The sequence below is a fragment of the Burkholderia sp. Ac-20379 genome, from assembly GCF_017104645.1.
GTDB lineage: Bacteria > Pseudomonadota > Gammaproteobacteria > Burkholderiales > Burkholderiaceae > Burkholderia.
Genome location: NZ_JAAGPF010000024.1, coordinates 1 through 43,480, shown reverse-complemented (window position 1 = coordinate 43,480; position 43,480 = coordinate 1). Strand labels below are relative to the sequence as shown.

Below are 43,480 nucleotides of genomic sequence, written 5' to 3'. Positions count from 1 at the left end.
CGACCGGCACGGCGTCAACGGACGGCGTGGCGGCCGCGACTTCGGCCGGCTTCGCGTGCAGATCCCCGGTGGCGGGCGGCACGGCGCGGTTGGGTTGCGCGTCGTCCGGCGTGGTCGAGTCGGTGAGATCGTTCATCGGTCCCTCTTTGTCATGCGGTGCGTGCGGTACGGCTCGGCGGCACGCGCCGTCGATCGACGCGGGCAGGGCGGCGGCTCCGTCGCCCGCGAACAGCGAATCCGGCCCGCACAAGCGCAGGACCGGGCGTTTCAGGTTCCGCGGGAACCCCGGATGCGCGCCCGACACAGCACAAGCAGCGCGACATTCCGGTAAAGCGGGTACTTACATTGAGCATCGCCGCCGAAGCGTCGGGCGATCCGCCGATCGCCCGGTGGCAGCATGCTATCGGATCAGAAAAGCGCGTAGCGCAACACGATCAGCATCATCCGCAGGCGCGGCTTGCGCACCGGCGTGCGCGGCGCGACGAAGCCCCGCGCGAGCGCGGCTTCGAGGATGCAGCGGTAGGCGCCCGACATGATGCGCGGCGCGCGCACCTGCACGCGCGGCGCGCCGTCCATGATCCGGTCGGCGCGCGCGAAATGCGCGGCGGCGCGCTCGGCCAGCGTCGCGCACACGCGCGGCAGGGCCGGGTGCGCGGCGATCGATTTCGGATCGGTGACGGGAATGCCTTCGCGTTCGAGCAGCTCGCGCGGCAGGTAGCAGCGGTTGATGCCGGCGTCTTCGTCGATGTCGCGCAGGATGTTGGTCAGTTGCAGCGCGCGGCCAAGATGGTGCGCCAGCTCGATGCCCGGCGCTTCCTGCATCCCGAAAATCCTCACCGACAGGCGGCCGGCCGAGCTCGCGACGCGGTCGCAATACAGATCGAGCGTGGCCTCGTCGGGCGCGCAGATATCTTCGGCGGCGTCCATCGCCATGCCGTCGATCATGTCGTGGAAATCCTCGCGCTTCAGGCCGAACGTGCCGATTTCGCGCGTCAGCGGCACGAGCGAGGCGCGCGGCGTGCCGGCGAAGCAGGCGTCGATGTCGGCGCGCCAGCGGTCGAGGCCGGCCGCGCGAACGTCGCGCGGGCCGCCTTCATCGGCGATGTCGTCGACGGCGCGGCAGAACGCATAAACCTGGAACATGGCCTCGCGCTGCGCGGCCGGCAGGATACGCATCGCGCGATAGAAGGAGCTGCCCGATGAGACGGCAGCGGCGTCGGTTTGGGTTTCGTCCACGGCTAGATTGGAAACGGCCAAGACAGGCTCCGCTAAGACGCCCTCGCGGGCGATGGAAGTAGCCATGCCCGATGGGGATGGAGTTGCGTGCTAGATGCGCGAACGATGCGCGCAGACAGGCTTGATTGACCGGTGGATAGCCGGAAATGGCGGGAAGTATAGCAATGTTTGACACCCGCTGCCGCTGGCCCGGCGCGGGCCCGGCCGCTTACGCGAACACCATGTCGCGTTGCAGATCGAGGGCGATCAAACCCATCGCGCGCGCCAGTTGCAGCACCTGACGGCGATCGAGGCGCGAGCCGATGAAACTCGTGACCTGGCCGTCGAGATCGGCGGTGAACTGGAAGGTCGCGCCGCCTTCGCCGAACCACGCGCCGGGCACCGCTTCCGATTCGCGCCAGGCCAGCCCGTTGATCACGAGCCCGATGCCGTCGCGGATCGCATCGGCCGCCGCGATCGACGGCGTGGTGTCACCGAGGTCGTCGAGCGAATACGGACCGGGCGTCTCGGGGCGGCGGTAAAAGAAGTAGTCGGTATTCATGACGCGGCTTCATGAAGGGGGACTCCGAAAATTAGCGCGAGATGTGGCCGGAATGGAATAGGCAGCATGCCATTCTGTGGCGTTGAGGAAACAGTTTCATGAAAATGAAAGCTGTTTGTTATCTGGATGCCCGACATTCGCCGATTTTCGAGATGGGAAACGGCGTCGCGCGTTGTCTGGCGGCGAGCTTCCTTGAAGTTAGTGAGCATTCACACTTAGATTGGCGGTGCTGGCGGGAACCGGCAATCGCATCGACAATCGCCTCTCGGGCGAGGCATGACCCGCCCCATCTCAAACGAGGAGACACCCCTTGAACGGTTCCGATCCGCACCGCGCATCCCGTGACGAAACCCGCCTGCCGTTCGTGCTGGTGCACGGCGCCTGGCACGGCGCGTGGGCTTACGAACGCGTCGCCGCAGCGCTCGCGGCACACGGTCACGCCAGCCTCGCGCGCGATCTTCCTGCGCATGGAGTGAGTGCCTGCTACCCGGAGTCATTCGGCGGGACGGACCTCGATGCGTTTGCTCAGGAGCCCTCTCCGGTCGCGGCCGTGACGCTCGACGCCTACACCGATCACATCCTCGACACGATCGACCGCGCCTGCGCGCTTGGCCACGAGCGCGTCGTGCTGGTAGGGCACAGCATGGGCGGGCTGGCGATCACGGCGGCGGCCGAGCAAGCGCCCGAGCGCATCGCGGCGATCGTCTACCTGGCCGCGTTCATGCCGGCTTCGGGTGTGGACGGCCTCGATTACGTCCGCGCGCCTGAAAACCGCGGCGAGATGCTGGCATCGCTGATGTGCGCCAGCCCGCGCACGGTCGGCGCGCTGCGCATGAATCCAGCCAGCCGCGACCCGGCTTATCAGGCCCGTCTCAAGGAAGCGTTGTTCGCCGACGTCGACGACGCCACGTGCCGCGCCGCGGTGCGCCTGCTGTCGTGCGACGTGCCGGCCGCGCCGTTCGCCACGCCGATCGTCACCACGCCGGCGCGCTGGGGCGCGATCGAGCGCCACTACATCGCCTGCTCGCAGGATCGCGTGATCCTGCCGGCGCTCCAGCAGCGCTTCATCGCCGAAGCCGACGCGTTCACGCCCGATCGCCCGACCCGCGTGCACCGCTTCGACAGCAGCCATTCGCCGTTCCTGTCGCAGCCGCAGGCGCTGGCCGACCGGCTGGCAGCCATTGCGCGCGACGCGGCCGCCTGAAGCCCGACACGCCAAGCAAACCGAGCGCGGCACGCGCGCCACGCAGATCGCGCCCGCGCGCCCGGAATCGCAGGACGCGGCCCGCGACTCGTTTATGATGGCGATCATTCGATAAAGGCCATCACACGCAGCGGTTCCCATCATCATGACGCCCGACCGGCCCGACGCCACACGCTCCTCGCCCGCCGCCGATTGGCAGGACGAGGACGCGTCGTTTTCGAGCGGCGCGCCCGAGCAGGATTTCGCGGTCCGCCGCATCACGCTGATCATCCTGCTCGCCGCGGCGATCGTGCTGCCCTGCGTCTACGTGGCCGTGATGGCGTACAACGATCTGCGCGCGCGCGAAGCCACCGCGCGCGACGTGACGATGCGCACGGTGCGCGTCGCCGAGGAACACGCGCTGAAGGTGTTCGACCTGACCGAAACGCTCGACGCGCGCATCGTCGATCTGGTGCAGGATCTCGACGATCCGGCCATCCGCAACGCCGAAGCCGACATCCACGACACGCTCAACACGATCGGCGGCGGCTACCCGCAGGTGGCGGCCGTGTCGATCTTCGGCGCGAGCGGCATGCTGCTCGCCAACAGCCTCTATTACCCGGCGCCGCACGCGTCGATCGCGAACCGCGACGATTTCATCGGCGTGCGCGACGGCAAGGTGATCGAGCACATCTCGCGGCCGATGCACGGCCCGCTGCGCTCGACCACCCCGAGCCTCGTCTTCAACACCGGCGTGCCGCGCCGTCACAGCGACGGCAGCTTCGCAGGCATGGTGTCGATCGCGCTGAAATCCTCATACTTCAACGCGTTCTACCGCGACCTGCTCGGCGGCGACAAATCGCCGATGTCGATGGCGCTCACGCGCAGCGACGGCTCGGTGCTGGCCTCGTATCCGCCGCCGCCCGACACCGGCGACGAAAAGCTCGACGAACACGACGCGCCGTTCGTCAACGCCGACGCCCGCAACCCGCGCTCGGGCATCATCCGCGTCGAACACGAAGACGGCTCGAACGAGATCGTCGCGTACCGGCAGGTGGGCTCGTATCCCGTCTACGTGACTTGCGCGTATCGCACCTCGGCGATCTGGAGCGCGTGGTACGAACATCTGAGCGTGCTGTTCATCTCGATGTTCGCGCCGTCGCTGGCGTTGTGGTGCGTGATCTGGCTGTCGCTGAAGCGGCTGCGCGTCGAGGAACAAGCGTGGGATCGTTGGCAGGCCGAAGCATCGATGCGGCGCTCGATCGAATCCGCCTACCGCCAGTCGCGCAAGATGGAAGCGCTCGGCAACCTGGTGGGCAGCGTCGCGCACGATTTCAACAATCTGTTGATGATCATCTCGAGCAACATCCAGATCGTCCGGCTGCGCGGCACGGCGCTGATCGACACCGAGCTGACGGCCATCGAGCGTGCGCTGAAGAACGGCCAGTCGCTGACGCGGCAATTGCTCGGCGTCGCGCGCAAGCAGCCGCTGCGCAGCGAGACGATCGACGTGCCGCAATGGCTCGGCTCGTCGTGCCGCGAATTGCTGAAAACCTCGCTCGGTTCGAAATCGGCGCTGATCGTCGAGATGCCGCCCGGCGTCTGGCCGATTCGCGTCGACATCGCCGAACTCGAACTCGCGGTGATCAACCTCTCGGTCAATGCGCGCGACGCGATGCCAACCGGCGGGCGCTTCACGATCGCCGCGCAGAACATCACGTTCCGCCGCGAGGATCGCTTTCCGCTGACCGGCGATTTCGTGCAGATCGCGCTTACGGACACCGGCAACGGCATGGCGCCCGAGGTGCTCGCGCACGCGTTCGAGCCGCTGTTCACCACCAAGGCGAAGGGCATGGGCACGGGGCTCGGGTTGCCGCAGGTGTTCGCGTTCTGCGAGCGCTCGGGCGGCATCGCGACGATCGACAGCGAGGTGGGGGAGGGCACGACGGTGCGGCTGTATCTGCCGCGTGCGGGCGAAAGCGACCGCGTCCCGGCCGCCGCGCCGGCGGCGCTCGAAGAGGCCGTCCCCAACGCCGAAGCGCCGAACGAAGGCCTGCGGATCCTGCTGGTCGAGGACAACGGCGACGTGGCGGCCGGCACCGAAGCGCTATTGAGCCTGCTCGGCCACCGCATCACCTACGCGGCGAACGCCGACGACGCGCTCGCGCTGATCAACGCGCCCGCCGATCCCGACGACGACGCGCGCCCGTTCGATCTCGTGATCTCCGACATCCACATGCCGGGCAAGCTCAACGGCATCGATCTCGCCGAAGCGATCGAGCGTCGCCCGGGCACGCTGCCCGTGATCCTCGTGACCGGCTATGCGGAAGAGTTGGATCGCACGCGGCGCGTCAGCGCGCGCGTGCTGTCGAAGCCGTTCGATATCGGCTTGCTCGACGAACTGCTGCGCGGCATTCGGCAAGCGCGCGACGCGCGCAAGGCGGCGGCGCGGGCTTGAGCTTGCGTGCCACCGCGCGATGCAGTGCGCGGGTGCCAAGGCCGGCTTGCGCGTGCCGTCGGCGCCCGCGTCGCGAGCGCCCCCTTGGCGGCTCAAACGCTCGCGTGACGGCGTACCCACGCCACGTAGCGATCGACGAACGCCTGCAGGAATTTGCGCGTGTCGTCGTTGACGATCGTTCCGTCCGCATCGATTCGGCTCGTGTCGTGCTTGATGAACATCTCGGGCTGACCGAGCGTCGCGACATCGAGATAGGCGAGCACGTTGCGCAGGTGCTGCTGCGCCAGCGCCGTGCCGGCCGCGCCCGGCGACGTGCCGAGTATCGCCCCCGGCTTGCCGCTCCACGAGTTGTGCCCCCACGGCCGCGAGCCCCAATCGAGCGCATTCTTCAACACGCCCGGAATCGAGCGGTTGTATTCGGGCGTGACGAACAGCAAACCCTGCGCCGCTTCGATCTGCTGCTTGAACGCGGTGGCTTCGGCGGGGAACGCCGCATCGTGATCCTGGCTGTAGAGGGCAAGCGCGCCAATGTCGGCGAACTCGAACGAGAAGTCGTCCGGGGCCAGCGAGATCACGGCCTTCGCGAGCGCCCGGTTGAACGATTCGCGTCGCAGGCTGCCGACGACCACGGCAATTCGATAAGTCATCACGTTCTCCTTCCGTTCGTTTGAGAATCCGGCCGGATTCGTTCGCGAATGCGCGGCGATGGCCCGGCGGTGGGCACGCCAGCGCAAGTCCTGACCCGCGGGCGATCGGGGCCGGCTTTCCACAAGGTTACCCACAGAAACTGTGGATAACTCTTGGGCTACGCATGTGCGGAGTTACGTCCCAGGCTGTCCAGTGCGACCGTAATCCCTTGCGCCGGGACAGCATAGCGCACAAGTTTGACGGTGAAATGCGGCGGGAAATCGCTCGAAAAATGGGGAAGGGAAGGTGTGAGGATGCAACGCCGCACGCCAGCCATCGCTGGCGCATCGCCGTCCTGATTCAATATTGATAAGGATTATTAAAACAACGCGGCAACCGATTCCGGGGGGCGGCCAATCGCAGCCTTGCCATCGCGCACGACGATAGGGCGTTGCAGGAGGATCGGGTGAGCGGCAATCGCCTGGTAAATCGCAGCATCGCTAACCCCATCTTCACCAAGCCCAAGATCCTTGAACGGCGCTTCGTTGTCGCGAACCATGTCGAGCAGCGGACGGCCAAGTTGTGCGTGCAGCGTCTTCAATTCGGCGACGGTCGGCGGCGTCTTCAGGTATTCCACAACCTGTACGGCCTCGCCGGTCTTGTTCAAGGTGTCGAGCAGTGCCAGCGTTTCGCGGGATTTCGAGCAACGCGGGTTGTGGTAGATCGTGATCATTCGGGTGGGCTCACTAGGAAAAGCAGAGAGGGCGTCTATTGTAGCGACGCGACGGTGGCGGGAGTTTATGCGCATAAACCGGCAGGCTTTCTGTCAGCGCGACGGCGAACGCCGAGCGAACAGACGGCCGAGCTGGCCACCTTTATGCGCATAAACCTCGGCCGAATGGCTAAATCTTGAGCCGCCTCACACTTAATGATTGAAATAAGAAATTCATCGGGTAAAATTTCGACGACCAAAACAGGAGTGAAAATTGGCAGCCGAAATCATTGCGGTCACTCAGCAGAAGGGCGGTGTGGGTAAAAGCACCATCGCCATGCACCTCGGCGCGGCATTCCATGAGAAGGGCAAGCGCGTCCTCGTCGTCGATGCCGACGGTCAAAATACGCTCGTCCACTGGTCGAGCGCAGCAGGGGAGAGCGACAACGGCATTCCGTTTCCGGTCGTCAACCTCGCGGAAGCCGGTGGCCAGATCCATCGCGAGATCAAGAAGTTCATCAACGACTACGACATCATCGTGGTCGACTGCCCGCCATCAATCACCGAAAAGGTATCGGGCGTCGTGCTGCTGGCAGCCACGGTAGCCGTGATTCCGACCTCATCATCGCCGGCCGATTACTGGTCGAGCGTAGGCCTCGTCAAACTGATCCAGCAAGCGCAGGTCATGAATGAAGACCTGCGCGCGGTATTCCTGCTGAACAAGACGGAAGAGAAGCGCATGCTGACGCGGGAGCTTAAGCGTGCAATCGAAGAGTTGGGCTTCCCGTTGTTGAAGACCCAGATCCCGACGCGCGAAGCCTACAAGCAGGCGATGGCGCTGGGGCAGACTGTCCTGCAGATGAACGACCGTGGCGCACGACTTGCCGCAGCAGAAATTCGCGCATGTGCCGACGAAATCGTCGCCATGCTGCCCTGAGTTTATGCGCATAAAGGATCCTGAATGAAACCCTCCCAATTTGCCAAAGGCTTCCAGGCGCGCCCCGACACGACCACCAGCGAGAAGCGCACGGCGCTCGATCGGCTCAATGCGATCGACGGGCTGGTGAAGTCCGACACGCCCGCGCCGGCCAAGGCGCCGAAGAAGAACATCCCCGTCACGATCGTTGAAACGCCGGCAACCGAAGCGCCGACCGACGAGTCCGCGCAATATCACGCATGGCGCAGCGAGAACCGCTACCAGCCCGGCCAGATCATCGAGCTGCCGCTGAAGGCGATCAAGGCCAGCCCGTTCAATCCGCGCCACTTCTATCTGAAGTCGTCGATTGCCGAATTGGCCGTCAATCTCGCGAAGCAGGGGCAACAGCAGGCGATCCACGTGATCCCCGATTACGACAATCCGGGCACGTTCTTCGTCAGCGACGGCGGCCGCCGCGTTCGCGCATTGAAGGAAGCGAACAAGGATTCGGTGAAGGCGATCGTGATCGATCTCCCGATCGGCATCGAGAGCTACAAGCTCGGCTACGATCTGAACGTCCAACGCGATTCGCAGACGGTGTTCGACAACGCGGTGGTCTGGCGGCGCTTCATCGAGGAAAGCCATTTCCAGAGCCAGAAGGAATTGGCCGAGCATCTCGGCATCGACGAATCGACGATTGCCGTCGCGCTCTCGATCGGCAAGCTGCCGGAAGCCGTGATGCAGGAGATGGTCGCGCGCACCGATCGTTTCGGTTCGAACATGGCGTACCAGGTTGGCCGTTATCACACGGCGCGCGGCACCGACGCGACGCTGCGATTGATCAACAAGATCCTGTCCGACGATCTGAGCACGCGTCAGGTGGCGGACATCGTGAAGGGCAGGGCGAACGCGCAGGAAAATACGAAGCCGGCCGGCCGGCAACGTTACGCGCAACGCCACGAAATCAAGATGAACGGCTCGACGGTCGGCGACCTGAAGTCCTACGGCGAAGATCGGCTCGAACTGCGTCTGCGTGGGCTGTCACGCGAAAAGCGCGACGAAATCCTGCAGCAACTCGAAAAGATGCTGCTCGGCTGAGCCAGCCCGGCCGTCGCTATTCAGCGTCGGCCAGCCGGCACGCCAGTATCCGCACCCCGAAGTCCAATCGGATTTCGGGGTGTTTTTCTTTGTGCCGCAGGGAAGAGGAGCGCGCCACGGCAAGACCCTGGCAACGGACATCGCACAAACACAAAGGCCGAGCCCGCTGTTCGCAGGGCTCGGCCTTGGTCTGTTTCGTTACGCGTTGCGGTGCAATCAGGCCGCGCGCGAATGGCTCAACGTGAACGCCAACAGATCGCCGTCGGTCGGCTCGCCCCAGGTCTTGAGCGCGAGCCAATCGAAGAACGCCGTTTCGACGAGCTTCGATTCGAGGCCACGGCGGCGCCAGTCGTCGCGCAGGTGCGAGCCGAGCGCCGGCAGCACATCGGTTTCGAACGAGTTGCGCGCGAGATCGCGTGCGTCGTCGCCTTGTTCCTCGTACAGCGCCTTCGCTTCCTTGCGGCGGTACGCATCGTATTCGCCGCGCAGTCGCGCCTTCGGATCGTCGGTCGAACCTGCGCCGCCGCCCACCGACGTGAGCTTGCCCGCTGCAGTGGTCGTGCCCGGCAGCGCGTCGGGTTCGGCGACCGGCGGGGCGTAGCCCTTCTTCAACGCGTCCTTGAACAGGGCGCCGGCGCTGCGCACCGGCGGCAGCGTCGTGCTGCGCATGCGTTGCTCGGTCATCTGCAGCGCCGCGCGAATCCGGTTTTCCTCGCTGTCGGCGTAAAGCGTTTGTGCTTCCTTCAACGGGATGCCGAGCTTGACCATGCGGTCGACGAGCGTGCTGTCGAACACGTTCGGATGCTCGTCGAGCGCCAGCATTGGCTGCTTGCGCTCGGACACGCGGAACTGGATTTCGGCCACGCGCCGACCTTCGCGATGTTCGATCAACTCGACGAAGATGTTCGTGACGGCGTTGACTTCGGCGATCGCCGGACGCAGATAGTCGCGCTTGAAATACTTGTACTCGCGCTTCGCCTCGTCGCCGGCCTCCGTGTCGGGCGTACCCGACAGGATCGGGCGCCACCATTCCCACGGCTCGCGCATCGTCAGATGGCTCGGGTTCGTGAGGTAACGCACGCAGATCTCGTACAGCGCCAAGCCTGCGCTGCTGCGCAACTGGCTCTGGAACTGCAGGCTCAGGCGGGCGTACTGCACCGGGTCGAGCAGTTTCTTCTTGATCTTCGGTGCGAACGAGAATTCCACCCAGACCCGGCGCGTGGCCGGATCCTCGAGAATTTCGGCATCGGCGATCAGCGTCGAAATGCCCCATTTACGGCCAGGCTTCTGGCTCGACGTGCCGGTGCTCCACTCGACCTGAACCGACACCATGCGACGCAGGTGCTCCTTGACGAGCGCCGTGTCGTTGGAATCGAAGGCGGAGTTCGCGACGATATCGGACAGCAGGGCCCGATACGTGTCGCCGGAATCGTCGGCTTGCTGGGCAACGGCGAGCAGCACGTTGAACAGCTTGCGCGTCAGCAGCGTGATCTTGCCGCTCTTGGGCTGGATGGCGATCGCCTCGACCGCCTTTCGCAACTCGGCGGAGCTGGCGTTCACCACATCGACATCGGTTTTCTTCGCGCGCTTGGTGGTCGTGGCCATGCTTCGGATCGGACAGGGTAAGTTTCCCGCAAGGATAGCGACTGTGGTGATAGGCGTCTACACGCCTCACCTCACCTTAGGGGGTGAAGTTGCACGATTCGTATCGCCTCACCCCAAGCGAATTCCTGCAAAAGCTCACCGGTGGAAAAGCCGACGGCGCGCGTCTCACCTTTGCTGTCGCGGGTGACGCGGACGCGCATGATAGCCGCACCGATCCGAAGCCGTCGAGAGCCCTCCCGGATTCCCTCACCTTAAAAATTTTCTCGTGGACATCCGGGAAAAATTCTGCACAGGAAACCGGGGCTGCCGCGGGATAAATCGACGCAAACGGGCCGCTGTGTCGGACAAGCCAGGGACTGCGCTGTGCTGTGGGCACAGGCTCGCCGCGCCGGCCGTGGTTCCGCGGATCGAGGCGGCGGCACAGCGATCGTCGGTGCCGCGGCCAGCGCTCGATCAGCAAGCGGCCCCGCCCCGGCAGGCGCCACGACGCGTGCGGCGCTTCATGGTGCCCGGCAGCACCGCAGCAAGCTCACCGTCCAGGCACAACACCGGCACTGCGGTTCCACGGATCGCAAGCACCGCACAGACAAGCACCGCTCCGGTTCACCGTCGAGGCCTGCTCGGCTCACCGTTCCTGTGCGTGGCAACGGATGCACCTTCGCTACCGCACGACGAGCCCCATCGGCCGCTGCGCGCCATATGCGAAGGCCCAGGGGTGCGCCGCCCCTCATCGGGCCGCCATACGGCCCCGTAACGCTTCTCGAACATCATTTGCGTCTGTGAGCCTCGCCGTGTCCCCCGGGGAGCACTCAGCGCCTCGTCAACCTCACCGATCGGTATCGCTCCGGCACAGACGCGAACACGCACCCACAGCCCCGCGTAACGCTACGGCATTCGACGTCGATTCCCCGTGCCGCGCCAAACCGGCCGAACGCTTCCGGAAATCGGCCAAACGCCCTGCCAGCAAGGGTTGTCCACAGCCTCGCAAGCTCACGGAGCACGCATCTTCTGCCGCATCCGCACAACGCCTCCCGAAAAACCTCACCTTTCAGGAATCACCGGTGAACCGAGGCATTTGAGCGAAAGCACCGACATACGGGGCCTCACAGCTCGCCCGATCCTGAAAAGCCTCACCTTTGACCAAACCGGTCGATCACCGAAGCGCTTTTAGCGCGTCCCGAAAAATCTCACCTCAACCGGCAATCACAATAGAAAATTCATTGTTTTCATATACTTAGATATGCCTTCGCAATGCAGCAGCGATTTCCCAAAGATCCCGGAAACACTCACCTCAACGCCAATCCTCGCGATCCGAACCGCAACCGGAGTCTCCCGAAAAATCTCACCCGTCACGAAATTGCCAGCAAAAATCGCGGCGCAAATCCCTGTATCGGCGCGGGTTTACGGCTAAGTGGATGCCCACTGCTCCCGAAAAGCCTCACCTTATGCGTTTTTTGGCCTGTGAAATGGTCCCGAAAAATCTCACCTCAGCCATTTTTTGACGGCTTCCTGCCCGATCCCGAAATCTCTCACCTGTGGCCCGGCTGGCGCTGAAATTGCAGGCATTGGCTCCCGAAAAACCTCACCTCAAGCCTGTGCAGGCGCCCAAGCCCCCTTAAAACGGTATTTTTTCCCGTAAAAGCTCACGTCACCTGGCCGGCAGCTCCCGAGAAACCTCACCTATGCCCAATAAATGGGCAAATCGAGGCCGGAAATCGCCGTCGGCCAGCCCCCCGCAAAGCCTCACCTATGGGTTTACGCCACAGAAACGCGCGATTCAGGCACCATGCGGGATCGCCAGGGAACGGCCTCCCGAAAAGCTTCACCTTTGGTATCAGGCCAAAAATGCTGTGCTCCTGAATCCGCTCACGATCTTTCCCGCAAGCACTCACGCTCGCCCCCGAACTCCATCACTTCGCGTCCCGGAAAGGATCACCATGCATCCCGTAAAGCTTCACCTGATCGCCCGGAATCCCTTTACCAGCAAGGCTGTGCGGTGGCGTTAACGTTTTTAACAAGGGTTTCAAGGGTGTTTACTTCTATTACTCTCTACTAGCGCCCCGCGAGTTCTCTGAAACATTCCCTCTTTCCCACCTTCGCTGTGTGAAACATCCCCAAATATTTTGAGAACACAGCTTAGGTCTATAAAAACAACGGCTTAGCCTCGATTCTTCGATTTGTTTCACGGATTTGCATGAGACCGACAGGTTCACAGCGTCTGTGGAGCACCTCAAACGGCGCTGTGCAGTCACGCTGTGGTATTTACAGCGAATTAGTATCAATCGATACGTGTTTCGTTATGATTGCTACGTTCAAAGCTTCTGCACCGCTTCCACGATGACCCTCGACGACATTCGCCAATCGATTCGCGACGAACTCGACACCATGCGCACCGGCGGCGCTCGCCGCCAAGATCTCTCCCTGCATGCCTGCAAGCGCCTCTTTTTCGATCTGGGCATTCGGCCATCGGCCGCCAATGTTCGCGACCTGACCCAAACAGGCAGCGCCAGCGACATTCCGAAAGACATCGATTTTTTCTGGGAAAGGATCCGGTCAGCATCGAAAGTGCGGCTCGAGGGCAGCGCATTGCCGAAATCGCTGGAGGGCAAAGCCGGAGAACTGCTCGGCGCACTATACGAAGCGGCGTTGAGCGAGGCACGAACGGCGCTCGACGAAGAACGGCTGGCGGCCAACAACGAAATTGCGGCTGCCGCGCAGCAGGTACGCGACGCGCAAATCCGTCACGAAACACTCGAAGCGGCGCTGGCGCGCAGCGAGAACCGTGCGGAACAACTGCAGATGAAACTCACCGAAGCCGAAATCGATCGCGCCACCGCGTCGACGCACGGCGCCGCGCATCAAGATTCGTTGCAAGCGCTGACCCAGCGGCTCGAGAGCGAAAACGAATTGCTGAACCGGCGTTTCGAAGCCGAGCAGCAACACAATGCGTCATTGAGAGAAAGAATCGACGCTTTGCACGTCGAATCGCGCCAAAGCACCGAACATTACGCGCAGCAGATCAAGGACGCAGTGGCTGAAGCCGAGCGCCGCGTCAAGCCGATGCTGGTCGAGCTCGATTCGCTGCGGAGCATGGCCGGCACGTATCAGGCGGGATTGCGCGATGTGAATCGCAAGGAATTCGAATTCCTGCAGCAGTTGAGCGCGGCAAAGGCGCGGGCGGATCGGCTCGACGAACAACTGCGCAGCCAGGGCGACGAGTTGAGCGCGGCTACGCGAGAAATCGAAACGTTGCGGGCGGCACAGGGCGTACCGTCCGAAATCGCGGTGCTGTTGCAGCGCCTGGCCGATGCCGGCCAGCTCGATACGACGGCGTATGCCGCGATCGGCGCCTCGCTCGACGCGCATGTCCGCGTGCCGGGGCACTGCCCGAAGTGCGAAGAAGGCGAACCGGAACTGTCGAGCACATCGGACGGCTTCGAATTACTGTGCCCCGAGTGCGACCACACGTCGGGCGACTGTGCTTCGCGCTTCGAAGCCGTCGCACAGTTCAAACGACGGGCTGGCCGAGACGCGCCGTAACGCGAAAGGTGAGGGAAAACGGGAGCTGAACGGTGAGTTTTTGCAGGATCTGACCGTTCACGGCTTCAGGCCAGACGCAGGCTCTCGGCCGAAGGCTCCTCCAATTCGCCTGCGCTGTTCGGCGTTTTTTCGAGATTTTCTCGCCAAGTTCGCCACGCGCGATGAAGGCGATTCGCCGACACAGGCTGCATGAAGCCGAGCCAATGGCCGACGCGTTCCGGCTCGACGCCGTTTTCGAAGAGCTCGGCCGCGAACGTGTTGCGCAGCGTTTGCGGGCTGGCGCGTTCGACGCGCGACGTGGCGATGTCGGCGGCTTCGATGATCGCGTCCACGGCGCGCAACATCGTGGCCTTGTGCATCGGCCCGCCGGCGAGCGACGACGGAAACACCAGTTCGCCGGGAATATCGCACCGGCGGCGTTCGGCCAGCCAGGCGTCGAACAGCGCGATCGCGAACGAGGACAGATGCGTTTCCCGCTCGAAATCGGGATGCGCCGACGGAATCCGCACCGTGGGTTCGCCCGTACGAATGCAACTAATCGTAATTGCGCGCGCTTCGCCGGTTTTCAGTCCGCCGCCCAGAAAGGCCGCAATCAGCGCCCGGTCGCGGCGCTCTTTCCATTGCGACATGCCGGCCGACGGCAACGGCGAAAACAGATAGGCGAGCAGGGCCGCGCGTTCGGACGGCAGCAGGAAACTGGTGGGTTCGTTGTCGCGTGCGCGGCGCCAGGTGGCTTCGCCATCCTGAGCGATGAAGCGCGCCGGGTTGGTCGAACCGAATTCGTTGCGCCGCACGTGATCGAGCACGCGCTCGATCAGCCGTAAATAACGGACCCGTTGCGTTTTCTTGATCGGCAACTCGCCGACGAAATGAGCGATTGCCTGCGTATCGACGGTGGCCAGCGTTTGCTGCCGCTCGCCGAGCCAGGTCAGGAATGCACCCCATTGCGCGCGATAGACATCGGCCGACGAGCGCCGGAAATCCTGCGTGGCCAGCCAGGCGTCGAACGACGCATCCGGTTGGGCGACCCAGTCCGCCTCGCTGCCGTCGAACAGATCGCGTTCGGCGCTCGCGTGCGTTCCGGCAGGGGACGATGTTGGGAGAGACATGTTTATAAATCCGTTAGTTGCTAAATGAGCGTAGTGCATCGCGCCGTGAATATCCAGGGGCACTCCGCTCCGGCCGCGCGGCTTCAGCCGCCCCAGATCCGCACGCGCCGCGGGCGCGAGGTCGGCACCGGATCGGCCGGGCCGAGCAGCGGCTGCCGCAACGAGGCCTCGAACGCCGCCACGGCGTAGGACAGCACCGCCGGCAGCGCATTGGATTGCGCGACGTCGATGGGATCGTCGGTTTCGGGGAATTCGAAATCCGCCGGCCGTTCGAACAGACAGCGGATGAAGGGGTCGTGCCGAGCGGCAAAACCGAGATCGGCCAGCGCCTCCGCCTCGATGGCGTGCAGCAGCCGCCAGGTCAGCGGCACTTCCAGCCGGATGTAGCGCGTGGCGATCGCGCGGACGATCATCTCCATATCTTGCGCCGCAGCCTTGAAGCTGAGCGCGGCCAGGTCCTGTTCGGTCATAGCGGCTCCCTCGTGAGCATGTACTGTACAAACATACAGTACATTGCGCAACTGCCGGATACGACAGGAGCGGCGCGGGATTTCAGCGATGGATCACGATCAGCAGGGCTTTGGCCTCGCCGCGGCCGGCGTTGCGGATCGCGTGCGGCGCGTCGGCCGCGTAGCGCGCGGTTTCGCCCGTCTTGAGCCGGCGCGCGTGGCTGCCGGCCTCGATCTCGACCGACCCGGCCAGGACCGTCAGATGCTCGCGCGTGCCGGGCTCGTGGGCGTTGGACACCAGCGCGCCGCCGGCCGGCAGCGTCAGTTCGTACCACTCGAAACGCCCGGCCAGCTCGATCGGGCCCCACACGCGCAACTGATATTGACCATCGTGGCCGGCCAGCGTCGGAATGTCGTGCTGGCCGTCCACGCGGATCGTCTCCGGCGATTTCGGCGGCGCGAACAGTTCGTCGAGGCTGATGCCGAGCGCGTTGGTCAGGCGCCAGGCCACGGCGATGGTCGGGTTGGCCTTGTCGCGCTCGATTTCCGACAGCATCGATTTCGACACGCCGGCTGCGCGCGACAGGTCGTCGAGCGTCAGCTTGCGCTCGTTGCGCAGCCGCTGGATCGTCTCGCCCACGCGCGGCGGCGTGGCGGCGTCGCCGGCCGCAAGCGGCGGCGCACGGCGCGTGCCGGAAGAACTTGCCATTTGAATTCCGTTCGCTTAGAGTCCGTTCGATATCTCGAACTCGTGTTCGAAATACAGGAAAAATACGATAAACCCAACGGGCGACTATAACAGTAGCAGGCCGTGCGGCGGCCGCCACGAGCGGTGGCGCCGCGCGCCACGACCCATTCAGGAGCGAACAGATGCGTGATGCCTTCCTCGCCCACGTGCGCGGGACAATCGATCAGATCCGCGCGGACGGTTTCTACAAGACCGAGCGCGAGATCGCCAGCCCGCAGGCGGCCGACGTGAAGCTGGCCGGCGGCGCCGGTGTGCTGAATTTCTGCGCGAACAACTATCTCGGCCTCGCCAACGATCCGCGCCTGGTGGCGGCCGCGCGCGCGGGCCTCGAGCGCGACGGCTTCGGGATGGCGTCGGTGCGCTTCATCTGCGGCACGCAGACGGTGCACAAGCAACTGGAGGCCGCGTTGTCCGCGTTCCTCGGCACGGAAGACACGATTCTCTATTCGAGTTGCTTCGACGCGAACGGCGGCCTGTTCGAAACGCTGCTCGGCGAGGACGACGCGATCATCAGCGACGAGCTCAATCACGCCAGCATCATCGACGGCGTGCGTCTGTCGAAAGCCAAGCGCTTCCGCTACAAGAACAACGATCTTCAGGATCTCGAAGCGAAGCTGATGGAGGCCGACGCGGCCGGCGCGCGCTTCAAGCTGATCGCGACCGACGGCGTGTTCTCGATGGACGGCATCATCGCCGACCTGAAGGGCGTGTGCGACCTGGCCGACCGCTACGGCGCGCTGGTGATGGTCGACGATTCGCACGCAGTGGGCTTCATCGGCGAACAGGGCCGCGGCACGCCCGAGCATTGCGGCGTGGCCGATCGCGTCGACATCGTCACCGGCACGCTCGGCAAGGCGCTGGGCGGCGCATCGGGCGGCTACGTGTCGGCACGCCGCGAGATCGTCGAGCTGCTGCGCCAGCGCTCGCGCCCGTACCTGTTCTCGAACACGCTCGCGCCGAGCATCGCCGAGGCGTCGCTGGCCGTGCTCGAACTGCTTGCCAGCAGCGAAGGCGCACGGCTGCGCACGCGCGTGCGCGAGAACGGCGCGCATTTCCGTCAGCGCATGAGCGACGCGGGCTTCACGCTGGTGCCGGGCGAACATCCGATCATCCCCGTGATGCTCGGCGACGCGCAGGTGGCCACGCGCATGGCCGATGCGCTGCTGGCCGAAGGCATCTACGTGATCGGCTTCTCGTTCCCGGTGGTGCCGCGCGGCCGCGCCCGGATCCGCACGCAGATGAGCGCGGCGCATTCGCTGGAACAGATCGACCGCGCCGTCGACGCGTTCGTGCGCGTGGGCAAGACGCTCGGCGTGATCTGAGGAGAACGAACCATGAAAGCGCTGGCGAAACTCGAACGCGGCCCGGGCCTGCGGATGACCGACGTGAAGAAGCCCGAGGTCGGCCACAACGACGTGCTGATCAAGATCCGCCGCACGGCGATCTGCGGCACCGACATCCATATCTGGAAGTGGGACGACTGGGCGCAGAAGACGATCCCCGTGCCGATGCACGTGGGCCACGAATACGTGGGCGAGATCGTCGAGATGGGGCAGGAGGTGCGCGGCTTCGAGATCGGCGATCGCGTGTCGGGCGAAGGGCACATCACCTGCGGTTTCTGCCGCAATTGCCGCGCCGGGCGGCGGCATCTGTGCCGCAACACGGTGGGCGTGGGCGTGAACCGCGAAGGCGCGTTCGCCGAATATCTGGCGATTCCGGCGTTCAACGCGTTCAAGATCCCGCCCGAGATTTCCGACGATCTGGCCGCGATCTTCGACCCGTTCGGCAATGCCACGCACACTGCGCTGTCGTTCAACCTGGTGGGCGAGGACGTGCTGATCACGGGCGCGGGGCCGATCGGCATCATGGCCGTGGCGATCGCCAGACACGTGGGCGCGCGCAATGTGGTGATCACCGACGTCAACGATTACCGGCTCGGCCTCGCGCGCAAGATGGGCGCGACGCGCGCCGTGAACGTGTCGCGCGAATCGCTGCGCGACGTGATGCACGACCTGCACATGACGGAAGGCTTCGACGTGGGCCTGGAGATGTCGGGCGTGCCGAGCGCGTTCACGAGCCTGCTCGACGCGATGAATCACGGCGGCAAGGTGGCGCTGCTCGGCATTCCGCCCGCGCAGACGGCGATCGACTGGAACCAGGTGATCTTCAAGGGCCTGGAAATCAAGGGGATCTACGGCCGCGAGATGTTCGAGACCTGGTACAAGATGGTCGCGATGCTGCAAAGCGGGCTCGATCTTTCGCCGATTCTCACGCACCGCTACGCCGTGGACGATTTCGAGACGGCCTTCGCGGCGATGCTGTCGGGCGAGAGCGGCAAGGTGATTCTCGACTGGACGGTGTGATCGGTGCGTAGCAGGCGCCTGCTGGAAAAAATGCCGGTGCATCGATTGCACCGGCATTTTTCATGGCCGCACGGAATTTTGCCGGTCGGTTCAACCGCGCCGCTGGCACGACGTGACGGTCACGACGCGCGGCCCCGCATCCTGCAGTGCGATCGGCAACGCGGTGGGCCGGCACAGCAGCGCGCTGTCGTAGCCGCGCCCCGCGAAGCGGACGATATCGGCGATCTCGAAGCCGAGGCCGCGGTAGAACGCGATCAGATGCGAGGCCGGGTACGGCGTGTCGAGCGCGAGCCGCGCATGGCCGCGCGAGGCGGCCCAGCGCAGCGCGAACGCCACCAGCGCGCGGCCCACGCCGCGCCCCTGCCAGACCGGATCGACGCCGAACTGGCGCAGGCTCGCGACGTCGCAGGATCGGTAGAGATCGTTGCTGGCGGCGGCGTCGCGGTCGTGCAGCGTCATGGTCGCGACGATGTGGCCGCGGCAGATCGCGACGAAGCAGGTGCCCGCCATCGCGCGCTGCCGCGTGGCCGAGGCCGGCTGGTCGACGCACGGGCAGTTCAACCCCATCGCGCCGAGCCGCGCGAACGCGCGATGCAGCAGGTCGGTCAGCGTGTCGTAGCCGTCGCGCGCCGGATCGAACCGCCGCAGCACGATGCGATCGTGCGGCGTCGGCACGTAGCCGGCGGGCCGGGCGGTGGACGGAACGGGGGCGAGGCGGGGCGTCGACATGGCGTTTCCTGAACCGGGATCGATGGTTCGCAGTGTAGGAACGCGCGGGCGCGGCGATCAAGAAAAAATGTCGTAAACGCGGCGGCGGAAAACGCTTCGCCGCCGCGCCTGAACGCCTTACTGGGCGGGGCTTTTCGCGCTGTCTTGCACGTCCGCCGGCAGGCTTTCGAATTCCGCCTCGATCCGCACGCGCACGTCGTCGCCGACGGCCGGGTACCAGGTCGGAATGCCGAACGCCGAGCGGCTGAAGCTGCCGCTCGCCGAGAAGCCGAGCGTGGGCGCCTTGGTCAGCGGGTTGCGGCCGTAGCCGTTGAAGGTGGCGTCGAGCGTGACCGGCTGCGTGGTGCCGCGGATCGTCAGGTTGCCGCTCAGCTTGCCGGTGTGATCGCCAGTGGGCGTCCAGCCCGTGCTCTCGAAGCGGATCGCCGGATAGCGCGCGACGTCGAGCGCGCTGCCGCCCTTCACGATGGCGTCGAGCGCGGCGACGTTGGTGTCGAGGCTGGCGGCGTCGATCGTGGCCGACACCTGGCTCGCGGCCGGGCCGCCCGCGCGCCAGTCGAGCACGGCGCTGGCCTTGTCGAAGCGCATCGTGAAGCGCGAATAGCCGAAGTGCGAGACGTCGAAGCCGACGCTCCAGTGGTGCGGGTCGAGCGTGTAGCGGCCGGGCGGCACGTTCGCCACGTCGGTCGACACGTGATGCGTGAGCACCGCCACCGGCGTGCAGGCCGCCGCCGTCAGCGCCATCGCGCCGGCCAAGATGCCTTTCAGCGCACGCCTGCGCGTGCCGGGTTGCCAAGCCATGCCGTCTCCTTGAAGTGTCCGCGCACCATAGCGCGAGCCGCCTCGCTTGACAAAGGAGAATGATCGTTCTACCTTAGGCGGTATGAACGATACGACACGACGATCCTCAGCGGTTCCTCAAGACGCCGATGCGCAATCGGGCGGCGCGCGCGAGCGGCTGCTCGAGGCGGCCGAGCAACTGGTGTACGCGGGCGGCATTCACGCCACCGGCGTGGACGCCATCGTCAAGCGCTCGGGCGCGGCGCGCAAGAGCTTCTACACGCATTTCGAATCGAAGGAAGCGCTGGTGGCGGCGGCGCTGGCGCGGCGCGACGATCGCTGGATGGCCTGGTTCATCGGCGGCACGCAGCGGCGCGGCGGCACGCCCCGCGCGCAGTTGCTGGCGATGTTCGACGTGCTGCACGAATGGTTCGAGCAGCCGAACTTTCACGGCTGCGCGTTTCTCAACGCGGCCGGCGAGATCGGCGACGTCGAGGATCCGATTCGCGGCGTGGCGCGCTATCACAAGGAACGCCTGCTCGCGTTCGTGCAGGAAACGTGCGAGGCCTACGCGGAAGCGAACGGCGTGGCGGCGAGCGCCGCGCCGCCGCTGGCGCGCCAGTGGCTCGTGCTGATCGACGGCGCGATCGGCGTGGCGCTCGTCAGTGGCGAGGCCGCGGCGTCGCGCGATGCACGGGCGGCCGGCGGCGTGCTGCTCGACGCGTTCGAGGCGCGCGCGGCCGGATGATGTGATGCAGAGGCCTTGCCGCACCGGATACCGGCGGCAAGGCAGGAACAACTGCCGCCGGTCGCGCGGCAGTCTATTGGTAATCCTTACTAAAACGCAGTCCCACGAAACCAGGAGCAAGCGATGTCCGAAGTCAGCGAAGTTCGTCCGCCGGTGCCGCCGTTCACGCGCGAAACCGCCATTCAGAAAGTGCGCGCCGCCGAAGACGGCTGGAACACGCGCGATCCGCAGCGCGTGTCGCTCGCCTATACGCGCGACAGCAAGTGGCGCAACCGCGCCGAATTCGTCACGGGCCGCGAGGCGATCGTCGGCCTGCTCACGCGCAAATGGGCGCGCGAGCTCGACTATCGCCTGATCAAGGAGCTGTGGGCGTTCGACGGCAACCGCATCGCGGTGCGCTTCGCCTACGAATGGCACGACGACGCGGGCAACTGGTTCCGCTCGTATGGCAACGAAAACTGGGAATTCGACGAGAACGGCCTGATGGCGCACCGCCACGCCAGCATCAACGATCTGCCGATCCGCGAACAGGATCGCCTGTTCCACTGGCCGCTCGGCCGCCGCCCCGATGATCACGCGAGCCTGTCCGATCTCGGTTTGTAAGGTGCGAGGGCGTGTTGCCGGCTGCTCACCGGAACGCATTTCAAGGCGACACGTTCAGCGCAACTAACGACTTGCTGGTCGATGCGCGCGCAAGCAATGGCGGTGCGCGTTGCGTGATGATGTACTTCACCTTTCGCGCCGCGCGCACCGTCAACAGTTAGCGATTCTCGGCGGCGCAGCTCACCGTGAATCGCGCGAATGCCCCGTTGCATCGTTTCAAGGTGAGGGAATTCGGGGGCTAGCGGCGCTTGAGGTGAGGCTTTTCGGGAGCGCGCGAGTGGTGCGGGCCGCATGGCGCCGCGCTTCACCGCTCGCTTTCGCACACCGCGAAACCCCATGAAAAAAGGGCGAATCGTTGCAAAACGATTCGCCCTTTTCAGTGCGCGTGAAACATGAAGCGTGAAACGGGATACGCGATACGAAACGCGTCAGCCCATCACGCCAGCAATTGCGCGATCACCGCTTCGCCCACTTCCTGCGTGCTGGCCTTGCCGCCCAGATCGCCCGTGCGCGGGCCGTGCTTGAGCACGTGCTCGATCGCGGCGAGGATCGCGTCGTGCGCCTCGCGTTCGACGCCGGCGCCGTGGCCCAGGAAGTCGATCATCATCGCCGCCGACCAGATCATCGCGATCGGGTTGGCGATGTTGCGGCCCGCGATGTCGGGCGCCGAGCCGTGCACCGGCTCGAACAGCGACGGGAACTTGCGATCCGGGTTCAGGTTGCCCGACGGCGCGATGCCGATCGTGCCCGTGCAGGCCGGGCCGAGGTCGGACAGGATGTCGCCGAACAGGTTCGACGCCACCACCACGTCGAAGCGGTCCGGGTTCAGCACGAAGCGCGCGCAGAGGATGTCGATGTGCTGCTTGTCCCACTTGATCTCGGGATAGCGCTCCGCCATTTCGGCGGCGCGCGCATCCCACCACGGCATGCTGATCGCGATGCCGTTGCTCTTGGTCGCCACCGTCAGCTGCTTGGCGCGCGTTTGCGCCAGCTCGAACGCGAACTTCAGCACGCGCTCGGTGCCGGTGCGCGTGAACACGGCCTGCTGCGAGACGAATTCGCGATCCGTGCCCTCGAACATCGTGCCGCCCACCGACGAATATTCGCCTTCGGTGTTCTCGCGCACGATCATGAAATCGATGTCGCCGGGCTTGCGGTTCGCGAGCGGGCTCGGCACGCCATCGAACAGGCGCGCCGGGCGCAGGTTGATGTACTGGTCGAATTCGCGGCGGAACTTCAGCAGCGAGCCCCACAGCGAGATGTGATCGGGCACCGTGTCGGGCCAGCCCACCGCGCCGAACAGCAGCGCATCCATGCCCGACAACTGGGCCTTCCAGTCGTCCGGCATCATCTGGCCGTGCTGTGCGTAGTAATCGCAGCTCGCCCAATCGATATGGGTGGCCTCGAAACGGATGCCGAACCGCTGAGTAACCGCATCCAGCGCGCGGATGCCTTCCGGCATGACTTCGCGGCCAATGCCGTCGCCCGGGATCACCGCAATCTTGTAGACCTTCTCGCTCATCGCCAGCGCCTCCTGTCCTGATCGTTCGCAGCCCGGTGCAATCGGGCGAAAAAGTGCGCGACAACTGGCTGCGCCGCGCACCGCATGCCTGCATTCTATTGATTCCGTTAGGGATTAGAATCGAGTTCCGGTTAAACGACTTTACACACTTCGTGAACAATCCCGTGACCAAGGCGCCCAATCTCGACGACCTGCGCGTGTTCAGCGTGGTCGTGCGCGTCGCGAGCTTCAGCGCGGCGGCCGAGCAACTGGGCGTCTCGCCCGCTTATGTCAGCAAGCGCATCGCACTGCTCGAAACCCAGCTCGGCACGCGGCTGCTGCACCGCTCCACGCGGCGCGTGGCCGTGACCGATTCGGGCGAGCGCGTGGTGGCCTGGGCCGAGAAGATTCTCGACGATGTCGATCACCTGGTCGAGGACGTTTCCATCACGCGCACGGTGCCGCGCGGCACGCTGCGCATGTCGAGCAGCTTCGGCTTCGGGCGGCACGTGCTCGCGCCGGCGCTGCTCGATTTCAGCGAACGCTATCCGCAGATCAACGTGCGGCTCGATCTGTTCGACCGGCTCGTGGACGTGGCCGCCGAGCGTTTCGATCTCGACGTGCGGATCGGCGACGAGATCGCGGAACACCTGATCGCGAAACGGCTCGCGTCGAATTACCGCGTGCTGTGCGCGTCGCCCGATTACCTCGCGCGCCATGGCGCGCCGCGCCAGATCGCCGATCTCGGTGCGCATCAGTGCCTCGCGATCAAGGAGCGCGATCACCCGTTCGGCGTGTGGCGGCTCACGCAGCGCGGTGAAACCAGTTCGGTGAAGGTGGGCGGCGCGCTGTCGACCAATCACGGCGAGGTGGCCGTGCAATGGGCGCTGGCCGGGCGCGGCATCGTGCTGCGCTCGATCTGGGAAGCGGGGCCGCTGCTCGACAGCGGCGCGCTGAAGCGCGTGTTGCCGGACGTCACGCAGCCGGCCAATGTGTGGGCCGTGTATCCGGCGCGGCTGGCGACGTCGGCGAAGGTGCGCGTGTGCGTGGATTTCCTGACGGAAGCGTTCGCGAGCTGGAGTGCGGAGGCCTGACCCGACACGCAAGCGGTGATGAACGGCTTGGCAAACGCGTCACCCTCGCACACCGATTCATGCGTAACGGTGAGGTTTTTCGGGAGCTGTGTGGCATGGCCGTCGCGGCGTGCGTCGCCGTGAACGTGCGCACTCACCGCAACGCATCGCGATCCACCGGTGCGACCCGCCATCCTGGCTGAAAAGCCCTTCTGGCAAGCGTGCAACGCACATCGCCGCACAGTGCGCCGGCGATGCGTGCCGGGAAAACGGTGAGCGCACTCACCGTTGCGCGCGCACGCAAATCGCCGCACAGGCGCGAAAGGTGAGGTTTTTCGGGATCGGGGAAAACTGTGCCGTCAGGCGCTCGGATGGCTCGTGTCGTGCGCCTGCTGCAGGCGTTCGCGGCTCTTGCTCAGGTGCACGCGCATGGCCGCGCGCGCATCGTCCGGGTCCTGCCGTTCGATCGCGTGATAGATCCAGCGGTGCTCGTCGAGCACGCTGCGCAGCCGGTCGATCTGATCGAGTTCGGCGATTTCCGCGCTGCCGAGCCGCGTGCGCGGGCTGACCGAACGGCCGAGCTGGCTCAGCACGTCGACGAAATAGCGGTTGCCGCTCGCCTGCGCGATATGCAGATGGAATTCGATGTCGTGCGCGAGCGTGTCGGTGCTGCCGCGTTCGAGCTCGGCCTCGAAGCGTTCGAGCGCGAGCTGCATCTGCCGCAGGTTCTGATCGGTGCGCCGCTTCGCGGCCAATGCCGCCGACGCCGCCTCCACGTCCATCCGGAATTCGATCACCGCCATCGCGTCGAGCATGTTCGACAGGTCGGCGGTGGGCAGCCGCATCGGCGCGTCGTTCTGCGGCGCGAGCACGAAGGTGCCCACGCCGTGCCGCGTCTCGACGATGCGCGCGGCCTGCAGCCGCGAGATCGCCTCGCGGATCACCGAGCGGCTCACCGAGAGCTGTTTCATCATCGCGACCTCGGTCGGCAGCCGGTCGCCCGGCCGCAACGCGCCGCGGCGGATTTCTTCGGACAGGGAGGCGACGACCTTCTCGGACAGGCTGCTCATGGATGGATGCGGGCGGAAGCGGTGCTGAAACGGGTTGGGGAAAACGGGACGGATCGCTGTGTCGTCGGATGTCCCGGATCCCGGCATCATAGCCGCAAACCCCCGCAATGAGGCCGTTGCGAGCCGATTCGACGGCAGATATGGGGAAATCACGGACAGATCGCCGCCGTTGGAGCCAGCGATGCACCGCCCGATCTCGTCGGACAACCATGGCGCGCCGTTGTCAGACGAGATCGGGCAATATGGCGAAAATTTCATGTTGTCTGATGTCCTAGCAGGGCGCTCGGCGGCCGTTCGTCAACGCGCTGAAAGCGTCCTGTGATACGCTTTGGCACTGAATAGAACGACTTCAGGGTTAACGCGGCTAACGAGCGGATAGGTTGTCCGACTACAATGTTGTCAGACGACGTATCACAGCAAATCGCCAGCGTGCGACGAACGGTGTTGCGTCCTGTCGTTCAGGCCGGTTTCGGCCGATTCAGGAGACATCGTTGACAGCAGCTCTCGGTACGGCAGCGGCCCCGCTCGATTCGGCGGTCGCAAAGGTGATGCGGCATGTGATGCCGCTGTTTCTGATCATGTTCATCGCGAACTACATCGATCGCGTGAACATCGGCTTCGTCAATTCGCACATGCATGCCGATCTCGGCATCGGCGCCGCGGCCTACGGGTTCGGCAGCGGATTGTTCTTCGTCGGCTACGCGCTGTTCGAGGTGCCGTCGAACCTGCTGATGCAGAAGTTCGGCGCGCGCGCCTGGCTCACGCGGATCATGGGCACCTGGGGCGTCGTCGCGGGCGCGATGGCCTTCGTGCAGAACGAACAATCGTTCTACGTGCTGCGCTTCCTGCTCGGCGTGGCCGAGGCCGGGTTCTTCCCGGGCGTGGTGTACTACTTCACGCAGTGGCTGCCGCAGGCGTCGCGCGGCAAGGCCGTAGCGATCTTCCTCGGCGGCTCGGCGTTCGCGTCGGTGCTGTCCGGGCCGATCACGGGCAGCCTGCTGTCGATCACCGGCCTCGGGCTGAAGGGCTGGCAGTGGATGTTCCTGATCGAGGGCGGCTTTTCGATCCTGCTGTGCGGCGTGAGCTGGATGCTGCTGAAGTCGCGCATCGACGACGCGCACTGGCTGACAGGCGAGGAAAAGCAGGTGCTGCGCACCACCATCGCAGCCGAACAGGCGGCGCGCGACGCACGCGGCAACGCGCACGTGCCCACCATGAAGCTGCTGCGCGATCCGCAGATCCTGCTGTTCTGCTTCCTGTATTTCGCGATCCAGCTGACGATCTACGCGGCCACGTTCTGGCTGCCGACCATCATCCGCAAGATCGGCGGGCTGTCCGATTTCCAGGTCGGGCTGCTCAATGCGATTCCGTGGCTGATCGCGATGGTGGCGATGTACGGCTTCGCGATGGCATCGGCGCGCTGGCGCCACCAGCGCGCGTGGATGGCCACGGCGCTCGTGATCGCGGCGTGCGGGCTGTTCGCGTCGACCACCAGCGATCCGACGCTGTCGTTCGTGGCGATCTGCTTCGCGGCGATCGGTTTCAAGGCGGCCTCGTCGCTGTTCTGGCCGATTCCGCAGGGGTATCTCGACGCCCGCGTGGCGGCCGGCGTGATCGCGCTGATCAACTCGCTCGGCAACCTCGGCGGCTTCTTCGCGCCGGCCGCGTTCGGGTATCTGCAGCAGCACACCGGCTCGATCAAGGGCGGGCTGTACGGGCTGGCGGTCGCCTCGCTGATCGCGGCGGTGGCGGGCTTCTTCGCCCGCAGCCGGCCGGCCGATTCGACGCAGGGCGGCGGCACGCTGCAAGGCCGCTCGCAGTAACGCCCGGCGCATGAATGAGTGGCGGCGCGCAACCTGCGCCGCCGATTTTCGAACCGTTTTTCCAGCGCCGATGCCGGCGCCTTTTTCAGGTAACGCACCATGTCATCGAATTCCGTCCAAGCGAACGCCACCCCTGTCGTGACCGAGCTGCGCGTCGTGCCGGTAGCCGGCCGCGACAGCATGCTGATGAACCTGAGCGGCGCGCACGGCCCGTTCTTCACCCGCAACATCGTGATCCTGCGCGACAGCAGCGGCCACACCGGCATCGGCGAAGTGCCGGGCGGCGAATCGATCCGCAAGACCATCGACGATGCGCGCCAGATCGTCGTCGGCCAATCGATCGGCAACCTGCAGGCGGTGCTGAACCGCGTGCGCTCGGCGTTCGCCGACCGCGACGCCGGCGGCCGCGGCCTCCAGACGTTCGATCTGCGCACCACGATCCACGCCGTCACCGCGCTCGAAGCCGCGCTGCTCGACCTGCTCGGCCAGCACCTGAACGTGCCCGTGGCGGCCCTGCTCGGCGAAGGCCAGCAGCGCGACGAAGTGGAAATGCTCGGCTACCTGTTCTACATCGGCGACCGCAACAAGACCGACCTGCCGTACGCGAACGGCGCCGACGGCCGCGACGACTGGGAGCGCCTGCGCACCGAGGAAGCGATGACGCCGGAAGCCGTGGTGCGCCTGGCCGAAGCCGCGCAGGCCCGTTACGGTTTCAACGACTTCAAGCTCAAGGGCGGCGTGCTGTCCGGCGACGAGGAAATCGAAGCCGCGAAGGCGCTGGCCGAACGCTTCCCGGACGCGCGCGTGACGCTCGATCCGAACGGCGCGTGGTCGCTGGCCGAAGCCGTGCGCCTGTGCCGCGACCTGCACGGCGTGCTGGCCTACGCGGAAGATCCGTGCGGCGCGGAAAACGGCTACTCGGGCCGCGAGGTGATGGCCGAGTTCCGCCGCGCCACCGGCCTGCCGACGGCCACCAACATGATCGCGACGGATTGGCGCCAGATGGGCCACGCGATCCAGTTGCAATCGGTCGACATCCCGCTGGCCGATCCGCACTTCTGGACGATGCAGGGCTCGGTGCGCGTCGCGCAGATGTGCAACGACTGGGGCCTGACCTGGGGTTCGCACTCGAACAACCACTTCGACGTGTCGCTGGCGATGTTCACGCACGTGGCCGCCGCCGCGCCGGGCAAGATCACGGCGATCGACACGCACTGGATCTGGCAGGACGGCCAGTTCCTGACGCAGGACCCGCTGCAGATCGTCGGCGGCAAGGTCAAGGTGCCGGCCAAGCCGGGCCTCGGCATCGAGCTGGACATGGATGCGCTCGAACGCGCCAACGCGCTGTACGAACAGCACGGCCTGGGCGCGCGCGACGACGGCATCGCCATGCAGTACCTGATCCCCAACTGGAAGTTCGACAACAAGCGTCCGTGCCTGGTGCGCTGAGCGCGCACCCCGTCACGCCGCATCGAATTCCCGAACCTCATTCACCCTTGAAGCAGGCAAGCTCATGACCACGCCGCAAGAACTGAAGCAGATCATCTCCGAAGGGCTGCTGTCCTTCCCCGTCACCGATTTCGACGCGCAAGGCAATTTCCGCGCGGATACGTTCATCGAACGCCTCGAATGGCTCGCCCCGTACGGCGCCTCGGCGCTGTTCGTGGCCGGCGGCACGGGCGAATTCTTCTCGCTGACGCAAGCCGATTACTCGAACGTGGTGCGCACTGCCACCGAAACCTGCAAGGGCAAGGTGCCGATCCTGGCCGGCGCCGGCGGCCCGACGCGCGTGGCGATCGAGTACGCGCAGGAAGCGCAGCGCCTCGGCGCGAACGGCATCCTGCTGATGCCGCATTACCTGACCGAAGCGTCGCAGGAAGGCATCGCGCTGCACGCCGAAGAAGTGTGCAAGGCCGTGCCGGACATCGGCGTGATCATCTACAACCGCGCCAATTCGAAGCTGAACGCCGACATGCTCGAGCGTCTGGCCGACCGTTGCCCGAACCTGATCGGCTTCAAGGACGGCGTGGGCGAGATCGAACCGATGGTCACGATCCGCCGCCGCCTCGGCGATCGCTTCGCCTACCTCGGCGGCCTGCCGACCGCGGAAGTGTACGCAGCGGCCTACAAGGCGCTGGGCGTGCCGGTGTACTCGTCGGCCGTGTTCAACTTCATCCCGAAGACGGCGATGGATTTCTACCACGCGATCGCCGCTGAAGATCACGAAACGGTCGGCAAGCTGATCGACGACTTCTTCCTGCCGTACCTGAAGATCCGCAACCGCCGTGCAGGCTACGCGGTCAGCATCGTCAAGGCCGGCGCGAAGCTGGTCGGCCACGATGCCGGCCCGGTGCGCGCACCGCTGACGGACCTGACCGAAGAGGAAGTGGCCGAACTCGACGTGCTGATCAAGAAGCTCGGCGCGCAGTAAGCCCGATCGCCGACGCCGGCCTTATCCGCCGGCAACGCGTAACGCCCGGCCGCCGCTGCATATCGTGCAGCGTGCGGGCCGGGCGTTTCGTTTTTTGTGCGCGGTGCGGCAGGCGGCGCGTTACAGCTTGCCGGCCTTCGCCAGCGTGACGACGCGCGCCCAGCGCTTCGCCTCGCGCTGGCTCGGCATGGGGAGCGCCCACGCCGGGTGCCGCGCATCGTGCAGCGCGATCGCGAGCTGCCAGCGTTCGCCGTGTTGCTGCGCGCGGCAGCCGGCCACGTCGGTCAGCGTGTAGGTGCCGGTGGCGCCGTCCTGCGAGAGCCACAGCAGCCCCTGCGTGGCGGACAGCTTCAGTTCCACCGCGCCGTGACGCACCGCATGCGTCCAGCCGCCTTCCCTGGTGTTCGGCGCGATCTCGCGCCGGCTGCGCAGCCAGGCCGCCACGGCCAGCGCGAGCAGCACCGCCGCCACGCACGACACGCCGATCGCCACGCCCGCGCCGAACTGCGCGGCCACGGCATGAAACGCGGCAATCGCGCCCCAGACGAGCGCGGCGAACACGAGGAGAACGATCAGGATCGGCATGGCGGAAGCAGGGCAAGGAGGGGGAGGAAGGAGGCATCGCATGGCCGGCGAAGCCGCGCCGGCCATGCGATGTGAGGACAAGGCCGCGCGCGAGCGGCGCGGCTTGCCCGAACGGCGTCAGCGCGGACGGTGGATGTCGTGCGTGACGAAGCCCGCGTCGTTGGTCGGCAACTCGAGCGCGTCGGGCACGCCCAGCGTGTTGCGGATATCGGCGAGGCCGGCCGACCAGTGGTCGCGCATCGTCGACGTACCGAACTGATAGTCCTTGTAGTCGTGCTCGTAGGGCTTCTGCTGGTAGATCAGATGCTGGACGTTGTAGCGCTTGCCGGTGGACAGCACGTCGGCCTGCTGGCACCACGGATCGCTGTTGCGCACGTCTTCCGGCACGAGCTCGAGCACGCGGCGCAGCACGTTGCGGAAGCGCTGTTCGCGTTGCAGCGTGTCGGTCACGAGGCGTGTCCGGCTCGAATACTGCACGTCCTTGGTCCGCTCGGCCACATCGGCGAGCGTGGCCGGCAACGGCCCGCGCGCGTTCCACAGATCCACCTGGAACGCGAGCGTGTCGCGGCGCGGCGAGGCGCGCAGCACTTCCATCAGCGGCGTGTTCGACACCACGCCGCCATCCCAGTAGTACTGACCGTCGATCTCGACGGGCGGGAAGGCCGGCGGCAACGCGCCCGAGGCCATGAAATGCTCGGGGCGCAGCGTGATCTTCGTGTTGTCGAAGTACGTGAAGTTGCCGGTGGCCACGTTCACCGCGCCGACCGACACGCGGATCTTGCCCGAGTTGATCAGATCGAAATCGCAGAACTCGAGCAGCGTCTCGCGCAGCGCCGACGTGTCGTAATAGCTGACGCGGGTCGGATCGTCGTCGCGCACGCCGGGCAGCGGCGGCGGGAAGCGCGGCACGAAGAAGCCACGCTGCCCCTGCATGATCGCGCTGGCCGCCTGCGAGGCGGTGAACGCCTGCCGGACCGATTCGACGCTGTTGAACAGCGCGAATTCGATCGCCGACGGCAGCGCCGGGAAGAACGCCGGCTGGCAGATCGTGTTCCAGAACTCGCGCAGCCGCTCGACTTGCCGCTCGGGCGGATTGCCGGCGATCAGCGCGGTGTTCAGCGCGCCGATCGAAATGCCGGCGATCCAGTTGAGCGGCATGCCCGCTTCGTGCAAGCCTTCGAACACGCCCGCCTGATACGAGCCGAGCGCACCGCCACCTTGCAGCACGAGCGCGACGGTTTCGTACGGCAGCGTGCGCGCGGCCGGCGCGCCGGCCTCGGGACGCAGGTCGGGGTCGCTCGCCTGTCTCTCGGTACGGGCGTGCGGCTTCATTGCATGAACCAGCCGTGGCTGACGACGAACGACTGGCCCGTCAGCGCCGCGCTCGGGAACGCCGACAGGAACAGCACCGTTTGCGCGACGTCCTGCACCGTGGTGAACACGCCGTCCACCGTGTCGCCGAGCATCACGTTCTTGACGACTTCTTCCTCGCTGATGCCGAGTTCCTTCGCCTGTTCCGGGATCTGCTTGTCGACCAGCGGCGTGCGCACGAAGCCCGGGCAGACCACGTGCGAACGCACGTTGTGCTTCGCGCCTTCCTTGGCCAGCACGCGGGCCAGACCCAGCAGGCCGTGCTTGGCCGTCACGTAGGCCGACTTCAGCGGCGACGCTTCGTGCGAGTGCACCGAGCCCATGTAGATCACCACGCCGCCGCGATCGTCCTTGTACATGTGCTTGAGCGCGGCCTTGGTCGTCAGGAACGCGCCGTCCACGTGGATCGCCTGCATCTTCTTCCAATCGGAGAACGAATAGTTTTCGATCGGGTTGACGATCTGGATGCCCGCGTTCGACACGAGGATGTCGACCGTGCCGAACTCGGCGGCCACCTTGTCGATGCCGGCGTTCACGGCGTCTTCGTTCGTGACGTCCATCGCCACGCCGATCGCCTTGCCGCCCGCTGCCTTGATCTGCTCGGCCACGGCGTTCGCGCCGTCCTGGTTCAGGTCGGCGATCGCCACCGCTGCGCCGGCCTTGGCCAGCTCCAGCGCGATTTCCTTGCCGATGCCGCTTGCGGCGCCCGTCACGACTGCGGTCTTGCCATTCAGATTGCTCATGATCGTGTTCCTGAGTAGTGGTTGGAGGAGTTTCAGGTGAGGCGATGCGTTACTGCGTGCGTTACTTCGCGAGGTAATCGTGGACGACTTCGCCGAGGCCCAGCGTCAGATCCGCCATGATGTGACGGGCCTCGACGATTTCGAGCACCGGGAGATCGGCCACCGGCGCGAGCGCGTGCGGCGCGAGATGCAGCGAGGCCGGGCCTGTCCACGCGCCCTTCATCTTGATGTCCTGCAGGTAGTAGCGGACCAGTTCGCAGATGCGCGGGCTGCCGTCGACGTGCGGAATGATCTTCAGCAGGTAGTTCGCGCCGGCCAGGCGCTGCTGCTGTTCGACCAGATCGAGTTCCTTGTGCTTGTAGCCCATCGTGCCGGTGGCCACGCGCACCGGGCCGTAATCGAGCGTGCCGAGCAATGTGTCGATATGCGTTTCGAGCGTGGGCTGCGCGAGTTTCTTCGGGAATCCCCACAATTCGCGGCCGCCGGCGATCGGCGGGTGATCGTTGAGGTACATCGCGAGCGTGTAGCCGCCGGGCTTGCCGTCGAACTCGACGGGGATCACCTGGCCGCTTTCGGTGTAATCGCCGAACCCCGTCGAATCGGGCATGCGGATGAATTCGTAGTGCACGAGCGGCTGCGTGACCTTGAGCGGCTCGGGGACGATTTCGCGCAGCCGGTCCATGTCGGTGCGGTACGTGATGATCAGGAACTCACGGTTGATGAAGCGGTAAGGCCCCATCGGAAAAGCCGGGCTCGTGAGCGGCATCGCGAACGCATTGGACAGGACTTGACTCGGGTTCATGCGGACTCCTTGTTGAAGGCTGCTGTTGGAAGCGTGTCGCTATCGTATGCCGTTGCCGATCGATTGTGCGCCGCCGCACGCGGAAAAGTTTATTGCTTAATCTGCAGCTTTCCGGCCAGAAAATGCAGAATCGATTTGGAAAATCGATGGAATCGAAACGCCGAAATCGCATCTTCCCGCGTGCCGATGACGTTCTTGTGAGCGCGAGCGGTGAGGCTTTGCGGGATGTGAGGTGAGAGGATACGGGATCGCGCGGCACTCTGCAGCGACGCGCGCATCGCATGCGTCGATGAACTTTTTGCAGTGCGCAACCGTCGAAGTGCCGCGCCGCAGCATGATATTTCAGAATGCTTTCCGTGCGGCTTTCAGAAACGATTCAGTGGCGGCGGTGCGAGGCCGAGTGCGATCAGCCCGGCGATTTCGCGGTGGCGGATTCGGGCGCGACGTCCGGCGAGCTGCCGGTGCCGCTGTGCAATTCGGGTGTGTCGGTGGCGGAGCCGCGCGCGATTTCGCGGTTCAGTTCGCCGTCGTGCAGGATCGCGCACATCGCCACGAACAGCGCGATCGCGATGACGGCGAGCACGCCGTAGCCGAGGATCCGGAGCGACCGGGCGAGCGAAGCGTGCGTAGTGTTATCCGTGTTCATGATCGTGCGCCGAAGCGATGAACGCGTGTTCGCGAAGGCGAACACCGGTTGGTCGTTCGCAGCGATCGCGGCCGGCCCACGTGCCGCCGCGTTCTGCGTACCTGCTGCGCCGCGGCCCACATCGGCCCGGACGTCAAGCAATCCGAAGATATATACCACGACGGCGGGGCACGCAGATGGCGGCGCGGCGGCGGCGATGCCGATTCGCCACGCGCCGTTTCAGATCTTCACATCCTTTCCATGCGAAAGCCGGCCTGGGCGGCCGGCTGGTTCATTGCTGCGCGGTGGCGTCAGTCGTCGAGCGATTCGTGGACGCCTTCGGCGCCGCGCTTCCAGTACGCCGAGGCGCGGATGCGCGACTTGTGCACGCCGCGTTCGTCGCACAGGTGCTGGCGCACCGCGCGCATCGCGGCGGCTTCGCCGGCCGCCCACACGTAGCCATCGCCGTCCGGCAGCGGCAGATCGCGCAAGGCGTCGACCAGTTGCGCGCCGGCCGCGCCGTGGCTGGCCGCCGGGCTGTCGCGATAGCGCCAGATCGCATAGACCTCGGCCTGCGTCGCGAAGTCGATCTGCGCCGAGGCGTCGGCCACTTCCACCACCACGGCGGCGCGCGTGCCGGCCGGCAGCTCCTCGAGGCGGCGCGCGATGGCCGGCAGCGCGGTGTCGTCGCCGATCAGCAGATGCCAGTCGAAATCCGTCGGGACGACGAACGATCCGCGCGGCCCGCCGATCGCGAGCGGCTGGCCGACAGCGGCCTGCGCGGCCCATTGCGAAGCGGGCCCCGGGTGATGCAGCACGAATTCGAGGTCGAGCTCGCGCGCTTCGCGATCGTAACGGCGGGGCGTGAAGTCGCGCATGATCGGCTTCGGCGCGCCTTCGGGCAGCACCAGGCCGTTCGGGCCGAGTTCGGGCAGCGGCGCATCGGTGTCGCCCGGCGCGGGGAAGAACACCTTGACGTGATCGTCGAACGACGCGCTGACGAAGTCGTCGAGATCGTCGCCGGTCAGCGTCACGCGCAGCAGGTGCGGGGTCACGCGCGTGACCTGCTTGACGGTCAGCGCACGGCGTTTGAGGGTATGGCGCACGCGCGTCACGGCGCGTTCAGTCGGGTTCTGCATCGATCGATTCTCCGGGTTGGGTCGGGCCGCGCTCAGGCTTCGGGCGTGCCGTCGATGTCCGCCGCCGCGCGGCGCAGGATCGCGGCGATACGTTGCTGTTCGCCGGGGGCCGCGGCGCTCTTGCGGAACAGCGCCGCCTTCAGCGCCATGCGCGCCTCGACGAATTCGGGCAGCCAGCCGCCGTCGGGCGTGCCGTCCGCCGCGTCGGTCTGGCCGGCCATCGCGCGGCGCATGAATTCCATCTTGCGGCCGAGGTGTTCGAGCTTCGCGAACAGCAGGTTCACGCGCTCGCGTTCCGCATCGAGCTGCGCGCGGCCGGCGTCGGCGAGCGCGTAGCGCTTGCGGTTGCCGTCCACTTCGACCGTCACGTAGCCCACTTCCTCGAGATAGGTCAGCGCCGGGTAGACCATGCCGGGGCTCGGCACGTAGAAGCCCTGCGAGCGCGTGTCGAGCGCCTTGATCAGCTCGTAGCCGTGGCTCGGCTGCGCGGCGAGCAGCGACAGCAGCATCAGTTGCAGGTCGTCGGAATTGAACTGACGGCCGCGCGGCATGCGCGGATCGTCGAAGCCGCCGGGGCCGCCGAAGCCTTCGGGAAAGCCGCCGCCGAAGCCGTGACGGCCGCCGCCGCGCCGGCCGCCGGCCATCGCCCAGAGCTTGTGCAGGGCGTGGCGGGGGCCGTGGCCGTGGTGATGCGCGTGATGATGGCCGTGGTGGTGACCATGGTGATAGTGGTGCTCGTGGCCGTGGGCATGGCGAATGTCGCTGTCGACGCCGTCGCGGCTCGGGTGATGGTGGGAACGACGCATGGTGTTCTCCTTCGTAGATATCTAAAGATGTATCGAAAGATATATATCGAAAGATATAAGGTCAAGGGGAAAAATGGGGGAGCGAGCGGGGCGGGTGTCGAGGGCCGCCAAAAGAAAAGGCCGGCGAAGAGGCCGGCCGGGAGGGAAATCGCGCGGGGTGCGGGCGCCCAGTGGGCATCCGTCAGCGGGAACCTGCCGCCCGCTCCGCCACCTCGCGCACAATCCCCGCGAATTCCCCCGGCGCTTCCGCGCAACTCGTATGCCCCGTCTGCAGCACATGCAACGCCGCACCCGGAATCGCCCCAGCCAGTTCCTCGGCATGCGCGAGCGTGCGCGCGACGTCGAACGCGCCGTGCACCACGGCCGCCGGCATCGCCGGCAGACCGGGCAGCAGCGGCAGCAGGTCCGTCTCGATCTGGCTGCGGATCGCCTGCGCCACGGCTGCGCTGCGCAATTGCTTGGGATACCCGACGATCTCGTCGCGCAGCGGCGGCGCGGGCAACGTCCGGAAGCAGCGCGCGGCGAACGCCTGCCACATCGGCTCGCCCCATTCGGCCTCGATGCGCCGCACGATGCCCGACGCGTCGCCATGCCCCTTCGTGTTCGCGCCGCTGTTGGCCAGTACCAGGCCTCGAATACGCACGTCGGCGCGCCGGTGCGCGGCGAGCGCGGCCAGGACGGCGAGCGGCGTGCCGAGCGAATGCCCGACCAGGATCAGATCCTGCCCGCCGGGAAGGGCGTCGACGATGCGCCGCGCGATCGCGTCGAGCGCGAACGCGCCGTCGTCCTCCAGCCACGCGAGGGCGTCGGCGTTCAGGCCCGACAGCCGCGCGGCCTCCTCATAGACGAGCGGGCTGCACATCGCGCCGGGCAGGCAGATCAGCGTGGGCAGGGCGGAGCGGGAACGGGCCAGCGGAACGATGCGCATGGGAACGGGGAATGACGGCGACGCACGAGCTTACTGCAGACCGGCGAACGGCGCGCCGGCGCCGGCGGGCGGGGCCGCGCGCTTGTTAGAATGGCGACCTTTTCCTGGGAGAAACCCATGTCCTGGTTCATCTACGAAGTGCCCGAGTATCACGAAGACGGGGCGCGGATCGAGCCCTTCACCGATCTGCGCAGCCGTGTTCTGAAAGTCAGCGGCCAGGCCATGGCCGACGAGCTGGAAAGCGTGCGCGAGAACGCGGCGGCCACGGCGAACACGCCCGAGCATCCGCTGCGCGACGCGGACAACCCGCACGTGTTTCCGATCCCCTACGCCGATTCGATGATCCTGGTCGGCTTCATCTTCGAGACGAAGCGCGAAGGCCAGCAACTGGTCGTGTCGCCGGTGGACATGCCCTGGCTCGACGAAGCCTGAGCGGCGCGCGCACGCACTGCCCGGCATGAAATCGTTCGACGGCAAGCTCGCCGTCATCACCGGCGCGGGCTCGGGCATCGGCCGCAGCCTCGCGCGCGCGCTGGCGAACGCGGGCTGCCATCTCGCGCTGTCGGACGTGGAGCCGGCCGGCCTGGCCGAAACGGCCGCGCTGTGCGCCAGCGCGGGCGTGACCGTCTCGCAGTACCGCGTGGATGTGGGCGACCGCGACGCCGTGATGGCCTGGGCGCGCGACGTGAAGGCGCGCCACGGCGCGATCCATCTGCTCTTCAACAACGCCGGCGTGTCGCTCACGGCGCTGGCGGCCACGATGTCGATCGACGATTTCGAATGGCTGATGCGCGTGAATTTCTGGGGCGTGGTGAACGGCACCCAGGCGTTCCTGCCGCATCTGATCGAATCGGGCGACGGCCACATCGTCAACCTCTCCAGCATCTTCGGGCTGGTGGCCGCGCCCACGCAAAGCGCCTACAACGCGAGCAAGTTCGCGGTGCGCGGCTATACGGAATCCTTACGGATGGAACTGGAACTGATGCGGGCGCCGGTCAGCGCGACCTGCGTGCATCCGGGCGGCGTGGCCACCAACATCGTCAACGCGTCGCGCATCGATCCGCGCGTCAGCGACCTGACCGGCCGCGACGTGGCGATGCATCGCCGCAGCGGCAACCAGACCATCGCCGTCACGTCGCCCGACGAAGTGGCCGAGCGGATCCTGCGCGGCGTGCGCCGCAATGCGCGGCGCGTGGTGATCGGGCGCGACGCGCGAATCGTCTATTGGCTCGCCGCGTGCCTTGGCGCCGCGTATCAGCGGATCTTCGTGAAGGCTTACCGGCGCAGCTCGATGGCCGGCCGGCGCGACGCCTGACCCCACATCGCAGTCACTTGCCCGGATCGAGCAGGTTCGACGTGAAATCGCACGACTGCGCCGCGAGCCGCGCCACGGCGGCGCTCAGCGAATGCGGCTCGTCGCCGCGATGCATGGCGAGGTAGCGGATCGGCGGCAGGGCCGGCGTGGTGGCCACCTCCACCAGCGCGCCCTGTTCGAGCATGCGCGACAGGCAGGCCCGCGGCAGGTAGGTGATGCCGAGCCCCGACAGCGCCAGCCCGATCTGCGCGATCAAGCTGCTGCTGGCCAGCGTCTTCTGCAAGGCCACGCCCTGCGCCTCGAGGAAGCGGCTGTACACATGCCCGGTGCCGGACAACCCGCCCTGCAGGATCAGCTGGAACTGCGTGATGTCGGCCAGCGCGATGCGCCGCTTGCGCGGCGCCAGATGGGCCGCGCACATCCAGGCATTCTCGACGTGCCCCACGAGCGTGGCCGAGACGGCTTCGGCCTCGTGCGTCTGCGGCACGATGATCACGTCCACCGTGCCCGCCGCGAGCCGCTCGCGCAGCGTGGCGTTCAGATCCACCTCCGCCTCCACCGTGACCTTCGGGTATTCGGCCTGGATCGCCGCGATCAGGCGCGGCAGCCAGGTCAGCGCGGTCAGCTCCGTCACGCCGATGCGGATCTGCCGCACCAGCGAGGTTTTCGAGCTGATGCGCTCGACCACCCGGTCGCGCTGCTCGAGCAGCGCCTGCGCGTAATCGAAGAATTCGCTGCCTTTCTCGGTCAGCCGCGCGCTGCGGTTCGCGCGGTCGAACACGGCGATGTCGAACGCGCGCTCCAGCTCCTGCACGCGTTTCGAGATCGCCGATTGCGTGGTGTTCAGCCGCGCGGCGGCAGCCTCGAACGAACCGAGCTTGACGATCCAGTACAGCGCTTCCATTTGCTTGAACGTGAGCACGGCGACCGCATGGATGAATTAAAGCGATAGTTTCTCATAACAAAATATCGCTTTTTTCGTTTCTTTTGGCTGCTTATGTTTTGGCCCATCGCATGCCGATGCATGCCAACCGCCAGCCTCTGGAGACACCATGGACTCCGTCATCGACACCCCTCGCCCGGCTCGGGCCGAGCGCAAGCCGCGCGTCAGCCTCGCCTGGCAGATCCTGATCGGCCTCGTGGCCGGCATCGCGGTGGGCGCGGTGCTGAATCACTACCCGTCGCTGCGCGCGCAGGCGATCGACGGCTTCCTGCAGCCCGCCGGCGACATCTTCATCCGCCTGATCAAGATGGTGGTGGTGCCGATCGTGTTCACCAGCATGGTGGTGGGCATCGCGGGCGTGGGCGACGGGCGCTCGCTCGGCCGCATCGGCCTGAAGACGCTGATCTACTTCGAGATCGTCACGACGATCGCGATCGTGCTCGGCCTGGTGCTCGGCAACGTGCTGCACCCGGGCGTGGGCACCGATCTCTCGCAACTCGCGCACACCGACATCACGCGCTTCCAGCAGACCTCGCAGCAGACGCAGGGCCATCACGGCTTCATGACGCTGCTGCTCGGCATCGTGCCCGACAACATCGTGATGTCGATGGGGCGCGGCGATCTGCTGCCGGTGATCTTCTTCTCGGTGCTGTTCGGGCTCGGCCTGCAGACCGTGCCGGCTGAATATCGCGCGCCGGTGCTGGCCACCTTCAAGGGCATCGGCGACACCATGTTCAAGGTGACCGGCATGGTGATGCGCTATGCGCCGTTCGGCGTGTGCGCGCTGATCGCGATCACGGTGGCGAATTTCGGCTTCGGCTCGCTGCTGCCGCTGATCAAGCTGGTGGCGGTGACCTATCTGGCGATCGCGCTGTTCGCCGTCTGCGTGCTCGGCGTGACGGCCAGACTGTTCGGATTCCGGATCTTCACGCTGCTGCGCGTGATCAAGGACGAACTGATCATCGCGTTCTCCACCTGCAGTTCGGCCTCGGTGCTGCCGCAACTGATGAAGAAGATGGAGGACTACGGCGTGCCCAAGAGCATCACCACGTTCGTGGTGCCCACCGGCTACACGTTCAACCTCGACGGCGCGTCGATCTACCTCGGCATCGGCACGCTGTTCGTCGCGCAGCTCTACAACGTGCATCTCGGCCTGCAGGAGCAACTGGTGCTGGTGCTCACGATGGTCGTGACGTCGAAGGGCGCGGCCGGCGTGCCGGGCTTCATGTTCGTGATCCTGCTGACCACGCTCGCCAGCGCCGGGCTGCCGCTCGAAGGGCTCGCGTTCATCGCCGGCGTCGATCGCATCATGGACATGGGCCGCACCGCGCTGAACGTGGTCGGCAACGCGCTGGCCCCGCTCGTGATCGCGAAATGGGAGCGCCAGTACGACGCCGAGAAGGGCCGCGCCTACCTCGCGTCGCTCGACGACTGAGCCGCCCTGCATCGCGCCATTCCAAGCCTTTACCCGATTCACTTTCAGGAACCACTCCGATGACCAGCCAGGGACACCTGTTCTCCGACGCCCTCATGGCGCAGATCAAGCAGCGCTTTCATTACGTCGACCACGATGCCGACGGCAGCGAGCGGCTGTTTTTCGACAACGCCGGCGGCTCGTTCCGGCTGAAGGCGGCCTCCGAGGCGTTCGCGCGCATCGACGCGCTGCCCGATTGCCCCGAGCGCATCCACGCGCGCGCGCTGTTCCTGCAGGACGTGCAGGCCAAGGGCGAGGCCGATGTGCGCCATATCCTCAACGCGCGCGGCGGCAGCGTGTACCTCTCGCTGACGGCGTCGGCGGCGATGTTCGAGATGGTGCGCGCGGTGATGGAGAACGTGCCCGGCGGCAATGCGGTGACCACCATCCTCGAGCACCCGTCGTCGTTCGACGCGATGCAGCGCTACTGCGCGCTGACCGGCAAGACGCTGCGCGTCGCGCCTAGCAACCCCGAAACGGGCGGCGTGGACGTGGACGCGATCGTCGCGCTGATCGACGACGACACCGCGCTGCTCAGCGTGATGTACGCGTCGAACATCTCGGGCGCGAAGCTCGACATCGCCGCGATCGTCGAGCGCGCCCGCGCGCGCAAGCCGGGCCTGTTCATCATCGTGGACGCCGTGCAGCACGCGCCGCACGCGGCGATCGACCTGCAGAAGACGCCGGTGGACGGCATCAACTTCGCGCCGTACAAATTCTTCGGCTGCCGCGGCGCGGGCGTGACCTGGCTGTCGGAGCGGCTCGCGACGCTGCCGCATCACCGGCTCGACGCGAAGGCGCCCGACGTGTGGGAGCTCGGCAGCCCCGCGCCGGCGCATTTCGAGGTGATCAGCGCGATCGTCGATTACGTGGCGTGGATCGGCGCGCAGTTCGGCGATGCGCAGGATCGCCGCGAGCAGTTCGTGCAGGGCATGCAGCGCATCGAGGAACACGAGCGCGCGCTGCTCGTGCTGCTGCTCGACGGCACGCCGGCGCAGCGCGGGCTGCGTGCGATCGACGGCGTGACGGTGTTCTGGGATCACGACGACCTGACGCGCCGCGACCTGATCGCCGGAATCGGCTTCGACGGGCTCGATCCGACGGCCGCCGTGCGCGAGTACGCGAAGCGCGGCGTGATCGTCTACGAGCGGATCGGCACGAGCCTGTACTCGGGCCGCATGCTGCGCTCGTTCGGCCTCGAAGGGGCGGTGCGCGTCTCGCCGCTGCATTGCCACGCGCCGCGCGACATCGAACGCTTCCTGGCCGTGACGGCCGAGATCGCCGCGGCGATCTGAGCGCGGGGCGCGCTATTCGCGCGGCCGCGCCGTCGATGCGCGCACCACCAGCCACGGCGGCGACGTCACGCGCGTGCGCACCGCGTCGGCTCGCGCATCGGCGCCCTTGGCTTCGGCCTCGATCAAATCGCCGAGCAGCTCCACCGCCAGCGCGGCCGCCTCGGCCGTCGGCACCGCCACGGTGGTCAGCGCGGGCCGCGATTCGCGCGCCAGCTGAATGTCGGTGATGCCGACCACCGAGAGCTGCGCCGGGATCGCCAGCCCCGCGTCGGCGGCGGCGTGCATCGCGCCGAGCGCGGGCAGGTCGTTGGTGGCGAACAGCGCGGTCAGCTCGGGGTGCGCCTCGAGCAACGCGCGCGCGGCCTCGTAGCCGCCCTGCACGGTATCCGGCCCGTAGCGCAGCGGCGCGGCCGCGCCGTCGAGGCCGGCCACCGCGAGCGCGTCGAGAAAGCCCTCGTAACGCGCCGCGTGGATGCCCGACACCTTGCTGCCGACGATCGCGCCGATCCGGCGATGCCCGAGCTCCAGCAGATGCTGCGCGGCCAGTTCGCCCGCGCGCCGGAAATCCACCGCCACGCTTGGCAGCGCCGGCGCGGCCTCGGGGCGCTCCCACATGCACAGCACCACCGGCGTGCCGCGTTCCATGGTGCGGTGCAGATCGTCGAGATCGAGGTTGGCGTTCATCACGAGCACGCCCTCGGACAGCGTGCCGGCAATCTGTTGCAGATACGCGCGCCCGATGTCGGGATCGTTCTCGGTGTTGCAGATGATCAGGAACCGCCCGCTGCGGCGCAGCGCGTGTTCCACCGCGAGCGCGAACTCGGGATAGAACGGGTTCGCGATGCTCGACACCATCAGCGCGAGCGTGGGCGCGCGCCCCTCGGCCAGCGCGCGCGCGGCCAGGTGCGGGCGGTAGCCGAGCGCCTCGACGGCGGCCAGCACGCGCTCGCGCGTCTTCGCGCCCACCCGGCCGCGGTTGCGCAGCACGTTGGAGACGGTCGCGGGCGTGACGCCCGCCGCTTCGGCGACTTCGTTCAGCGTGGTCATCGATCGGATGTTTAGTATCTGGGACGGCGTGTTCAGTATTTGCATGACAACGCGAGCGCGTTGCATCATGTTCCGGCAATCAGAACGCACGACAAGCAATACGGAGACGAATCAACCGATCGGCCACAGGTCGGTTTTTTCGATTGCAGAAGATTAAGCGCTTAATCATTGAGTGAGCGCGATTACATCACGGAGACGCAGCAATGGCGAGCATTTCGTTGGCCGGCGTGCAAAAAGCCTACGGGCACGGCGCGCCCGTCATTCACGGGATCGACCTGGAGATCGGCGCCCACGAGTTCTGCGTGTTTCTCGGCCCGTCGGGCTGCGGCAAATCCACCTTGCTGCGCATGATCGCGGGGCTGGAGGACGTGACCGAGGGCGACGTGCATATCGACGGGCGGCGCGTCAACGACGTGCCGGCCGCGCAGCGCGGCGTGGCGATGGTGTTCCAGAGCTACGCGCTGTTTCCGCACATGACCGTCTACGAGAACATCGCGTTCGGCCTGCGCCTCGCGAAAACGCCGAAGGCCGAGATCGACAGGCGGGTGCGCGACGCGGCCCGCATCCTGCAACTCGACGCGCTGCTCGATCGCTACCCGAAGGCGCTGTCGGGCGGCCAGCGCCAGCGCGTGGCGATCGGCCGCGCGATCGTGCGCGAGCCCGGCGTGTTCCTGTTCGACGAGCCGCTGTCCAACCTCGATGCGACGCTGCGCGGCCAGACCCGCATCGAGATCGGCCGTCTGCACCGGCAGTTCGCGGGCGCGAGCGTGGTCTACGTCACGCACGACCAGATCGAGGCGATGACGCTGGCCGACAAGATCGTGCTGCTGCAGGCCGGCGCGGACGCCGAACGCCACGGCAGCATCGCCCAGGTCGGCGCGCCGCTGGAGCTGTATCACCGGCCGGCGAGCCTGTTCGTGGCGGGCTTCATCGGCTCGCCTTATTTTTGCGGGATGATCGGAATGCTCGCGTGGGGCCGACATTCGGATCGCAGCGGCGAGCGCATGTGGCACACGCTGCTCGCCATGATCACCGCGGCGGCGGGGCTCGCCGGCGCCGCGGTT

At 66.2% G+C, this 43,480-nt stretch carries 41 protein-coding genes; 19 read left to right on the top strand and 22 right to left on the bottom strand.

Going from position 1 to position 43,480, the window contains the following annotated elements; translation table 11 throughout:
* Positions 1-408: 408 nt before the first annotated feature.
* Together hpnD and G3N92_RS05420 are read right to left on the bottom strand one after the other, a co-directional pair.
* Complete coding sequence (gene hpnD / locus G3N92_RS05425; RefSeq protein WP_206126430.1) at positions 409-1,257, bottom strand: presqualene diphosphate synthase HpnD; 849 nt, start codon at positions 1,255-1,257, stop codon at positions 409-411.
* A gap of 187 nt (positions 1,258-1,444) precedes the next feature.
* Positions 1,445-1,777: a hypothetical protein gene (locus G3N92_RS05420; RefSeq protein WP_206126429.1), complete on the bottom strand. Its 333-nt coding sequence runs from the start codon at positions 1,775-1,777 to the stop codon at positions 1,445-1,447.
* Between the two features lie 310 nt (positions 1,778-2,087).
* Here G3N92_RS05420 and G3N92_RS05415 point away from each other — a divergent pair, with 310 nt between their 5' ends.
* Together G3N92_RS05415 and G3N92_RS05410 are read left to right on the top strand one after the other, a co-directional pair.
* On the top strand, positions 2,088-2,981 hold the full coding sequence (locus tag G3N92_RS05415) for an alpha/beta fold hydrolase (protein WP_206126428.1): 894 nt from the start codon (positions 2,088-2,090) through the stop codon (positions 2,979-2,981).
* A gap of 145 nt (positions 2,982-3,126) precedes the next feature.
* On the top strand, positions 3,127-5,418 hold the full coding sequence (locus tag G3N92_RS05410; RefSeq protein WP_206126427.1) for a hybrid sensor histidine kinase/response regulator: 2,292 nt from the start codon (positions 3,127-3,129) through the stop codon (positions 5,416-5,418).
* Positions 5,419-5,510: 92 nt separating this feature from the next.
* On the opposite strand, the gene G3N92_RS05405 is transcribed toward G3N92_RS05410, so the two are convergent.
* Both G3N92_RS05405 and arsC read right to left on the bottom strand, forming a co-directional pair.
* Positions 5,511-6,065 carry an NAD(P)H-dependent oxidoreductase gene (locus tag G3N92_RS05405; protein WP_206126426.1) on the bottom strand — a complete coding sequence of 185 codons (555 nt, stop codon included), beginning with the start codon at positions 6,063-6,065 and terminating at the stop codon, positions 5,511-5,513.
* A 359-nt stretch (positions 6,066-6,424) separates the two neighbouring features.
* A complete protein-coding gene (gene arsC / locus G3N92_RS05400; RefSeq protein ID WP_206126425.1) occupies positions 6,425-6,778 on the bottom strand; it encodes an arsenate reductase (glutaredoxin) in 354 nt (117 codons plus the stop codon).
* A 253-nt stretch (positions 6,779-7,031) separates the two neighbouring features.
* On the opposite strand from arsC, the gene parA reads away from it, so the two are divergent.
* Together parA and G3N92_RS05390 are read left to right on the top strand one after the other, a co-directional pair.
* Positions 7,032-7,694, top strand: a complete 663-nt coding sequence (parA, locus tag G3N92_RS05395; protein ID WP_206126424.1) for a ParA family partition ATPase — start codon at positions 7,032-7,034, stop codon at positions 7,692-7,694.
* A gap of 24 nt (positions 7,695-7,718) precedes the next feature.
* Complete coding sequence (locus G3N92_RS05390; RefSeq protein ID WP_206126423.1) at positions 7,719-8,771, top strand: ParB/RepB/Spo0J family partition protein; 1,053 nt, start codon at positions 7,719-7,721, stop codon at positions 8,769-8,771.
* Between the two features lie 216 nt (positions 8,772-8,987).
* Here the strand turns inward: G3N92_RS05390 and G3N92_RS05385 are convergent, their stop codons facing one another.
* Positions 8,988-10,376 carry a replication initiation protein gene (locus G3N92_RS05385; RefSeq protein WP_206126422.1) on the bottom strand — a complete coding sequence of 463 codons (1,389 nt, stop codon included), beginning with the start codon at positions 10,374-10,376 and terminating at the stop codon, positions 8,988-8,990.
* A gap of 2,337 nt (positions 10,377-12,713) precedes the next feature.
* Between G3N92_RS05385 and G3N92_RS05380 the strand changes: the two genes are divergently transcribed.
* Complete coding sequence (locus tag G3N92_RS05380; protein ID WP_206126421.1) at positions 12,714-13,916, top strand: DNA-binding protein; 1,203 nt, start codon at positions 12,714-12,716, stop codon at positions 13,914-13,916.
* Positions 13,917-13,981: 65 nt separating this feature from the next.
* Here G3N92_RS05380 and G3N92_RS05375 read toward each other — a convergent pair whose 3' ends face one another.
* From G3N92_RS05375 to G3N92_RS05365, 3 genes are all read right to left on the bottom strand, one after another.
* On the bottom strand, positions 13,982-15,025 hold the full coding sequence (locus G3N92_RS05375) for a tyrosine-type recombinase/integrase (RefSeq protein ID WP_206126420.1): 1,044 nt from the start codon (positions 15,023-15,025) through the stop codon (positions 13,982-13,984).
* Between the two features lie 83 nt (positions 15,026-15,108).
* A complete protein-coding gene (locus G3N92_RS05370) occupies positions 15,109-15,495 on the bottom strand; it encodes a DUF2471 family protein (RefSeq protein ID WP_206126419.1) in 387 nt (128 codons plus the stop codon).
* Between the two features lie 82 nt (positions 15,496-15,577).
* Positions 15,578-16,183 (bottom strand): XRE family transcriptional regulator, encoded by a 606-nt coding sequence (locus tag G3N92_RS05365; protein ID WP_206126418.1) that lies wholly within the window; start codon positions 16,181-16,183, stop codon positions 15,578-15,580.
* 161 nt (positions 16,184-16,344) lie between these two features.
* Here G3N92_RS05365 and G3N92_RS05360 point away from each other — a divergent pair, with 161 nt between their 5' ends.
* Both G3N92_RS05360 and tdh read left to right on the top strand, forming a co-directional pair.
* On the top strand, positions 16,345-17,544 hold the full coding sequence (locus G3N92_RS05360; protein ID WP_206126417.1) for a glycine C-acetyltransferase: 1,200 nt from the start codon (positions 16,345-16,347) through the stop codon (positions 17,542-17,544).
* A 12-nt stretch (positions 17,545-17,556) separates the two neighbouring features.
* A complete protein-coding gene (gene tdh / locus G3N92_RS05355) occupies positions 17,557-18,585 on the top strand; it encodes an L-threonine 3-dehydrogenase (RefSeq protein ID WP_206126416.1) in 1,029 nt (342 codons plus the stop codon).
* A 90-nt stretch (positions 18,586-18,675) separates the two neighbouring features.
* On the opposite strand, the gene G3N92_RS05350 is transcribed toward tdh, so the two are convergent.
* A complete protein-coding gene (locus G3N92_RS05350; RefSeq protein ID WP_206126415.1) occupies positions 18,676-19,314 on the bottom strand; it encodes a GNAT family N-acetyltransferase in 639 nt (212 codons plus the stop codon).
* A gap of 117 nt (positions 19,315-19,431) precedes the next feature.
* A complete protein-coding gene (locus tag G3N92_RS05345) occupies positions 19,432-20,058 on the bottom strand; it encodes a YceI family protein (protein WP_241014602.1) in 627 nt (208 codons plus the stop codon).
* Positions 20,059-20,197: 139 nt separating this feature from the next.
* Between G3N92_RS05345 and G3N92_RS05340 the strand changes: the two genes are divergently transcribed.
* Both G3N92_RS05340 and G3N92_RS05335 read left to right on the top strand, forming a co-directional pair.
* The gene (locus tag G3N92_RS05340; RefSeq protein ID WP_206126413.1) at positions 20,198-20,842 is read left to right on the top strand and encodes a TetR/AcrR family transcriptional regulator; all 645 of its coding nucleotides are present in this window, start codon (positions 20,198-20,200) and stop codon (positions 20,840-20,842) included.
* Between the two features lie 123 nt (positions 20,843-20,965).
* A complete protein-coding gene (locus tag G3N92_RS05335; RefSeq protein WP_206126412.1) occupies positions 20,966-21,445 on the top strand; it encodes a nuclear transport factor 2 family protein in 480 nt (159 codons plus the stop codon).
* A gap of 436 nt (positions 21,446-21,881) precedes the next feature.
* Here G3N92_RS05335 and G3N92_RS05330 read toward each other — a convergent pair whose 3' ends face one another.
* A complete protein-coding gene (locus G3N92_RS05330) occupies positions 21,882-22,967 on the bottom strand; it encodes a tartrate dehydrogenase (RefSeq protein ID WP_206126411.1) in 1,086 nt (361 codons plus the stop codon).
* Positions 22,968-23,131: 164 nt separating this feature from the next.
* On the opposite strand from G3N92_RS05330, the gene G3N92_RS05325 reads away from it, so the two are divergent.
* Positions 23,132-24,040 (top strand): LysR substrate-binding domain-containing protein, encoded by a 909-nt coding sequence (locus G3N92_RS05325; protein ID WP_206126432.1) that lies wholly within the window; start codon positions 23,132-23,134, stop codon positions 24,038-24,040.
* A 338-nt stretch (positions 24,041-24,378) separates the two neighbouring features.
* On the opposite strand, the gene G3N92_RS05320 is transcribed toward G3N92_RS05325, so the two are convergent.
* Positions 24,379-25,089, bottom strand: a complete 711-nt coding sequence (locus tag G3N92_RS05320) for a FadR/GntR family transcriptional regulator (RefSeq protein WP_206126410.1) — start codon at positions 25,087-25,089, stop codon at positions 24,379-24,381.
* A gap of 181 nt (positions 25,090-25,270) precedes the next feature.
* On the opposite strand from G3N92_RS05320, the gene G3N92_RS05315 reads away from it, so the two are divergent.
* The 4 genes from G3N92_RS05315 to kdgD all read left to right on the top strand — a co-directional run bounded on the left by G3N92_RS05315 (position 25,271) and on the right by kdgD (position 29,343).
* On the top strand, positions 25,271-25,411 hold the full coding sequence (locus G3N92_RS05315; protein WP_206126409.1) for a hypothetical protein: 141 nt from the start codon (positions 25,271-25,273) through the stop codon (positions 25,409-25,411).
* Positions 25,412-25,580: 169 nt separating this feature from the next.
* On the top strand, positions 25,581-26,912 hold the full coding sequence (locus tag G3N92_RS05310) for an MFS transporter (protein WP_206126408.1): 1,332 nt from the start codon (positions 25,581-25,583) through the stop codon (positions 26,910-26,912).
* Positions 26,913-27,011: 99 nt separating this feature from the next.
* A complete protein-coding gene (gudD, locus tag G3N92_RS05305) occupies positions 27,012-28,361 on the top strand; it encodes a glucarate dehydratase (RefSeq protein ID WP_206126407.1) in 1,350 nt (449 codons plus the stop codon).
* A 64-nt stretch (positions 28,362-28,425) separates the two neighbouring features.
* Positions 28,426-29,343: a 5-dehydro-4-deoxyglucarate dehydratase gene (gene kdgD / locus G3N92_RS05300; RefSeq protein ID WP_206126406.1), complete on the top strand. Its 918-nt coding sequence runs from the start codon at positions 28,426-28,428 to the stop codon at positions 29,341-29,343.
* A gap of 120 nt (positions 29,344-29,463) precedes the next feature.
* On the opposite strand, the gene G3N92_RS05295 is transcribed toward kdgD, so the two are convergent.
* The 8 genes from G3N92_RS05295 to G3N92_RS05260 form a co-directional block, all read right to left on the bottom strand.
* Complete coding sequence (locus G3N92_RS05295; protein ID WP_206126405.1) at positions 29,464-29,928, bottom strand: hypothetical protein; 465 nt, start codon at positions 29,926-29,928, stop codon at positions 29,464-29,466.
* Positions 29,929-30,045: 117 nt separating this feature from the next.
* Positions 30,046-31,260 carry a patatin-like phospholipase family protein gene (locus G3N92_RS05290; RefSeq protein WP_206126404.1) on the bottom strand — a complete coding sequence of 405 codons (1,215 nt, stop codon included), beginning with the start codon at positions 31,258-31,260 and terminating at the stop codon, positions 30,046-30,048.
* Positions 31,257-32,042 (bottom strand): 3-hydroxybutyrate dehydrogenase, encoded by a 786-nt coding sequence (locus G3N92_RS05285; RefSeq protein WP_206126403.1) that lies wholly within the window; start codon positions 32,040-32,042, stop codon positions 31,257-31,259. The genes G3N92_RS05290 and G3N92_RS05285 overlap by 4 nt, the downstream gene beginning before the upstream one ends.
* A gap of 61 nt (positions 32,043-32,103) precedes the next feature.
* Complete coding sequence (locus G3N92_RS05280) at positions 32,104-32,844, bottom strand: acetoacetate decarboxylase (protein WP_206126402.1); 741 nt, start codon at positions 32,842-32,844, stop codon at positions 32,104-32,106.
* 406 nt (positions 32,845-33,250) lie between these two features.
* Entirely contained in the window at positions 33,251-33,490 is a 240-nt protein-coding gene (locus G3N92_RS05275; RefSeq protein ID WP_206126401.1) for a hypothetical protein, read from the bottom strand.
* A gap of 290 nt (positions 33,491-33,780) precedes the next feature.
* A complete protein-coding gene (locus G3N92_RS05270) occupies positions 33,781-34,608 on the bottom strand; it encodes a siderophore-interacting protein (RefSeq protein ID WP_206126400.1) in 828 nt (275 codons plus the stop codon).
* Positions 34,609-34,640: 32 nt separating this feature from the next.
* Positions 34,641-35,252, bottom strand: a complete 612-nt coding sequence (locus tag G3N92_RS05265) for a PadR family transcriptional regulator (RefSeq protein ID WP_241014600.1) — start codon at positions 35,250-35,252, stop codon at positions 34,641-34,643.
* Positions 35,253-35,595: 343 nt separating this feature from the next.
* Positions 35,596-36,342, bottom strand: coding sequence for an alpha/beta fold hydrolase (locus G3N92_RS05260; protein ID WP_241014598.1), 747 nt, complete (start codon positions 36,340-36,342; stop codon positions 35,596-35,598).
* A 117-nt stretch (positions 36,343-36,459) separates the two neighbouring features.
* Here G3N92_RS05260 and G3N92_RS05255 point away from each other — a divergent pair, with 117 nt between their 5' ends.
* Together G3N92_RS05255 and G3N92_RS05250 are read left to right on the top strand one after the other, a co-directional pair.
* A complete protein-coding gene (locus tag G3N92_RS05255) occupies positions 36,460-36,774 on the top strand; it encodes a helicase (RefSeq protein WP_206126398.1) in 315 nt (104 codons plus the stop codon).
* A gap of 25 nt (positions 36,775-36,799) precedes the next feature.
* The gene (locus G3N92_RS05250) at positions 36,800-37,657 is read left to right on the top strand and encodes an SDR family NAD(P)-dependent oxidoreductase (protein WP_206126397.1); all 858 of its coding nucleotides are present in this window, start codon (positions 36,800-36,802) and stop codon (positions 37,655-37,657) included.
* A 13-nt stretch (positions 37,658-37,670) separates the two neighbouring features.
* Here G3N92_RS05250 and G3N92_RS05245 read toward each other — a convergent pair whose 3' ends face one another.
* Entirely contained in the window at positions 37,671-38,579 is a 909-nt protein-coding gene (locus G3N92_RS05245) for a LysR family transcriptional regulator (RefSeq protein ID WP_206126396.1), read from the bottom strand.
* Between the two features lie 130 nt (positions 38,580-38,709).
* On the opposite strand from G3N92_RS05245, the gene gltP reads away from it, so the two are divergent.
* Complete coding sequence (gene gltP / locus G3N92_RS05240; RefSeq protein WP_206126395.1) at positions 38,710-40,035, top strand: glutamate/aspartate:proton symporter GltP; 1,326 nt, start codon at positions 38,710-38,712, stop codon at positions 40,033-40,035.
* Positions 40,036-40,094: 59 nt separating this feature from the next.
* Positions 40,095-41,369: an aminotransferase class V-fold PLP-dependent enzyme gene (locus G3N92_RS05235; RefSeq protein ID WP_206126394.1), complete on the top strand. Its 1,275-nt coding sequence runs from the start codon at positions 40,095-40,097 to the stop codon at positions 41,367-41,369.
* 12 nt (positions 41,370-41,381) lie between these two features.
* On the opposite strand, the gene G3N92_RS05230 is transcribed toward G3N92_RS05235, so the two are convergent.
* Positions 41,382-42,416, bottom strand: a complete 1,035-nt coding sequence (locus G3N92_RS05230) for a LacI family DNA-binding transcriptional regulator (RefSeq protein ID WP_206126393.1) — start codon at positions 42,414-42,416, stop codon at positions 41,382-41,384.
* A 203-nt stretch (positions 42,417-42,619) separates the two neighbouring features.
* On the opposite strand from G3N92_RS05230, the gene G3N92_RS05225 reads away from it, so the two are divergent.
* The coding region (locus G3N92_RS05225) for an ATP-binding cassette domain-containing protein (protein WP_206126392.1) at positions 42,620-43,480 on the top strand (861 nt) is incomplete at its 3' end.

Coding starts and splice junctions, on each gene's coding strand:
- G3N92_RS05230 (WP_206126393.1), bottom strand. CDS start 42,416: ATGACCACGCTGAACGAAGTCGCCGAAGCGGCGGGCGTCACGCCCGCG.
- G3N92_RS05380 (WP_206126421.1), top strand. CDS start 12,714: ATGACCCTCGACGACATTCGCCAATCGATTCGCGACGAACTCGACACC.
- G3N92_RS05360 (WP_206126417.1), top strand. CDS start 16,345: ATGCGTGATGCCTTCCTCGCCCACGTGCGCGGGACAATCGATCAGATC.
- tdh (WP_206126416.1), top strand. CDS start 17,557: ATGAAAGCGCTGGCGAAACTCGAACGCGGCCCGGGCCTGCGGATGACC.
- G3N92_RS05250 (WP_206126397.1), top strand. CDS start 36,800: ATGAAATCGTTCGACGGCAAGCTCGCCGTCATCACCGGCGCGGGCTCG.
- G3N92_RS05235 (WP_206126394.1), top strand. CDS start 40,095: ATGACCAGCCAGGGACACCTGTTCTCCGACGCCCTCATGGCGCAGATC.
- G3N92_RS05405 (WP_206126426.1), bottom strand. CDS start 6,065: ATGACTTATCGAATTGCCGTGGTCGTCGGCAGCCTGCGACGCGAATCG.
- G3N92_RS05340 (WP_206126413.1), top strand. CDS start 20,198: ATGAACGATACGACACGACGATCCTCAGCGGTTCCTCAAGACGCCGAT.
- G3N92_RS05315 (WP_206126409.1), top strand. CDS start 25,271: ATGCACCGCCCGATCTCGTCGGACAACCATGGCGCGCCGTTGTCAGAC.
- G3N92_RS05375 (WP_206126420.1), bottom strand. CDS start 15,025: ATGTCTCTCCCAACATCGTCCCCTGCCGGAACGCACGCGAGCGCCGAA.
- G3N92_RS05420 (WP_206126429.1), bottom strand. CDS start 1,777: ATGAATACCGACTACTTCTTTTACCGCCGCCCCGAGACGCCCGGTCCG.
- gltP (WP_206126395.1), top strand. CDS start 38,710: ATGGACTCCGTCATCGACACCCCTCGCCCGGCTCGGGCCGAGCGCAAG.
- G3N92_RS05365 (WP_206126418.1), bottom strand. CDS start 16,183: ATGGCAAGTTCTTCCGGCACGCGCCGTGCGCCGCCGCTTGCGGCCGGC.
- G3N92_RS05345 (WP_241014602.1), bottom strand. CDS start 20,058: ATGGCGCTGACGGCGGCGGCCTGCACGCCGGTGGCGGTGCTCACGCAT.
- G3N92_RS05275 (WP_206126401.1), bottom strand. CDS start 33,490: ATGAACACGGATAACACTACGCACGCTTCGCTCGCCCGGTCGCTCCGG.
- G3N92_RS05270 (WP_206126400.1), bottom strand. CDS start 34,608: ATGCAGAACCCGACTGAACGCGCCGTGACGCGCGTGCGCCATACCCTC.
- G3N92_RS05295 (WP_206126405.1), bottom strand. CDS start 29,928: ATGCCGATCCTGATCGTTCTCCTCGTGTTCGCCGCGCTCGTCTGGGGC.
- G3N92_RS05330 (WP_206126411.1), bottom strand. CDS start 22,967: ATGAGCGAGAAGGTCTACAAGATTGCGGTGATCCCGGGCGACGGCATT.
- kdgD (WP_206126406.1), top strand. CDS start 28,426: ATGACCACGCCGCAAGAACTGAAGCAGATCATCTCCGAAGGGCTGCTG.
- gudD (WP_206126407.1), top strand. CDS start 27,012: ATGTCATCGAATTCCGTCCAAGCGAACGCCACCCCTGTCGTGACCGAG.
- G3N92_RS05410 (WP_206126427.1), top strand. CDS start 3,127: ATGACGCCCGACCGGCCCGACGCCACACGCTCCTCGCCCGCCGCCGAT.
- G3N92_RS05385 (WP_206126422.1), bottom strand. CDS start 10,376: ATGGCCACGACCACCAAGCGCGCGAAGAAAACCGATGTCGATGTGGTG.
- G3N92_RS05335 (WP_206126412.1), top strand. CDS start 20,966: ATGTCCGAAGTCAGCGAAGTTCGTCCGCCGGTGCCGCCGTTCACGCGC.
- arsC (WP_206126425.1), bottom strand. CDS start 6,778: ATGATCACGATCTACCACAACCCGCGTTGCTCGAAATCCCGCGAAACG.
- G3N92_RS05265 (WP_241014600.1), bottom strand. CDS start 35,252: ATGGCCGGCGGCCGGCGCGGCGGCGGCCGTCACGGCTTCGGCGGCGGC.
- G3N92_RS05260 (WP_241014598.1), bottom strand. CDS start 36,342: ATGCGCATCGTTCCGCTGGCCCGTTCCCGCTCCGCCCTGCCCACGCTG.
- G3N92_RS05350 (WP_206126415.1), bottom strand. CDS start 19,314: ATGTCGACGCCCCGCCTCGCCCCCGTTCCGTCCACCGCCCGGCCCGCC.
- G3N92_RS05390 (WP_206126423.1), top strand. CDS start 7,719: ATGAAACCCTCCCAATTTGCCAAAGGCTTCCAGGCGCGCCCCGACACG.
- G3N92_RS05285 (WP_206126403.1), bottom strand. CDS start 32,042: ATGAGCAATCTGAATGGCAAGACCGCAGTCGTGACGGGCGCCGCAAGC.
- G3N92_RS05320 (WP_206126410.1), bottom strand. CDS start 25,089: ATGAGCAGCCTGTCCGAGAAGGTCGTCGCCTCCCTGTCCGAAGAAATC.
- G3N92_RS05280 (WP_206126402.1), bottom strand. CDS start 32,844: ATGAACCCGAGTCAAGTCCTGTCCAATGCGTTCGCGATGCCGCTCACG.
- G3N92_RS05255 (WP_206126398.1), top strand. CDS start 36,460: ATGTCCTGGTTCATCTACGAAGTGCCCGAGTATCACGAAGACGGGGCG.
- G3N92_RS05290 (WP_206126404.1), bottom strand. CDS start 31,260: ATGAAGCCGCACGCCCGTACCGAGAGACAGGCGAGCGACCCCGACCTG.
- G3N92_RS05370 (WP_206126419.1), bottom strand. CDS start 15,495: ATGACCGAACAGGACCTGGCCGCGCTCAGCTTCAAGGCTGCGGCGCAA.